Annotated in this window: 53 protein-coding genes (2 of these 53 running past the window's edge); 19 read left to right on the forward strand and 34 right to left on the reverse strand. The window is 62.1% G+C overall.

Annotated features, from left to right (window positions below; all coding sequences use genetic code 11):
* Positions 1-736, forward strand: the 3' portion of a protein-coding gene (locus G4D79_RS07030) for a dihydrodipicolinate reductase (RefSeq protein ID WP_030536189.1). It extends 389 nt beyond the left edge of the window; 736 of the gene's 1125 nt are visible here — the last part of the coding sequence; the start codon falls outside the window, past its left edge; the stop codon is at positions 734-736.
* Positions 733-1212 carry a carboxymuconolactone decarboxylase family protein gene (locus G4D79_RS07035; RefSeq protein ID WP_003943220.1) on the forward strand — a complete coding sequence of 160 codons (480 nt, stop codon included), beginning with the start codon at positions 733-735 and terminating at the stop codon, positions 1210-1212. Before G4D79_RS07030 ends, G4D79_RS07035 begins: the two co-directional genes overlap by 4 nt.
* Before the next feature lies 1 nt (position 1213).
* Here the strand turns inward: G4D79_RS07035 and G4D79_RS07040 are convergent, their stop codons facing one another.
* Genes G4D79_RS07040 through G4D79_RS07065 form a run of 6 tightly spaced genes read right to left on the reverse strand, consistent with a single transcriptional unit; the run spans position 1214 to position 8991 of the window.
* Entirely contained in the window at positions 1214-2002 is a 789-nt protein-coding gene (locus G4D79_RS07040; RefSeq protein WP_030536188.1) for an SDR family NAD(P)-dependent oxidoreductase, read from the reverse strand.
* Positions 1992-3737: an amidohydrolase family protein gene (locus G4D79_RS07045; protein ID WP_065351588.1), complete on the reverse strand. Its 1746-nt coding sequence runs from the start codon at positions 3735-3737 to the stop codon at positions 1992-1994. The genes G4D79_RS07040 and G4D79_RS07045 overlap by 11 nt, the downstream gene beginning before the upstream one ends.
* Positions 3734-5395, reverse strand: a complete 1662-nt coding sequence (locus G4D79_RS07050; protein ID WP_099697194.1) for a class I adenylate-forming enzyme family protein — start codon at positions 5393-5395, stop codon at positions 3734-3736. Before G4D79_RS07050 ends, G4D79_RS07045 begins: the two co-directional genes overlap by 4 nt.
* Before the next feature lie 19 nt (positions 5396-5414).
* Positions 5415-6455 carry an NAD(P)-dependent alcohol dehydrogenase gene (locus G4D79_RS07055; RefSeq protein ID WP_030536186.1) on the reverse strand — a complete coding sequence of 347 codons (1041 nt, stop codon included), beginning with the start codon at positions 6453-6455 and terminating at the stop codon, positions 5415-5417.
* Positions 6452-7606 carry a serine hydrolase gene (locus G4D79_RS07060; RefSeq protein ID WP_099697193.1) on the reverse strand — a complete coding sequence of 385 codons (1155 nt, stop codon included), beginning with the start codon at positions 7604-7606 and terminating at the stop codon, positions 6452-6454. Before G4D79_RS07060 ends, G4D79_RS07055 begins: the two co-directional genes overlap by 4 nt.
* Positions 7603-8991 carry an NAD(P)/FAD-dependent oxidoreductase gene (locus G4D79_RS07065; RefSeq protein ID WP_214514229.1) on the reverse strand — a complete coding sequence of 463 codons (1389 nt, stop codon included), beginning with the start codon at positions 8989-8991 and terminating at the stop codon, positions 7603-7605. Before G4D79_RS07065 ends, G4D79_RS07060 begins: the two co-directional genes overlap by 4 nt.
* 167 nt (positions 8992-9158) lie before the next feature.
* Between G4D79_RS07065 and G4D79_RS07070 the strand changes: the two genes are divergently transcribed.
* A complete protein-coding gene (locus G4D79_RS07070) occupies positions 9159-9815 on the forward strand; it encodes a TetR/AcrR family transcriptional regulator (protein WP_099697192.1) in 657 nt (218 codons plus the stop codon).
* A 3-nt stretch (positions 9816-9818) separates the two neighbouring features.
* Here G4D79_RS07070 and G4D79_RS07075 read toward each other — a convergent pair whose 3' ends face one another.
* The 3 genes from G4D79_RS07075 to G4D79_RS07085 all read right to left on the reverse strand — a co-directional run bounded on the left by G4D79_RS07075 (position 9819) and on the right by G4D79_RS07085 (position 13284).
* Positions 9819-10391, reverse strand: a complete 573-nt coding sequence (locus G4D79_RS07075; RefSeq protein ID WP_007730294.1) for a TetR/AcrR family transcriptional regulator — start codon at positions 10389-10391, stop codon at positions 9819-9821.
* Positions 10392-10427: 36 nt separating this feature from the next.
* Positions 10428-11543, reverse strand: a complete 1116-nt coding sequence (locus G4D79_RS07080; RefSeq protein ID WP_054826747.1) for an agmatine/peptidylarginine deiminase — start codon at positions 11541-11543, stop codon at positions 10428-10430.
* Between the two features lie 157 nt (positions 11544-11700).
* Complete coding sequence (locus G4D79_RS07085; RefSeq protein ID WP_007730296.1) at positions 11701-13284, reverse strand: AraC family transcriptional regulator; 1584 nt, start codon at positions 13282-13284, stop codon at positions 11701-11703.
* Positions 13285-13456: 172 nt separating this feature from the next.
* On the opposite strand from G4D79_RS07085, the gene G4D79_RS07090 reads away from it, so the two are divergent.
* Entirely contained in the window at positions 13457-14287 is an 831-nt protein-coding gene (locus G4D79_RS07090) for a siderophore-interacting protein (RefSeq protein WP_099697191.1), read from the forward strand.
* A gap of 54 nt (positions 14288-14341) precedes the next feature.
* Positions 14342-15427: an ABC transporter substrate-binding protein gene (locus G4D79_RS07095; protein WP_099697190.1), complete on the forward strand. Its 1086-nt coding sequence runs from the start codon at positions 14342-14344 to the stop codon at positions 15425-15427.
* A gap of 96 nt (positions 15428-15523) precedes the next feature.
* Here G4D79_RS07095 and G4D79_RS07100 read toward each other — a convergent pair whose 3' ends face one another.
* The gene (locus G4D79_RS07100) at positions 15524-15904 is read right to left on the reverse strand and encodes a hypothetical protein (protein ID WP_054188270.1); all 381 of its coding nucleotides are present in this window, start codon (positions 15902-15904) and stop codon (positions 15524-15526) included.
* Between the two features lie 655 nt (positions 15905-16559).
* Between G4D79_RS07100 and G4D79_RS07105 the strand changes: the two genes are divergently transcribed.
* Positions 16560-17717, forward strand: a complete 1158-nt coding sequence (locus tag G4D79_RS07105; RefSeq protein ID WP_099697262.1) for an acetyl-CoA C-acetyltransferase — start codon at positions 16560-16562, stop codon at positions 17715-17717.
* Positions 17718-17819: 102 nt separating this feature from the next.
* The gene (locus G4D79_RS07110) at positions 17820-18407 is read left to right on the forward strand and encodes a sugar O-acetyltransferase (protein ID WP_235867761.1); all 588 of its coding nucleotides are present in this window, start codon (positions 17820-17822) and stop codon (positions 18405-18407) included.
* Between the two features lie 11 nt (positions 18408-18418).
* On the opposite strand, the gene G4D79_RS07115 is transcribed toward G4D79_RS07110, so the two are convergent.
* The 10 genes from G4D79_RS07115 to G4D79_RS07160 all read right to left on the reverse strand — a co-directional run bounded on the left by G4D79_RS07115 (position 18419) and on the right by G4D79_RS07160 (position 33986).
* The gene (locus tag G4D79_RS07115; RefSeq protein WP_099697188.1) at positions 18419-19966 is read right to left on the reverse strand and encodes an ABC transporter ATP-binding protein; all 1548 of its coding nucleotides are present in this window, start codon (positions 19964-19966) and stop codon (positions 18419-18421) included.
* Complete coding sequence (locus G4D79_RS07120; protein ID WP_099697187.1) at positions 19966-21597, reverse strand: ABC transporter ATP-binding protein; 1632 nt, start codon at positions 21595-21597, stop codon at positions 19966-19968. Before G4D79_RS07120 ends, G4D79_RS07115 begins: the two co-directional genes overlap by 1 nt.
* 129 nt (positions 21598-21726) lie before the next feature.
* Positions 21727-22677 (reverse strand): hypothetical protein, encoded by a 951-nt coding sequence (locus G4D79_RS07125; protein WP_250887506.1) that lies wholly within the window; start codon positions 22675-22677, stop codon positions 21727-21729.
* A complete protein-coding gene (locus G4D79_RS07130) occupies positions 22667-24439 on the reverse strand; it encodes a sulfite reductase subunit alpha (protein WP_099697186.1) in 1773 nt (590 codons plus the stop codon). Before G4D79_RS07130 ends, G4D79_RS07125 begins: the two co-directional genes overlap by 11 nt.
* Positions 24440-24472: 33 nt before the next feature.
* On the reverse strand, positions 24473-29941 hold the full coding sequence (locus tag G4D79_RS07135; RefSeq protein WP_099697185.1) for a glutamate synthase-related protein: 5469 nt from the start codon (positions 29939-29941) through the stop codon (positions 24473-24475).
* A 182-nt stretch (positions 29942-30123) separates the two neighbouring features.
* A complete protein-coding gene (locus G4D79_RS07140) occupies positions 30124-31167 on the reverse strand; it encodes a ParB/Srx family N-terminal domain-containing protein (protein ID WP_003942919.1) in 1044 nt (347 codons plus the stop codon).
* A 184-nt stretch (positions 31168-31351) separates the two neighbouring features.
* A complete protein-coding gene (locus tag G4D79_RS07145; protein WP_030536170.1) occupies positions 31352-32212 on the reverse strand; it encodes a 3-hydroxyacyl-CoA dehydrogenase in 861 nt (286 codons plus the stop codon).
* A gap of 15 nt (positions 32213-32227) precedes the next feature.
* Positions 32228-32842, reverse strand: a complete 615-nt coding sequence (locus G4D79_RS07150; RefSeq protein ID WP_030536169.1) for a TetR/AcrR family transcriptional regulator — start codon at positions 32840-32842, stop codon at positions 32228-32230.
* Positions 32843-32926: 84 nt separating this feature from the next.
* Positions 32927-33523, reverse strand: a complete 597-nt coding sequence (locus tag G4D79_RS07155) for a hypothetical protein (protein WP_007730333.1) — start codon at positions 33521-33523, stop codon at positions 32927-32929.
* 4 nt (positions 33524-33527) lie between these two features.
* Positions 33528-33986 (reverse strand): hypothetical protein, encoded by a 459-nt coding sequence (locus tag G4D79_RS07160; protein WP_003942982.1) that lies wholly within the window; start codon positions 33984-33986, stop codon positions 33528-33530.
* Between the two features lie 101 nt (positions 33987-34087).
* Here G4D79_RS07160 and pip point away from each other — a divergent pair, with 101 nt between their 5' ends.
* On the forward strand, positions 34088-35047 hold the full coding sequence (gene pip, locus G4D79_RS07165) for a prolyl aminopeptidase (protein ID WP_058038393.1): 960 nt from the start codon (positions 34088-34090) through the stop codon (positions 35045-35047).
* Here the strand turns inward: pip and G4D79_RS07170 are convergent.
* Positions 35035-35637, reverse strand: coding sequence for a TetR/AcrR family transcriptional regulator (locus G4D79_RS07170; protein ID WP_235867759.1), 603 nt, complete (start codon positions 35635-35637; stop codon positions 35035-35037). The two genes, pip and G4D79_RS07170, sit on opposite strands and share 13 nt — an antisense overlap.
* Before the next feature lie 106 nt (positions 35638-35743).
* Here G4D79_RS07170 and G4D79_RS07175 point away from each other — a divergent pair, with 106 nt between their 5' ends.
* Complete coding sequence (locus G4D79_RS07175; protein ID WP_099697183.1) at positions 35744-36823, forward strand: alpha/beta fold hydrolase; 1080 nt, start codon at positions 35744-35746, stop codon at positions 36821-36823.
* Here G4D79_RS07175 and G4D79_RS07180 read toward each other — a convergent pair.
* A complete protein-coding gene (locus G4D79_RS07180) occupies positions 36794-37915 on the reverse strand; it encodes an endonuclease/exonuclease/phosphatase family protein (protein WP_099697182.1) in 1122 nt (373 codons plus the stop codon). The two genes, G4D79_RS07175 and G4D79_RS07180, sit on opposite strands and share 30 nt — an antisense overlap.
* A 132-nt stretch (positions 37916-38047) precedes the next feature.
* On the opposite strand from G4D79_RS07180, the gene G4D79_RS07185 reads away from it, so the two are divergent.
* Positions 38048-39340, forward strand: coding sequence for an MFS transporter (locus G4D79_RS07185; RefSeq protein ID WP_050655011.1), 1293 nt, complete (start codon positions 38048-38050; stop codon positions 39338-39340).
* On the opposite strand, the gene G4D79_RS07190 is transcribed toward G4D79_RS07185, so the two are convergent.
* Entirely contained in the window at positions 39315-40328 is a 1014-nt protein-coding gene (locus tag G4D79_RS07190; RefSeq protein ID WP_232508959.1) for an ABC transporter substrate-binding protein, read from the reverse strand. The two genes, G4D79_RS07185 and G4D79_RS07190, sit on opposite strands and share 26 nt — an antisense overlap.
* An 88-nt stretch (positions 40329-40416) precedes the next feature.
* On the opposite strand from G4D79_RS07190, the gene G4D79_RS07195 reads away from it, so the two are divergent.
* Both G4D79_RS07195 and G4D79_RS07200 read left to right on the forward strand, forming a co-directional pair.
* Complete coding sequence (locus tag G4D79_RS07195) at positions 40417-41244, forward strand: transglutaminase domain-containing protein (protein ID WP_003943248.1); 828 nt, start codon at positions 40417-40419, stop codon at positions 41242-41244.
* A 12-nt stretch (positions 41245-41256) separates the two neighbouring features.
* Entirely contained in the window at positions 41257-42051 is a 795-nt protein-coding gene (locus G4D79_RS07200) for a 2-phosphosulfolactate phosphatase (protein ID WP_099697181.1), read from the forward strand.
* On the opposite strand, the gene G4D79_RS07205 is transcribed toward G4D79_RS07200, so the two are convergent.
* From G4D79_RS07205 to G4D79_RS07220, 4 genes are all read right to left on the reverse strand, one after another.
* On the reverse strand, positions 42006-42797 hold the full coding sequence (locus G4D79_RS07205; protein ID WP_054780764.1) for an ABC transporter permease: 792 nt from the start codon (positions 42795-42797) through the stop codon (positions 42006-42008). The two genes, G4D79_RS07200 and G4D79_RS07205, sit on opposite strands and share 46 nt — an antisense overlap.
* Entirely contained in the window at positions 42794-43735 is a 942-nt protein-coding gene (locus tag G4D79_RS07210; RefSeq protein WP_007730361.1) for a daunorubicin resistance protein DrrA family ABC transporter ATP-binding protein, read from the reverse strand. The genes G4D79_RS07205 and G4D79_RS07210 overlap by 4 nt, the downstream gene beginning before the upstream one ends.
* 14 nt (positions 43736-43749) lie before the next feature.
* A complete protein-coding gene (locus G4D79_RS07215; protein ID WP_099697180.1) occupies positions 43750-44625 on the reverse strand; it encodes a DUF4097 family beta strand repeat-containing protein in 876 nt (291 codons plus the stop codon).
* A gap of 65 nt (positions 44626-44690) precedes the next feature.
* Positions 44691-45206, reverse strand: a complete 516-nt coding sequence (locus tag G4D79_RS07220; RefSeq protein ID WP_007730367.1) for a toxin-antitoxin system HicB family antitoxin — start codon at positions 45204-45206, stop codon at positions 44691-44693.
* Positions 45207-45337: 131 nt separating this feature from the next.
* Between G4D79_RS07220 and G4D79_RS07225 the strand changes: the two genes are divergently transcribed.
* Positions 45338-45934, forward strand: a complete 597-nt coding sequence (locus tag G4D79_RS07225; protein WP_064075052.1) for a CHAP domain-containing protein — start codon at positions 45338-45340, stop codon at positions 45932-45934.
* On the opposite strand, the gene G4D79_RS07230 is transcribed toward G4D79_RS07225, so the two are convergent.
* The gene (locus G4D79_RS07230; protein WP_007730372.1) at positions 45925-46695 is read right to left on the reverse strand and encodes an acyl-[acyl-carrier-protein] thioesterase; all 771 of its coding nucleotides are present in this window, start codon (positions 46693-46695) and stop codon (positions 45925-45927) included. The two genes, G4D79_RS07225 and G4D79_RS07230, sit on opposite strands and share 10 nt — an antisense overlap.
* Before the next feature lie 124 nt (positions 46696-46819).
* Here G4D79_RS07230 and G4D79_RS07235 point away from each other — a divergent pair, with 124 nt between their 5' ends.
* Together G4D79_RS07235 and G4D79_RS07240 are read left to right on the forward strand one after the other, a co-directional pair.
* Positions 46820-47164: a helix-turn-helix transcriptional regulator gene (locus G4D79_RS07235; RefSeq protein ID WP_007730375.1), complete on the forward strand. Its 345-nt coding sequence runs from the start codon at positions 46820-46822 to the stop codon at positions 47162-47164.
* Positions 47164-47835 carry a cation transporter gene (locus G4D79_RS07240; RefSeq protein ID WP_214514230.1) on the forward strand — a complete coding sequence of 224 codons (672 nt, stop codon included), beginning with the start codon at positions 47164-47166 and terminating at the stop codon, positions 47833-47835. The genes G4D79_RS07235 and G4D79_RS07240 overlap by 1 nt, the downstream gene beginning before the upstream one ends.
* A 54-nt stretch (positions 47836-47889) precedes the next feature.
* Here the strand turns inward: G4D79_RS07240 and G4D79_RS07245 are convergent, their stop codons facing one another.
* The gene (locus G4D79_RS07245; RefSeq protein ID WP_051720836.1) at positions 47890-48363 is read right to left on the reverse strand and encodes an SRPBCC family protein; all 474 of its coding nucleotides are present in this window, start codon (positions 48361-48363) and stop codon (positions 47890-47892) included.
* A gap of 145 nt (positions 48364-48508) precedes the next feature.
* On the opposite strand from G4D79_RS07245, the gene G4D79_RS07250 reads away from it, so the two are divergent.
* On the forward strand, positions 48509-48925 hold the full coding sequence (locus G4D79_RS07250) for a hypothetical protein (RefSeq protein WP_003943077.1): 417 nt from the start codon (positions 48509-48511) through the stop codon (positions 48923-48925).
* Positions 48926-49020: 95 nt separating this feature from the next.
* Here the strand turns inward: G4D79_RS07250 and G4D79_RS07255 are convergent, their stop codons facing one another.
* Positions 49021-49233 (reverse strand): hypothetical protein, encoded by a 213-nt coding sequence (locus G4D79_RS07255; RefSeq protein ID WP_003943015.1) that lies wholly within the window; start codon positions 49231-49233, stop codon positions 49021-49023.
* Between the two features lie 258 nt (positions 49234-49491).
* On the opposite strand from G4D79_RS07255, the gene G4D79_RS07260 reads away from it, so the two are divergent.
* Genes G4D79_RS07260 through G4D79_RS07270 form a run of 3 tightly spaced genes read left to right on the forward strand, consistent with a single transcriptional unit; the run spans position 49492 to position 52577 of the window.
* Complete coding sequence (locus tag G4D79_RS07260; RefSeq protein WP_007730384.1) at positions 49492-50151, forward strand: GAP family protein; 660 nt, start codon at positions 49492-49494, stop codon at positions 50149-50151.
* 15 nt (positions 50152-50166) lie between these two features.
* Positions 50167-50880, forward strand: coding sequence for a GAP family protein (locus tag G4D79_RS07265; RefSeq protein WP_099697178.1), 714 nt, complete (start codon positions 50167-50169; stop codon positions 50878-50880).
* Positions 50877-52577: a SulP family inorganic anion transporter gene (locus tag G4D79_RS07270; RefSeq protein WP_099697177.1), complete on the forward strand. Its 1701-nt coding sequence runs from the start codon at positions 50877-50879 to the stop codon at positions 52575-52577. The genes G4D79_RS07265 and G4D79_RS07270 overlap by 4 nt, the downstream gene beginning before the upstream one ends.
* On the opposite strand, the gene G4D79_RS07275 is transcribed toward G4D79_RS07270, so the two are convergent.
* From G4D79_RS07275 to G4D79_RS07290, 4 genes are all read right to left on the reverse strand, one after another.
* The gene (locus tag G4D79_RS07275; protein WP_003942972.1) at positions 52569-53390 is read right to left on the reverse strand and encodes a hypothetical protein; all 822 of its coding nucleotides are present in this window, start codon (positions 53388-53390) and stop codon (positions 52569-52571) included. The two genes, G4D79_RS07270 and G4D79_RS07275, sit on opposite strands and share 9 nt — an antisense overlap.
* Positions 53391-53404: 14 nt before the next feature.
* Positions 53405-56104, reverse strand: a complete 2700-nt coding sequence (locus tag G4D79_RS07280) for a LuxR C-terminal-related transcriptional regulator (RefSeq protein ID WP_054188265.1) — start codon at positions 56102-56104, stop codon at positions 53405-53407.
* 175 nt (positions 56105-56279) lie between these two features.
* Positions 56280-57242, reverse strand: a complete 963-nt coding sequence (locus G4D79_RS07285) for an asparaginase (RefSeq protein WP_058226847.1) — start codon at positions 57240-57242, stop codon at positions 56280-56282.
* A gap of 15 nt (positions 57243-57257) precedes the next feature.
* A protein-coding gene (locus G4D79_RS07290; RefSeq protein ID WP_007730398.1) for an amino acid permease crosses the window boundary here: on the reverse strand, positions 57258-57671 show its final stretch. The gene runs 1032 nt beyond the window's last position; only the last 414 of its 1446 coding nucleotides appear in the window; its start codon lies off the right edge, out of view — the gene reads right to left on this strand; the stop codon is at positions 57258-57260.

Here is a 57671-nt window from a genome sequence, read left to right on the forward strand (position 1 = left end):
CGTCGAAGCTGCTGCCAAGGCGGGCGGCGGCGCTCTGTTCGTCTCCGGTATCGACCCAGGCTGGGGCAACGACATCCTGCCGATTCTCGTCAGCGGGCTCGCGGGGACAATCGACCAGATCCGGTGTCAGGAAATCTTCGACTACACGACCTACGAACAGCCGGATTCTGTCCGCTACCTGATCGGGATGGGTCAGCCGATGGACTACGAACCTCCCATGGTCGCGCCGACCGTACCCACCATGGTCTGGGGCGGGCAGATTCGGCTCATCGCGCGGGCACTCGGGGTGGAACTCGACGAGATCCGCGAGACCTTGCTGCGCCGCCCGCTCGAGGAAACCGTGTCGACCGAACATATGGGGGAGTTCGCGGCCGGCACCCAAGGCGCACTGCGATTCGAGGTTCAGGGAATCGTCGGCGGGGAACCCCTGATCGTGATCGAACACGTCACGCGTATTCATCCGTCTTGTGCCCGCGACTGGCCGCTCCCGCCCGACGGCGGCGACGGCGCGCACAAGGTGATCGTCGAAGGACGACCACGAATCGAGATCAACGTCGAAGCCACCGATGAAGGTGGAAATCGCGCGGCCGGTGGAAATGCCACGGCCGTAGGACGTCTCGTCAACGCAATTCCCTGGCTACGTCAGGCTGAACCCGGTCTCTACGACGCGCTGGACGTTCCGCTCACACCCGGCGTCGGCAAGCTCGGTGCCCGAAACTCGGAGGTACTCACATGAATATCGACATACCCGAAGGCAAGAATCCGATCGGCTACGTGTGGGGAGAGATGGTCCCCGGCATCGGACCCGCGGCCGCCGGGTTCTCCCAAAAGGTCTACACGGACGGCACTCTCGGACTCCGCGAGTTCGAGGCGGCCAGGCTTCGGATCGCTCAGATCAACGGGTGCATCTTCTGTCAGGACTGGCGCACCGAGCGTGACGGCGAGACTGTGGAGTCGACGTTCGATCAGTCTGTCACCGACTGGCGCACCACCGATGCCTTCGACGACAGGACGCGCCTCGCTGCCGAATACGCCGAGAGATACGCCCTCGACCACCACGGGCTCGACGACGAGTTCTGGGAACGCATGACAGCTCACTACTCCCAGCGAGAAATCGTCGAGTTGAGCATGTGCCTCGGATCGTGGTTGGCCTTCGGCAGGCTCAACCACGTCCTCGGCCTCGATACTCAATGTGTGTTGCCCGGCAACTGAACTAGTTGCCCAGCGTCGTCAGATCCGGGTAGTTCGAGACCTCCCAGCCGCCGTCGACGACCAGACTGGTTCCGGTGATGTACGAGGCGTCGTCGCTGGCGAGATAGAGGCAGGGGCCCGCGATCTCGTCGGGAGTTGCTGCTCGGGACATGGGGATTCGGCTGAGAAACATGTCGCGGGCGGGTTCGTAGTTCATGACCGGCGCGACCAGTGGCGTGTCGACCAGGCCGGGTAGAACGGCATTGACCCGGATCCCCGACGCAGCCAGTTCGATCGCGGCATTCTTGCTGAACATCTCGACTCCGGCTTTGCCTGTCGCGTATGCGCTCCCGTAGGGGCTCGGCACGTGCGCGTTCAATGAGGACACGTTGACTATCGCACCACCGCGACCGTGCTCTCGGATATGCCGCGCTTCATGTTTGGTGCAGAGGAAGACGCCCTTCTGCACCAGGTCGATGGTGAAGTCCCAGTCGGCCTCGTCGAGGTCGACGATCTGCCCCACCCTCGACGCACCGGCAACGTTGAAAGCCAGATCGATACCGCCGAATTCCGCCGCCGCCGCGGCAAGGGCCTCGGCAACATCGGATTCCTTGGTGACGTCAGTGGGAACGGCGAGGAAGGCCCCGCCGTGCTGGGAGGCTATCTCTTTCAAACCCTCTGCAGCGATGTCGATTCCAGCTACCTGTGCGCCTTCGTCGATAAGCCTTAGTGCGATGGCTGCACCGATACCTGATGCTGCTCCAGTGACGACTGCTGTTTTCCCGGCAAATCTGGACGTGTTAATGGGCACCTGCTTTCAAGAACTTTCCGGTTCGGCGGTTGCCGAGAACGGGTGCTGCTTCTCCGTCGCCGAAGACGTACTCGCCGCCGACGAACACTGCGGTGACGGTCTGGTCGTTGCGATTGACCATGCGGGAGAGGTTGTCGTACTCCACAACCGGGCTTTCCGCGTACGCGTCGAGCGAATCGTCGAGATGAGCGGGATCGATCACAACCAGGTCGGCGCGATCACCTAATCGAAGGTGCCCGGCATCGACGTCGTACCACTCGGCGAGTTCACCGGTGAGACGATGCACCGCTGCCTCGACGGTCATGAACGGACGGCCGACCTTTTGGGCATCGTAGACACGTCGTAGTAGGCGTAAGCCGAAGTTGTAGAACGCCATGTTGCGCAAATGCGCTCCGGCGTCGGAGAACCCGAGTTGGACGCCATTGTCCTGGGCGAACTTGTCCAGAACCTCCGGCCGGTGGTTCGAGATGGTTGTGCGCCAACGCACTTTCGTGCCGTGTTCGAGGACCAGATCCAGGAATGCATCGACAGGGTGGAGGCCGCCACGTTCGACGCCGACCTGCCCGAAGCTCTTGCCGACCAGGGATTCGTCGGGGCAGGACACGATCTCGGCGTCGAAGAAATCGCGATGCCAAACTTTGACACCGAACTTCTGGTCGTAGTCCTTGCGGAATTGTCGACGGTAATCCTCGCTCTGCATGAGGACGTTGCGTTCCATCTCGTCGGTCAGATGCAGTGCTGCAGCGCCGGATCCGAACTCCTCGAAGACAACCAGGTCGATGCCGTCGGCATATACCTCGAAGGGAACTGGTAGGTGCTGCCAGCGCAGGTCGCCGCCGAGTCGATTGACCAAGTGTGCCAGTGGGCCGAGTATCACCACGGCCAACTTGTTGGACTTGATGTCGGCCGCCGAAAGCATGCTCGTCTTGAGTCGCTTACGCCAGATACCCGCGCTGGAGAACGCCATCGCTCCGGTACTCATCGGGTTGGAGAGGTCAGGTCCGGCCTGAAATACCCGTCCCCGACGGCGCAGGATCGCATTGAGTCGGCGTCGTTCTTTCGTGGTTGCATACGTCGACGGCAGCGTGCGTGAGCGGCAGGTCTCGCCGTCGAGTTTGTCGAACAACAATTGCTGACTGGACATCCCGACGAATCCTGCGTCGAGAGCTTCGGTCAACTGTGCTTCCATCGACGCGAGTTCGGCGTCTGTGGGATGGACGTCCTTCCTGGTAGCACGATCCAGTCCCATCTCGGCGGCCCGCATATCGGAGTGTCCGATGAAGGCTGCAACGTTGGGACCTAGCGGAAGCGCCTCTAGTGCAGCAACATACTCGCTCGCAGAGTTCCAGGTCTTGGCACGGTTGAGTGCGTCGACGACGTGCTTACGCGGAATTGCCTCTACTCTGCCGAAGAGATCACCCGCGTCGGAGGGGCTGGCGTGAATGGTGGACAGGGAACACGATCCGACAAAGATCGACGTGACCCCGTGTCTGAGAGATTCGCTCAGCGCCGGGCCTTCGAGGATCTCGACGTCGTAGTGAGTGTGGATGTCCACGATGCCCGGGATCACCCACTTGCGCCTCGCGTCGATTACACGGGGACAGTCGGTTTCGTCGAGTGGATCGAGGGAGATGGCAGTAACCAACCCATCGCGGATACCCAGATTGCGGACAGCTGGTTTGGCCCCGGTGCCGTCGAACCACAGACCGTTGTTGATCACGGCGTCGTAGGTCATGAGAGAACCACCTTTGCACGTATCGTTTTTCCGGTTGCATTGCGGGGCAGAGGAGTTGTGCTCAGTTTCCACTTCACCGGCACCTTGAAGTAAGCCAGTCGTTCGGCGACGTAGTCGCGTAGTTCTTCTTCGCCGGCGGCTCCCTCACTCCGCAAAACGACGACGGCTGCAACTTCTTGGCCGAGGTCTGCCGAATCAATGCCGATCACAGCGCATTCGAGTACGGCGGGATGCTCGTCGATGGTCTGCTCGATTTCGAGAGGGTAGACGTTCTCGCCGCCGCGCAGGATCAGGTCGGATCGGCGACCCGTCAGGCGGAGTCGGCCGTCCTCGAACACTCCGAAGTCGCCGGTTCGGAGCCATCGATCAGGACCGATAGCGGCTGCAGTCGCGGTCTCGTCGTTCCAGTACCCCAACATCACATAGGCGCTGCGCGCACAGATCTCACCTTCCTCGCCGTCGGGGACTGCAACACCGAAGGGGTCGCGCACCTCCACGCTCACCCCGATGATCGGCCGGCCGAGAGTTCCGGGGAACGCGGCAAGTTCCGGTGGTGTGGCAACTGAAATGCCGGTGGAGGATTCGGTGAGCCCGTAGCTGTCGACCAAGGTGTGCTGCGCAAAAGGCAGGCGTGCGCGCAGGCGGTCCTGCAAGGCCGGAGATGACGGTGCAGACGCGAGTGCAAAAGCCCTCAGTGAGGTCAGGTCGTACTTCTCGAGACTGCCGTACTCGAGGAGACGGGTTGCCATGGTGGGTACGACCGCCCAGTTGGTGACCTTCTCGCGTTCGACGAGGGAAAGGACTTCGTCGACGTCGAAGGCGCCCTGATGGATGACCACCGCTCCGCCCGTCGCGAGTCGTGGGATCGCCAGGTTATGCAGGCTTGCAATGTGAAACAGCGGCGCGGTCAGCAGATACCGCAAGTCACTCGGTCGGCCGTCGCCGGGTTTGCCGGTGAACGCCGCAGCGAGGCGATCGCTGTAGCGGTGGTAGTCGATGACGGCCAACACGTTTCGGTGACTGTGAACAGCCCCCTTGGGGCGGCCGCTGGTTCCGCTCGTGTACAGGATGACGGCCGGATCGTCCTCGTCGACGGACGTGCGGGGCAGTGCAGAACCCGAATACTTCTCCAACAAGGTAGGTAGATCTTCTTCCATCGTGAGCACGGGAACATCGGTGTTCAGTTCGGAAAGAATCTGCGCGCGTTTGGCGTCGGCGATCACCACTGTAGGGGTGGTGTGATCGATGCCGTACGCCACCTCGCGGGCCACCCACCACGAGTTGAATCCGACGGCGATGGCACCGAGGGACTGAGCCGCCCAGAAGGTCATCACCCATTCCGGCGTATTGGCAGCAAGTATGCCGACCCGATCACCCTTGCGGACGCCGTACCGCTCGCGCAGCGCCGTCGCCAATGCTGCTACGGCCTCGCCGTGCTCGAGGTAGCTGAAGCGTCGGTCCTTGGTCACCAGATAGTCGCGTGATCCGTAGTCGAAGGATGCAGCGAGCACGTCGCCGAGTGCCTTGTCGCGGTTCTTCATGACGGGCATCGAACTGCCCAGTACATCCTCGACTTGCATCTCGAAAGGACCACCGGGGCCGGTCAGCCCGGCCATGACGGACGCGATGAATGCTTGTGTATCAGCGGAAGTAGTCACGTGAAGTGCCTTTCGAAGATTAGGGTACGAGCACTGCGCGTCCGGTGACCTTGCCGTGTTCGAGACGGTCGAGTGCGTCGCGGGCATCAGCGAGGTCGAAGCGGGCTACTTCTACCGTTACCAGACCGGCCTGTGCCAGGGCGATGGAATCGACGAGGTCGTTTCTGGTGCCGCCGTACGACTTCCGGATCGATGCGCCCCACGGCCAGCCTGGTCCGCCGGCAGCTTCGGCAGTGATTCCGGGGTTTCCGCCTCCGAGACCTACCATGCGATACGCGCCGTTCGGCGCAACCGCTTGAACGGACATCTGTGCAGTTGCGTCGATACCGACGAAGTCGAAGATGACTTCTGCGCCTCTGGCCGATGTGAGGTCGAGGATGTGCTGCGCGGTGTCCGGTCCCGATTCGAGCGTGATGTCGGCGCCGCAACGTTTGGCGAGATCGAGTTGATCCTGTCCGACATCGACGGCGATGATGCGCACGGCACTGATCGCGCGAAGTATCTGTACTGCAACGTGACCGAGTCCGCCGACGCCGATCACGACGGCGGTGGCACCGGGCTGGAGATGTTCGCGGGCACCGCGAATGGCGTGGTAGCTCGTCAGCGCTGCATCGGCGAGTGGTGCGGCCTGCAGGAAGTCGAGGTCGCCGATGGGTACGAAGGAGCGAGCCGGGATCTTGACGTACTCGGCCATCCCGCCCTCAGGGCCGAGTCCGGGGCAGGGCGGCATCGCGGTGCGTCCAGCGGCGAGGCACATATTCTCGTTGCCGCTCATGCATTCTCGGCACTGTCCACATGACCAACAGAGGTAGACGACGCCACGCTCTCCGACGGAACGGCCGTCGACGCCACTCCCGACGGCTTCGATCGTTCCGGCAATTTCGTGGCCGATCGTCAGCGGTTCTTCGCGCATCTTGTACGGAAAGTGCAGGAGATGGAGATCGGAGTGGCAGATTCCCGCTGCGCCCACCCGAATCAGTAGTTCCGACGGGCCGATCTCCGGGACCGGCACGTCGTTGATTTCCAGGAGCCCGGGCCCCATGAGCTGGGCTGCCTTCATGAGCTGACCTCGCTGACCTCGGAGTTGTATGCGGCGCTCAGGTACGCGTTGCTGCGGTCGGATCCGATCAGACCCGGTGCCATCTTGTTCATGACGTAGGCGAAGGTCATCCGTCGGTCCAGATCGTTGACCAGCATCGAGCCGCCGATACCTGCCCACCAGCAGGTGCGCCCGTCGGGAATCAGTGGCGCGGTAACCGGATGTGGCAGTCCGTAGCCGATGCCGAACTTGAGTGGTGTCATGATCCCGAGATCGATACCGTCGGCTTGGATCTCGAAGATCAGGTCGATGGTGCTCTGCGAGAGCAGCTTCCGGCCGTCGAGCACACCACCGTTCGAGATCAGGGATTGGACCCGAGCGATAGAACGTGCGTTGCCGTGGCCGTTGACTGCGCCGATCTCGGCTTCCCGCCAGGGTGCGGTGTTGACCTCGGGGTAGTCGAGCAGTGGGCAGGTCAGGGTCTTGATGAAGATGCTGTCCTGGTCGAGCGTGGACAGGTCGAACTCCAACGCGGGCGGCGGAACCATGGTGGCGATTCGACCGAAATGCTCTGCGGACGTGCCGATATGGAAGTCGGCTCCCAGTGGACCGGAAAGCTCTTCGGCAAAGAACCTGCCGAGAGTTCGCCCGTCGATGCGACGAATGACCTCACCGACGAGATGGCCGTAGTTGATCGCGTGATAGCCCGACGCCGTACCCGGGGTCCACCAAGGCTTCTGGGTAGCGAGGCGAGCGGTGGACGCCTCGAGGTCGTAGATGTCCGTCAGTTCGATCGGGCGCTCCCAACCGGAGACGCCAGACGTATGCGACAGGAGGTGGCGAACTTCGATGTCTTCCTTACCGTTTGCCGCAAATTCGGGCCAGTAGTGAGCAACTTTCTGGTACACGTCCAATTGGCCGCGTTCGACCAGCAGGAGCGCACACAGGGCCGTCATGGTCTTGGTGATGGAGAACGTGTTGACGATGGTGTCGCTGCCCCATGGAGTGGTACGGGATTCGTCGGCGTACCCGCCCCAGAGATCGACCACGGATTCTCCGTCGACGGTGATGGCAACGGAGCCGCCGAGTTCTTCACCGGATTCGATTTGAGCCTCGAAAGCCGCTCGGACGGCGTCGAACTCGGTGTCGCAGTGACCGTTCACCACACTCATGCGCGATCCGCCTTCTCGAGTTCATGTGCTGCTGCACGCGCGGCAACAGGTAGCTTGTTTCCGGAGGCCGCAGCACGCTTGGTGCCCTTGGCGATTTCCTTGTTCATGTTGCGGACGTAGGGATCGAACTCGAGCTGAATCGTGTGGCGTGGTGACTTGTAATAGGGGGCGAGGAAGTACGCCTCGTCGGCTTTGGTGATCTCCTGCATCTCGTTCGCGGACGGCAGTTGGTATTTACCGGTGAGGTAGGCCGCGACGAGCTTGCTCTGCTGCTCGGCGAAGTTGACGAGCGTCGGCATGGGCTGCGCGAGTCCCATGAAGAAGAGGTTGTCGATTCCGGGCTTCATCATTCGTTTGAACAGTGGGAATCGGTTGTCTTTGTCCGGCAGCAGATTCGGATCACTGAAGAAGGGGAAGCTGATGTTGTAGCCGGTGGCGCAGATGACCACGTCGACGTCCTCGGCGGTGCCGTCCGCGAAGTGAACCTGCTTTCCGTCGAGTTTGGTGATGGTAGGCTTGAAGGTTATGTCGCCTGAGCCGGCGCGTCCGAGGAACTCGCCGCTGGCCGAGGGGTGGGCCTCGAAGGGGCGGTGGTCCGGCTTCGGCAGACCGTAGCCTTCCATCGTTCCCAGATTCTTGCCGAGGAATCGACGACTCAGGAACAGTCGTAGACCACGCGGCATCCAGGGCGGGGTGATCAGTTTGTCGCCGGGTACACCGCCGAGATATTTCGGCAGTACCCAGACTCCACGGCGAGCCGACACGATGAGCTTGTCGGCGAGGTATCTCTGGCCCAGTTCGGAGGCAATATCCAAGCCGGAGTTGCCCATTCCGACCACGACTACCTTTTTGCCGCGCATGTCGACCGGGTCGAACGGGTCGTTGTAGCTGTGGCTGTGCATGAGGACCCCGTCGAACTCACCTGGGTAGTCCGGGATGTTGGGATCCCAATGATGTCCGTTGCAGACCATCAGGACGTCGTAGGTGCGAACTTCGCCGTCCGAGCGCGTGATGGTCCACAGCCCGTCTGTATCACGTTCTGCTGCAACAACACTGGTGTTGAAGATGATCGACTCACGCAGTCCGAAGTGCTCGACGTAGTCCTTGAAGTACTGGAAGAGTTCGGAGTGGTGCGGGAAGTCGGGAAGGTCAGCGGAGACCGGGAAGTCCTCGAATGCCAAGCGCCACTTCGACGTGTCGATGTGCAGGCTCTGGTAGCAGGCCGACATCCCGTTGGGATTCTTGTAGTACCAGTTTCCGCCGACCTCGTCGGACGCTTCGTAGCAGTCGAAGGGTATTCCGAATTCCTTCATTCGCTTGGCCGTCGTGATTCCGGTAGGCCCGGCGCCGATGATGCACACGCTCGGCAAGGGGGAGGGGCTCATTCGCCATCGCTTTCTGTTCTGTCTCGGGCGTGCGAGAAGAAGAATCGAAGCCCGAGAAGTGACTTGAGTCATAGTGCGCCATTCGCTGACGTTGTGTCAATGAATGACGCAATGTTTTTTGGTGACGGCGAGTCGGTGATTTGCCAGGAGGTTGAAATGCGAGCAAGGTGGGCGACGTGAGCACGACTACGGACGGCCCGAAGAACAGGCGGGGAACACTTCGCGACGAGCAGAAACGCGCGACGCGGGCCAAACTCGTGGACGCCGCACGCACTCTGTTCGAGGAACGGGGATACGCGGCTGTCACGGTCGACGACATCGCCTCGGTCGTCGGATGCAGTCGAGCCACGTTCTACGTGCATTTCGCCAGCAAGGTGGAGATGCTCAAGACGATCGGCGCGGCCGGGATGGCGGCGAGTGCGTTCGCTTTCTACATCGATCTCGATCGGGTTCTCGACACGAACTCTCGCGTGGAATTCACGGCTTGGCTGGAGCGTGCCTTCGACTGGTTCGACGAGAACAAACGCCTGCTGCCGGCCTGGGACGAGGCCGTGGCACTCGAACCGGAGTTCCGCGAGACAGCGCGAGACGGTATGACCCAACTACCGAATGCCATGCCCAAGTACCTGGGCCGTTGGCCGGAGGAACAGCACGACGAGGCACGGTTGCGCGTCGAACTGCTCGTGAGTCAGTTGGAGCGATTCTTCACACGCTGGGCCGTGCAGGGGACAATCGATGTGACGCGGACTCAGGCCGCCGAAGTTCTGACCGACATCTGGTTCCCGGCTCTGTCTCCGGAATCGAAGGGCGTCGGCGAGCGGTAGAGGCTAGCTCGGATCGATCTCCACACTGATCGCGCCGGTGAGCAGTTCTCTGGCTCGTTCGATGGGGATCGAGCCGCTCAGCCAGCGCTCACTCAAACCCTCGACCAGGGCGGTGAGTCGCTCGGCGGCGTCGGCCGGGCTTGCCTTCGGGTCAGCGAGTCCGGCGTCCTGCGCTTGGCGGATCAAAGATTCGACGTCGTCTGCCCACTCTTGCGTCGTGGTGCGTAGCGGTTCGCGCAGTTCGTCGGCGAAGACTGCGCTTGCTCGGAGTTCACCCCAGGCGATGCTGTTCTCTCGAATCTTCGGGGCATTCTGAAACTCCAGCAGGAGCATCTGCTCGAGCTGCGCACGAGGGTCTGTCTCCGTGAAGGCACTTTCGGTGTACAGCGCGGCGCGATCGTTGATGTGATCGAGGGCCCGGCGCAGCACACCTGCACGGTTCTGGAAGTGGTAGTAGATGAGTGCCGTCGACACTCCGGCCTCGGCAGCGAGCGTCTCCACCCTCAGCCCGCGTACGCCGTGTTGGGCAATGACGCGGACTGCTGCTTCCAAGATTTGCGTTTGGCGGTTCGACACGAGTCCGAATTCTACGAGGGTGGTCGGGACAGGTTTCTAGTCCGCGGGTTCCTGCTGGGTGGTGCAGTGAATGCCGCCACCACCCGCGGCGATGGCGTCGATGTTGATCTGCACGACACGGCGGTCGGGGAAGAGGCGCTCCAATTCACTTCTGGCGGCCTGGTCGGCCTCGGGGTCACCGAACTCGGGTGCGATGACCGCGCCGTTGCATACGTAGAAGTTGATATATCCGGCTGCGAAATCATCCGATTCGAAGTCGGGCCTGATCGCGACCGGCGCCTCGAGGACAACCACTTCCAGCTTCCGTCCCTGTGCGTCGGTCGCGTTCTGGAGAATCTCGAGGTGACGTGCGGTCACGTCGTGGTCGAACGACTCCGGGTCTGTGTCGAGGCCTGCGACCACGACACCTGGGCGTGCGAAACGGGCGTAGAAGTCCGTGTGGCCGTCCGTGATGTCCTTGCCGGCGATTCCCGGTAGCCAGATGATCTTGTCGAGACCGAGCAGGGGGCCGAGTTCGGCTTCGACGTCCGACTTCGACCATCCCGGGTTGCGGTTGTTGTTGAGTACACAGCTTTCGGTGATGATGGCTGTGCCTTCGCCGTCGACCTCGATGCCGCCGCCTTCGAGGATCAGGTCGGTAGGCAATGATTCGACTCCCGCACGGGCGGCAACGAAGGCTGCGACCTGGCCGTCCTGATCAAAATCCTGCTTCTCGCCCCAACCGTTGAAGTTGAAATCGATACCCGCTTTGGTCCCGTTGCCTTTCACGAATACAGGGCCGGTGTCGCGCATCCAGAGATCGTCGAGAGGCGCGGCGATCAGTTCGACCGATGGGCCGACGAGGGAGCGAGCCAAGTCCAGTTGCTCGGAACGAACAAGCATCGAGACGGGCTCGAACTGCGCGATGGTCTGCGCGATCGTCGCGAGGTTGCGCTGGACCTCGGGCAGGAGGGCTGCTCCCCAGATCGCTTCGCTGGCACCGAACGCCATCCAGGTGCGCTTGTGCGGATCCCCCTCTTCCGGCATCACCCACTCGCGAAAATCGTTGCTGCCATCGCTCCCGCGCGAGGCTGAGTCGGAATCGCCGCAACCTGCCAAAAAGAGGCCACTGAGCGCAGCGGCGCCTGCCTGAATGAACCGACGTCTTTGCATTGCGGTGACTCCTTGTGCTGTGTGCGTGCGCGCCCGGTCCGCGTCCTGCTTGCATGGAGCGTAAACCTTGACTGAAAATTTAGTCAAGGAAGTAGTGCCAGTTCGAGACCGTTTCGGCGGGCGACACGACGAATCGAAGGACTCATCCGTCGGAAGGTCACGAGTCGATGAGTCCTTCGACCGTTCCCCGCCATCCGCGGCGCTGGTAGTCCCGGGGCGACATACCGTGGGCACCGATGAAGACCTTGGTGAATCCGGACGCGTGCGCGTAGCCGAGTCGACGGGCGGTCTCTCCGGCCGAGAAGCCCTCCTCGAGATAAGCGCGGGCGAGGGTCATCCGCAACTGACCGCGCCAGCGCGGGAAGCTCTGGCCGGTGGCCGCTACGAAGCGTTTGTGGAGCAGGCCCTCGTCGACGCCGAGTCGAGCGCTCCACTCCGGCAGCGTGCGCGAATCGGTGGGGTCCGCGCGGAGTGCGGTAAGGATCGTTTCGACAGGATCGGTTCGGCCGCCGGGTGTCCGCGTCGCCGCGCTGTTTCGGATCAGCCTCGAGATCCTCGCTGGGTCATGGATTTCGGGGCGCAGAAGGGTGTAATTCGCAACGACCGTGTGCAACAGATACGCCTCCGCTTCGCGCGCGAAGTGCAGCACTCGTGGCGGCGGTGCAGTGACGGGAGAGTCGCCAGGCTGGGATCCGAGCGGAAGTAGAAGCGAACCCTCCGCGATCTCGACGCTGTTGCGTACTCCCGCGGGAAGCCACATCGCGTCGCCCCGCCTCAGATTCCAGGTTCGGTCGCCGAAAGTGACCCGGGCGGAGCCTCGGTAGATCCAGACGATGACGTGAAAGTTGTTGACCCTGGCCCACGTTCCGCTTGCGGGAATCGTCGGCGGTATCGGCGCCGAGCCTGAGTGGGCGCCTTCCTCGGACAAGAGTGCGACGCTCTGTGCCAAGGTCTCGTTCTCATGGATCGGCGCTGAGCCTTGGTTTGCACGTGTGTAGTCACTGGGTGTCACACCGGTGTGTTCACGGAAGGCACGGGTGAATCCCGCGGGCGTCGCGAATCCGACCTGCCCACCCGTCCATCCGATTTCGCGGCCGGAGTTCAGGTATGCGATTGCTGCCGCGATCCGGGCCGAGGTGCGCCAACGCGCGAAAGGCAACCCCGTCTCCTCCGTGAATCGGCGCTGCAGGGTGCGGACGCCGATCTTGAGTTGCCGGGCGAACTGGGAAAGCTCCGTGTCGTCGGCTGGCGTCCGTAGAAGCGTGCGAGCGATCTCGAGGGTCTCGGCCGAGCGTGGCAAATTCGGTGGGGCGTACGACACCGAAGCGTCGGCGTCGTTGGAATGGGCCCCCGCGACAAGCTCGAGTAGTCCGGCCCCCACAGTCGCCCCACCGCGCAGAAATCCCAAGTTGTGCGCGAACTGGTGGACGAGCCAGTCCTGCCAGGCTGCCGGTATCTCGAAATCGATGATCCGGTTCAACGTGGGCGGCAGGTCGGCAGCGGGCATCGGAATGGGAAACGCGACCGCTCCCGGGTCGACTCGGATGCTGTAGGCGATTCCCGCGGGCACCCAGGTTGCCGCCCCAGCGGTCACGCTGCGGGTGCGGTCGCCGATCTGTAGTTCCGCGTGTCCGGTGTGTACCCAGAAGAGCAGTGGCTCACGTGCATTCGCGATCAAGGAGAGTCGGGACGCGGGGATCTCGGGGACTTCGCCCGCGGAGAACACCAACCGTGGTCCCACGTATGCCCTCCCGATTCAGATGCTTTCTCACGCAGCCACCGATGAGTGTAAGAAGTCGGCACGCACGGATAACCGTAACCGATTAGGGCAGGCTAGCTTTATTCAATGGCCCTCCCGCCGTGATCGAGCGTGGGTCGAACCCCCCATCTGTGCGCTTCCGAGGAGTCTTTCCGTGCCCCGAAACACCCGTCCGACAACGGCGTACTCAGTCACCTTGCGTGAACTCGAGGTACGTCGGGTGACAGACGTGACGCCGGGCATGCGGAGAGTGACGCTCACCGGAGCGCAGCTCGAGACCTTCACAAACGCCGACGGCTTTGCCGAGCCCGCCTTCGTCAGCACCGGCTTCGACGACGACCTCCGATTGTTGTTCGCCTATCCTGGCGAAACCGATCCGGTCTTGCCGGTGATAGTCGACGGCACTGTGACTTTCGCAGCGGGACGCCGTCCACTTGCCCGCGCGTACACCGTGCGCCGTTACGATCCGCGAACAAGGGAACTCGACGTCGATTTCGTCGTTCACGGCGGTGGAGTTGCTACCACCTGGGCGCGCGACGCCGGCCCTGGCGACCGAATGCACATCGCGGGTCCCTCTGTATCGCAGGGACTCCCGGAAGATTGCGAGTATCTGCTCGTCGTCGGTGACGAGACGGCGCTACCTGCGATCGCACGTCTGCTCGAGGAATTGCCTGCCGATGCCAGGGGGCATGTGTTCGTCGAAATTGCGGACTCGGCTCACATTCAATCGGTGCGCGAGTTGCCCGGGGTGAGTGTCACGTGGTTGCCACGCGAGGGGGCGGAGCCCGGCACTACTTCTTTGTTGCTCGACGCGGTCAGTGCTGTCGAATGGCCTGACGGACGCGTATTCGCTTGGCTTGCAGGCGAACAGGCGACGATTCGCTCGCTTCGGCGTCATTTGATTCGTGATCGAGGAATTGCGAAGACCGACATCGATTTCACCGGCTACTGGAAACGCAGCGACACAGTGCGCACAGATTCCTGACCCGGCTCCATCGCTCGGTAAGACCGAAGCGCTCGATAACACCGAAAGGCAGAAATGACAGTCCTGCGCACCAGACGATCACGGATCATCGGACTGATCGGGGCCGCGCTCGCCGCAGCGCTCCTTGTGTCCGGGTGCTCGGCCTCGGCCGAAGACTCGAAAACGGCGTCCACTCCCGGTTCGGAGGGGAACGCCCTTCCCGCTGCGGAAGGAACGACTACTTACCCGCTGACCCTGGAATCGCCATACGGTACAAGTATTCTCGAGAAGCGCCCGGAGCGGGTTGCCGCAATCGTCCCCAATGCCGTCGACACGGAAATGCTCCTCGCGCTCGGCGTCAAACCCGTCCTCTCCTCGTCGATGGTCAAGGAGTCGGCTTCCCAGTCGTACTTGCTGCCTTACGGCGCAGAGGATCTCGACACCTTCGAGTTCGCGATGGGCGGCACACTTCCCGTCGAAGCGATCGCCGCGAGCGAACCTGACCTCATCGTCGCCGTCGGCTGGGCCGACGGCCTGGGTGGTTTGTCGATGGGCGATTACTACGAACGTTTGTCCTCCATCGCACCGGTGGTGACGAGCCCCGACACGAAGTCGCGGATGCTCGTGCCGTGGAAGGAATCGATCCGCGTACTCGGCGAGACACTCGACCTCCCGAAGGCAGCCGAAAAGATCGTGGCGGACCATGATCGGTATTTTGCGAAGGTGCGTCAGGAGAACCCTGAACTCACTGGCCTGACCGCAACCTGGGCGATCTTCTACGGAACCGGCAATGGGCTGCAGTACCTTTCAGCGCCCGATTCGGCTCCGGCAACTTTCTTGGGCGAGCTCGGTTTTGCCGAGAACCCGCGTGCACAGGAGTTCGTCACCCAAAGCACTGTCGGCGAGGAACTTCTAGAGAACATCGATGCGGACTTCCTGCTGATCGGCCGCAGTGCCGCCGGCAGCGAGGAGGATTTCGACAAGCTGACCGGCGGGAAGCTCTTCCAAGCGCTGGGAGCGGTGTCCTCCGGTCGTTGGGTCGCCCTGCCTCCGCGTACCGCAGACGGCGGGGATGTTCTATGGGCAATCACGAGCGGTGGCCCGATCGGAACGATGTGGGCGGCTGAACATATCGTGCCGCTCATCAGCGCGAAGCTGTAGGCGTACAACTGGAGAACGGAAAGCACTCACCCGTCGCCACACGATTGTGTGGCGACGGGTCGTTCGTACAGCAGGTGTCCCGGGTTTGGGGGTTGCCTATGGGACGAAGAAGGTTGCGAAACCCGGGGTGACAGGTCCGGCGGCAGGTAATATGGCGACGGCAACTTGCCCGGCTCCAGTCTGCAGGGTTGCCTCTCCCGGGGTTCCTTGGTTGTCGCCAGAAAGCCGACCGGAGCCGGAGGCTCCTGTCGAGAGGTTCATCCAGCGCACTTCCGTCGAAAGCATGCAACCCCACCGCTCTTCTTTGGCGCCGGTGATCGTCACCGTGCCAGGTTGTTCGCCGACTACCGCCACACAGTGGACAGGGGGTGCGTCGAAGCTGCCGTTTGGGTTCCCGAACGGCGCCGGGTTGATCTGGAACGGAACGGTGACCGCAGCGGAGGCAACGGCTGCGGGCGCGAGAACCGATACGGCCACTATGGATACGCAGGCAGATAGTCGGCGTACGAGATTCGTCACGGTAACCTCCGGTAATCGAAGACGGTGTGGTGCCCATGCTCTACCCGGGGCGCAATTACCGCAAGGGGATCCAGTTTTCGAGCCAGCGGCGGTTCGTGAATCGCTGAGTGCGTGACCGTTTGTAGAATCGTTGTCCTGCAACGCGTATCGGTATACGAAGCCTGTATCGGGCGGTGAATAGCCCAATCGTGCTGGGCTCCACCGAAAGTACCAACTTTCCAGCCATCGGCCAGCCGGCTTGCGGTGTAGCTCGACAAAGCTGGTGTTGTTCGCAAGGCGGGCTGAACGATTTCTCAGGGAAGGCAATGGATATGGATGATGCGCTCGTTCCGCTCGAAGATGCACTCCCGCAGCTGTTCTCGCATCTTTCGCCGTTTCACGCTGGCGTGAGGGGTCTGCGGCGTGGGCAGCCAAGTCGCGTTTGGGGGGTCGAGCCTCGAACTGTCGAATGATTGCGACAGCAGTGGATTTCGTTGGATAGAAGTGCGGAGACCAATCCTGTGGTGGTGGCTGCGGGTCTCGAAATCACGTTTCATCTACCAAACAAATGCTTGATCGCTAGAGTGTGTGCGACATCGAAAGCCCGACAAAGCTCGATTTCGAAGGAGTTCGTATGGTTGCACCTCAGGCTTATGTCGTCGATGCGCTCCGCACTCCGGTGGGTAAACGGCACGGCTCGCTCGCAGGAGAGCACCCAGCGGACATGGGGGCCCACGTGATCACATCGATTCTCGACCGCACTCGACTGGACCCGATGGCCGTCGACGATGTGATCTTCGGTTGTGTCGACGCTATCGGGCCGCAATCGGGCAACATTGCCCGCACCGCCTGGCTTTCAGCAGGCCTACCCTTGGACATCCCAGGAACGACAGTCGACAGACAATGCGGATCTTCACAGCAAGCCGTCCACTTCGCAGCGCAAGCGGTCATGAGCGGGACCCAAGATGTGGTGCTTGTCGGCGGTGTGCAGAACATGTCCTCGATTCCTATCTCGGCGGCAATGCGTGCCGGCAACGAGTACGGATTCGACACGCCCTTCAGTAGGTCCCGGGGGTGGGCAGCACGATTCGGCGAGGCCGAAATCTCACAGTTCGTCGGCGCCGACCTGATTGCCAAGAAATGGGGTATCAGCCGTGAAGACATGGAGGAATGGGCACTGCAATCGCATCAGCGTGCCCGTGCTGCCATCACAGACGGCCGATTCGAGCGTGAGACAGTGTCATTGGGCCAATGCGTCGTTGACGAATGCCCACGAGAGACATCCATGGAGCAGATGGCTGCACTGCCCGCATTGAGGGATGGCTCGTTGCTGACGGCTGCTGTGGCTTCGCAGATCTGTGACGGCGCATCAGCGGCCCTGATCGTCTCCGAGAAGGCGCTCGAGGTTCATGGATTGAAGCCACGTGCGCGCATTCATCATATGAGCGTGCGCGGCGACGATCCGATGCTGCAGCTCTCGGCGCCGATACCCGCGACGAAGTATGCACTGGCGAAATCCGGCATGGCGATCGGCCAGATGGATACCGTAGAAATGAACGAGGCATTCGCTTCGGTAGTTCTGAGCTGGTTGATCGAGACGGGTGCAGATCCCTCCCGGGTCAATCCCAACGGTGGTGGAATCGCATTGGGCCACCCTCTTGGGGCCACTGGCACCAAGTTGTTCGCCACGATGTTGCACGAGTTGGACCGCATTGATGGACGGTACGGACTCCAAACCATGTGTGAGGGTGGTGGGACCGCGAACGTCACCATCATCGAGCGGCTGAGCTGAGCTCGAGAAATTGGGCGGCATGGAAGACCTTCTGTTGTAGCGCTTTGTCGGGTGCAACGCGCCCAACAGGGGTGCCGTGGCGCGGTGTGCGACGATCCGAGTGTGGGAGAACAGGCGGATCGTCTTGCTCGTGGTGAGTGGTATCTCGATGATGACGAGCTGAGGCAGCGGCGGCTGGAGTGTTGGCGTCGACTCGACTCGTTCAATGGGGCTTCGGCGGACGAGGATGCTGTCCGCTCGCGGGCTCTCGCCAGCCTTTTGGGTGAGGTAGGTGAGGGAGCTTTGGTGGTGCCGCGGTTCCAATGCAGCTACGGATACAACATTCGGCTTGGAGTAAACGCATTCGTCAACGCGAACGGGTTCTTCATGGATGATGCGCTGATCACAATCGGCGCTGACGTGAGGATCGGGCCTGGAGCCCAACTGATGACAGCGTTGCACCCTGTCGATGATCATCGCCGGCGTCGCGAGGGATGGGAGCGGGCTGCTCCGATCGTCATCGGTGAGAACACGTGGCTCGGCGCCTCAGGCACTGTCGGTGCAGGAGTTTCGATCGGTCACAACGCCGTGATCGGCGCGGGAAGTGTGGTCTTGCATGACATTCCTGATCACGTCGTTGCTGCTGGATCGCCGGCAAGGGTTATCCGTCGGACACCTGCCGAAGTTGAGGGACTGCAACGCGAGCACTAGGGCATGCGATGTCAGAGGGTGATCGTGCGGGTGGGCTCCCAGATGGCGGGGTCGCGGTGGGTGACGACGAAGACGGTGGCCGCCAATTCCCGCACGGCGCCGGCGATACGGCGCTCGGTGGCCTCGTCGAGGGCCGAGGTGGCTTCGTCGAGAACCAGGACGGGAGCGTCTTTGAGGAAGGCGCGAGCGATCGCCACCCGCTGACGTTCGCCACCGGAGAGAGCGGCACCCTGGTGTCCGATGTCCTGATGAATGCCGAGCGTCGAGCGGTCGAGAACGGCGCCGAGGGCAGCGCGCCTTGCGGCGTCCTCGATCTCGGTTTCGGTAGCGCCCGGTCTTCCCAGTCCGATGTTCTCGCCGAGGGTGCCCGAGAACACGAGTGGGTCCTGCGGCACGTAGCCGATGTGTGCCGCCAGGTCTTCGTAGGGCAAGTCGCGCAATGAAACTCCGCCCAGAGTGACGCTGCCTTGGTCCGGATCGTCGAAGCGCATGAGCAGCCCGAGAAGTGTGCTCTTCCCCGTACCCGAGCGCCCTGTGACGAGAACTCGCTCACCCGCGGGGATCTCAGCGGTGATGCCGCGCAGAACCGGAGCGTGGTCCACTCCGATGACCTTGATGTCAGTTCCAACAGGGCGCGCGGCGTCCCGGGGTGCGGGCTCGGCCAGTGCGGGAGCCGAAGTCGCGGCGCGGTAGTCGCGAACCGTTGCACGCAGTTCATTGACTCCGATTCCGGCCAGGGCGAGTTCGTCGAGCGGCGCAGCGGCGCGAGCGGTGAGGACGACGAGGGCGAGAGCGGCTGCGGGATCGTCGAATCCGGTGGCGGCGAGGAAGATCACTGCGCCTGCCAGCGGCACAATGGTGGCGATCGCCGAGATGAATGTCGCTGGTGCCGCGGCGAGATTGGTCCGTGCAAGCGCGGCTTCCTGATTCCGCCAGCTTCGCTCGATTCGTTCGACGGAACGTGTGGGACCGGCTGCCGTACGCAGTAATTCGAGGTGGTCGGTGAGCTCGAGTGTCGACTGAGTTGCTGCGAGCTCGGCTTCGTGTCGGCGCTCGTCCGCTCGGCTGAGCGCACGTTGGGCCAGCGTCTGAGCGACGAGCGACACGGCGAGCAGTCCACCGACGAGCAGTATGACGCCTGGCCCCGCGACGACCGCGATCCCAGGAAGCAGGAGCAGCGGGATCAGCGGTGCAACCAGGAAGGTCTGAAGTTGGTGCGCGGGAACACTCATCAGCGACGGGATTCCGCGCCCGGCGACGGTGGCGAGCAGTGCCCGGTTGTCGTCGGTGAACCAGGACAGTTTCGCACGGGCGAAGGCGTCGCCGAGAGCGTCGTAGAGATCGCCGACGAGTCGAGCCCCGGTGAAGTAACCGCCCCGCGAGACCAGGACGGTCACGAAGAGAGCGATGGTGGCCGTGGCCAGGACGAGAACCGGCGACCGGTGATCAGCGATCGAGAGCGCAAGGGTGGTGTACGCGATCGCCTCGAGGACAGCGACGGACACCCAACCGAGTCCGATGGTGATCAAGCGTCGTCGGGCTACATTGGCGCTGTTCATTATTCGGCTCCAGTCAGGGCTGCACTGTGCGAGGCAGCGTCGTTCACGTTTCGACCGCCGAGGTCGAGTCGATCGTCGGCATCGTCTGCAAGAGCGGGGTCGTGGGTGACGATCACAATCGTCTTTCCTTCGTCATGTGCGAGGTGTCGCAATTCCTTCAGCAGTTCGGCGGCCGTGCGATCGTCGAGTGCACTGGTCGGCTCGTCGAGCAGCAGTACTGCTGCGGGCGAGAGGAACACCCGAGCAAGCCCGACGCGCTGACGTTCTCCTCCGGAGAGTGAAGTGGCGTCGGCATCGAGGCTGACGTCGATCTGTGCCCGGCGTAGTGCGGCGGTGTATTCCGCGTCCGTTGCATCGGGGGCGGCCAGCGCGATGTTCTCGCGCACCGTGGCAGGTAACACGTCTGCGCCCTGGGGTGTGAGCAGAACGGACGGTGGCCGCAGGTTCTCGTCGATCGCGGTGATGCTACGACCTGCGTAGCGGACGGTACCCAGTTCCGGGATCTCGAAGCCGGCCAATGCTTTCAGGAGCGTCGACTTGCCCGCTCCACTCGGTCCCGTGATCGCAGTGATCGCGGCTGGGCGGAATGCATGCGTGACGCCGTCGACGACTCTGCGGTCCGTGATCGTGACAGTCAGGTCGACGATCTCCAGGTGGTCGGAGGGACTCGCCGCCGGAACGGTGAGTGCTTCACCGGCAGGGAGAGTGGGTTCGTTCAGGGCAGTGGCGAGCCGGACCGCAGCAGAGCGTCCAGCCGCGACGTAGTCGAGGCCGTGCCCGAGTCGCAGGGCCGGTGTCACGATTGCGAGGCTGAAGAGAATGGTGGCGGCCAACGTCGTTGCATCCCAGTCAAATCCGACGGCATAGGCGATCGCGAACGTCGCTGTCGCCTGCATGAGGGCAACGGCGACGGCCGCAGGGGTAGCCACGAGTCGAACGCGCTCCTGCATTCCCCGGGTGAACCGTGCTGTCGATTCTGCATAGTCGGCGGCAGCGCCGGTCTGCGCACCGTAGATCCGGCAGACGCGGATGCCGCGGGCATAGTCGTCCACGGCAGTCACGATGTCGCCCATGACATCCGCGCTTTCAGCGCTGTGCCGAGCGGCCATTCGGGGGATCACGACCAGGTAGAACAGAGCTGCCACGATGCCGGGAGCCAGAGCGAGAAGCGCCACGGGGCCGGCTGAGGCAACCAACGCCGCGATCGTGACCGCGGGGACCACGATGAGTGTGGCGAACTCGGCCGGTAGGTGCGCAGTCATATGGTGCAGCGCCGAGATGTCGTCCGAAACGAGCCTCCGCAGTGCGTCTCCGCTGTAGCGGGACAGCGTGCTTGCCGGTAGGCGAACGAGGTGGGCTGCGAGTTGGCGGCGAACCCTTGCCTCGAAAAGCGATTCCGCGTGGTGCGAGAGCCACGACGATGTGGCAGCGAGCGCGACGCCCACGAGCCATAGCGCACATGCCCACCCGGCCCAGCTCATCGACGGTTCACCGATGAGTTGCACGACGCACCAGAGCGCCCCGAGCATCGCGACCCCCGACGCTGCGGCCGCGACGACCCCGGCAGCCAATGCAGGCAGCGCCGGGCGCAAGGCCGGGACCAGCGACGGTTCGACGAGAGGGCGGGGCATGGATAACTCCTTGAATCAGCGCCAGGGTGCAGGCACGACAAATGACCGAGACCTAAGGTTAGGGGTCGATGGCTCCATTTGGTTATCGCCGTACGCCGATTTCTTACACTTGCCCAGCATCCGTCGGTGTCAGGATGCGGCCGAGATGGAACTCATGACGTCTTCCCACACGCCCATGACTGCGGGTTCGGTTGGACCCGTTTGGGTGAAGACTGCCACGCATTTGCGGCGGAAGTCGTACATCTCGATCGAGCTGGTCAGGCCGTGAACGCCGTGGGTGCGGGTCAGCCAGCAATCCGAGACACCATTCAGGTCGATCATCGTCCGGCAGGTGTCGGACGCCAAAGTCAGCGTCCCCCCGAACATGGCTGCGGCGTCGAGGTCACCACGGTGGATCTGCAGGCATCCGTTCCCGGCGACGACGGTCGTGACGGGCAGTTGGTGGTAGGACAGGTGCTCCATCCCGGCAGCCATGAGGTGAGGATCGACTCGCCGGTAACCGAGGGCGCCCAGAGCGACCAGGCCGCTACGACGTTCGCTGCCGCCGTCCGCGAGGATGAAGTCGAGCTGTGTCAGCTGATCGGCTTCGGCCCAGAATGCGGGCGTATTCGATGTCTGGATGGGAGGGCTTGTTTCCCTCGCAGTGCTCGGCGCAGTTCGCATCGCTTCGAAGGCGAGACGATCCGAGGCCGGGGTCAAATACGTGGTGTGTGAACTTGATCCGTGGATGTCGAACATGCGGAGCGTCGGCGGTAGGTGCTGCTCTGCGTCAGTGGTCACCACCGAGCCGAGGGAGGCAACGTTCAAACGTAGAGCGACGAGCCCGGGCGCGCAGACCAACGGATCGCCGGGAACTGTCGGAACGGAGTACTTGCCCGAGTCGTTGACAGCCACCGGGCCTGCGACGGTGATTGCTACCGTGTCGTCCAAGAGCGGCAACATTTTGCCGACTACGTCAGGTGCGGTGTCGATCAGTCCACCACGGAACCCCGGACGCGCAAGCAGTGCGTCCAGGTCCGAAATGCGTGCCAAAGCTGCGCAACGACATTCGCCACGGTGCGGGCACATCTCAGTAGACATCCCTTAGGTACCGCTTCGATCGTTTGAGGTTGTTGACGTAATCCTCGGCGGCGTCCGCATCCAACCCACCGTGCTCGGCGACGACCTCGTGCAATGCGTCGTCGACGTCCTTTGCCATCCGAGTGGCGTCACCGCAGACGTACACGTGCGCACCGTTTTCGAGCCAGTCGAACAAGTCTCGGCCCTGCTCGCGCATACGAGTCTGGACGTAGATCTTCTCGGACTGATCGCGCGAGAAGGCCAGATCGAGGCGAGTCAGGACACCGTCACGGGTCAGCCCGTTCAACTCGTCCTCGTAGATGAAGTCGCTCGACTGATGCTGATCGCCGAAGAACAGCCAATTCTGCCCCGACGCGTTGCGCGCGCGACGCTCGTGCAGGAAAGCGCGGAAGGGTGCGATGCCGGTTCCGGGGCCGATCATCACGACGGGAACAGCGTCATCGGCGGGTAGGCGGAACGAATTGTTCTTGGAGACAAAAACTCCGACCCGATCTCCCTCGCCGACGCGGTCCGCCAGGTACGTCGAGCAGACGCCGCCGCGGTCCCGCTCGCCCGAGCGGTAGCGCACACTCGCTACCGTCAGATGGACGGTGCCGTCGTGGGCCAGCGGGCTGGAGGAGATCGAATAGACCCGATGTTGCAGCGGGCGAAGAAGTGTAAGCAGATCCTCGGGATTCAGGCGAATGCTGTTGTCCAACTGGAGGAGATCGAGAACGTCCTTGCCCCACAGCCACGCATCGAGCGCTTCCCGATCTTCCGTGTCGAGAATATGCTGCAGTTCGGCGTCGCCGCTGCGTCGGGCGATGTCTTCGATCAAATCGCGCGAGGGAATGGAGATCTCGTAGTCGCTGGTCAACACCTGGTCCAACGGTGCGGACGAGCCGTCTTTCGCGGTAACCACATAATCGCCGCTGACACCGAGCTGATGGATGATCGCCTCGACGAGGGCGGGGTCGTTGATCGGGCGGATGCCCAATCCATCTCCGGCCTCGTAGTCCAGACCGTCCTCGCCGAGCGCAAAGGTGAAGTGGCGGACTTCCTTGGCTGAGTCCTCGCCGGACAACAGCCGGTTGGCGAGGACGGTTGCAGGATAGGGGTTCTTGCGAGTCCACTGGGACTTGGTCTTCGTCTGAGCGGGCGCAACCGGCGAGGCAGCGGCCCCCGCATCACCGTCGACACCGGCCACCGCAGCGACGGCCCGAACGATCCACTCGGCCGCCGGATCCTCGTAGTCGACGTCGCAATCGGTGCGGTCGACAACCCGGGTCCCGCCGAGCGCTTCGAAGCGGGCGTCGATGTTCTTTCCCGACTGGCAGTAGCCGTCGTAGCTGGTGTCGCCGAGCGCGAGCACGCCGAAGTAGAGACCGTCCAATCTGGGTGCGCTCTCGGATTCGACTGCATCCCAGAACAGCTGCGCGTTGTCAGGCATCTCGCCCTCGCCGTAGGTGGAGGTGATGACGAGCACCCGGCGCATGGCGGAAAGTGCATTGATATCCACGGTGTCCAGACTCGCGACAAGTGGTTCGAGACCGTGGGCACGAGCAGCTGCGGCTGCGTCTTCAGCCAAGGACTCCGCGTTGCCGGTCTGACTTCCGTAAAGGATGTGCACGGCTGCGCCGGCAGCTCTCTCCACTGTCGCTGTTGCAGTACCGGTTTGACCGAATATGACAGTTCGCGAGTGTAGACCGGCCAGGAATCCGGAAAGCCACGCGCGCTGGTCGCCGGTGAACGGTGCGTATTCGGGGATGTACGGGATTTCCATGATTTGAAGCTCACCTACTTTCAGGGGAGGAGGTCAGGACACCAGGTCGGGGATCGTGCGCGAAGCGAACAGTTCGTCGAAGTTCGGCAGTGATCCGAGCTTGTCCCGATTCTTGTTGTCTTGAAACAGAATCCACCCGTACGTCGCCGGGCTGTCCATGGCCAACACGTTGCGTAGGCTCAGCGCCTGTTTGTAGTCGTCGACGCGCTTGGCTGCAATCAACGCAGCCAACTGTTCGTCGTCGTAGCCGGCGAGAATCTCTTTCGAGTACTTGACCAAGTGCTGGACGAGGGCGAAGTCCTCGGTCAGCACCAGGTTTCGGGCCGCCTTCTGCACTGCTGGATCGTCGGGTCCGGACGCACCCGGCGTGCGGGCGGCGGCGAGTTGTTGTGCGAAGTGAAGCACGGTGTACGCACTGAGCAGCGCATACATCGTCGCGGTATCGGTCTCGCCATAGGCGGGGACTGCTCCGTTCAGTGCGGGGCGCCCATCGCGCACTGCGAGTTTGAACGTGCGGACCTGACGTGCTGCGATGGCGGACGCCAATTCTTCGAGGAGCTCTTTGTGTGACTTCGCAGCCAGGATTGCATCACTGTCCTGGTAGAGCATCAGTGCCTTGGGCATCGCGTAGACGAACGAGTGCTGTTCGACTTCCCAGTTCTCGAGCAGTCGGGTGCCGAGCGCGGATCCCGTTGCTTCCACATGCAGTTCGAGCAGGAGTTGTACTGCGTGGTTGTGGACGGCGGCCAGAGGATCGGTCGCAGCGGTGATCGAACCCAGCAGTACGGAATCGGTACTTGCTCGCAGTGCCAATTCGCCACGAGGGTCGTACTGGTAGAAGAAGCCACCACTCATGCCGTTGCCGACACCCTTGCCGAACTCGCCGAGATTCACGACAGCACCGTTGGTCATGTACTCGCCGGCGAAGTCTCCGACACCTTCGACGACAGCACTGGCGCCGGAGTTGCGAACTGCGAAGCGATCGCCTGCTTCACCTTCGACGAACACTCGTCCACCGGTGGCGCCGAAGAGCGCGAAGTTGCCGATCAACACGTTTCCACCGGCGTCACTGGAGCCGCCGCCTGGGCTGCGCACGGCAATCACGCCGCCGCTCATGCTCTTTCCTACGCCGTCGTTACATGTCCCGGTGTGTTCCAGGTGCATGCCGTCGTTGCAGAATGCGCCGAACGACAGGCCCGCAGATCCGGTCGTCAGGACGCGCACGCTGCCCGGCGCCAGGTAGCGTCGCCCACGCTCGTCGGTCAGTACTCCCGGAGCGAGAAGGCCGGCCGCTCCGTAGTTGAGTTCGCGTTCGAGGTCGATCGCCAACTGACCACCGACGCTCTTGTTCCGGTTACCCAGGTGCAGTGCACCTTCGGCGAATTCAGGTCCGGACACGGCGACCGAGGCCTCGCCACGGTTGAAGAACACCGTGCGAACCTCGTCCATGATCTTCTCGTCGAGCGCGTACTCACGTTCGAGGTACACAGGATTGTCGATGGTGATGTCCGGGGCGGACTCGAACATCGCGTCCAGCTTCAGATTGCCGACAATAGACGGGTGATCGAGCAGATGCAGGAGATCCGTTCGACCCCGCGCTTCCTGAAGGGACCGCATTCCCAGATTCGCGAGCAGTTCCCGAGTTTCGTGAGCGATGTTGAGAAGGTACTGCGCCATCGCGCGGGGATCGCCGTCGAACAGTTCCGGGTTGGTGGTCAGACCGGCGGGGCACTTGATGTTGCAGTTCTTGGCCATGACGCAGCCCATCATCATCAGCGCCGACGTACCGAACTCGAAGCTGTCTGCGCCGAGTAGGGCGGAAGTGATGATGTCGCTGCCGGTCTGATGCGCGCCCGAGCATCGCAGAACGACTTTCTGGCGAAGGCCGTTGGCACACAGAGCTTGATGGACCTCCGCGATACCGACCTCGGCCGCACGACCCGCGTATTTGAGGCTGGTCACCGAAGCTGCGCCGGTGCCACCGGTATTTCCGGCGACGTTGATGACGTCGGCGCCGGCCTTGGCGACACCGACGGCGATGGTGCCGATTCCTTCCGAGGACACCAACTTCACGATCACCCGAATGCGAGCTGCCTTGCAGTCGTGGATGAGCTGAGCGAGGTCCTCGATGGAGTACGTGTCGTGGTGAGGCGGCGGCGAAACCAGTTCGACGCCGGGCGTTCCGCCGCGGGCGGCAGCGATGTCGACGGTGACCTTGGCGGCCGGAAGCTGCCCGCCCTCACCGGGTTTTGCGCCTTGGCCGAGTTTGATCTCGATCTCTTCGAGCATCGGATCGGCGAGGTAGCCCGCCCAGATTCCGAAGCGTCCGGATGCAAACTGCTTGATGCGCGACGCACGAATCGTGTTGTAGCGCGAAAGGTGTTCGCCGCCTTCGCCGCTGTTGGACATCGCGCCGACCATGTTCGTGCCGTGAGCGACGGCTTCGTGCGCCGGAGCGTTCAGCGCGCCATGGCTCATGGCACCCGACGCCAACTTCGGGGTGATGTCGCTTGCGCTCTGTACCTCGGAGAGAGGTACACCTGCCGGTGCGACCCTCAGCTTGGAAAGGAACTCTGCTGCAATAGCGGTTGCATTCAGCACCAGATCCGGGTCGGTGGCCTCGATGGTGACGTCGTCGGCAAAGGCGACGGAGAGAGCATCGCCGAGTGCTACCACCCGAGCGGTGTCGTCGGCCAGTGGACCGTCCAGGCGAAGTGTGTACCGGCCGTCCGCGGCAGATTCACACCGGATTCCACGCATCACGATCGTCCTATTGCCGCGCACCGAGAATCGGCTGATCTGGTCGGTGAACTCGGCTGTTGTCACCGCAAATGTGACATCACCGGGCACGGAGATGACATCGCGCAACGCGGCGGGACGACGCGATCGTTCCGCAGCCATCACAGTGGAAAAGTCCCGGTACCCGGCGGTGATGTCGAAGTCGTCGATCTGCTCGGTGGTCAACCGGTCGAAGCTCGTCGCCCGGTATGCCCCGGCGTCGAGGCGGAAGGCGTCGTCGAGCCGTCCGAGCGGCAGTAGACGTAGAGCCTCGAATTGTTCTGTTCCGGAGGGACTGTCGAACGCGATCTTCTCCTCGGTGAGTTCGACGTACTTACGGACCGCGGTGGTACCGAACGAATGCCCTGCGCCGTCTGCACGCTCCTTGAACAGGCCGAGCAGTGGCAGATCCTTCTCGCCCCCGACTGCGCTCGCACGCTCGTGCCACTGCTTCGAGGTCACCGCGACGGTGTCGAAACCGACGCCACCCACCGGTGACTTCATGTTGGGGAACCACTGGCGCAGAACAGGGTCGGACGTATCGAGGAAGTTGGGTTCGAAAAATTCTCCGCCGATGTAGCTTTCGACGGTGCACAGACCGACGCGTCCCATCGTCTTCATCAGGGACTTCTCGGCGGCCTTCGCGAAGCGTCGGAACGCGGCATCCGGGTCAGCGGCGAACTTCTCCTCGGCTCGCAACTGAACGGACAGCGGGTAGACGGCGGAAGCGCCGAAACCGAGTGCGGCCGCAACGTGGTGTGAGGACTCGATCTGGCCGCTCTCCACGATGAGAGAGACGCGCAATCGCAGGCCCGCGTCGATGAGGCGTTGGTTCAATGCTCCGACGACCATGATCGCGGGAAGTGTTGCGCGCTCGTGAGATACGTGGCGGTCGGTCAGGACTGCGATTCCGCCCTGTTCGGCCGCGAAGGCTACAACAGCGTTGCCGAGCGCGGTCATCGCGTCGACCATTGCCTGCGCGTCACCCTCGGCGGGGTAGAGCATTTCGAAGCGGCGGTGCGGAGTGTGGTTCTGTTCGCGGATCTTGAGCATGTCCAGGTGCCCGAGGATCGGCGAGGCGATGACGATCTGCTTGCCCTGTCCGGGGGACATCTTCGCACCCAATGCAACCCTGAGAGTCATACCGTCCGCTTCCCGGATGCTGTCGAGGGGAGGGTTGGTGACCTGGGCGAATCGCTGCGAAAAGTAACGAGCCACGCCGCCTTCGCGGTCGCTGAATGCGTTGATGGCGTTGCCGTAACCCATGGCGGAGACCTTTTCGGCTCCGTGCGTGAGCATCGGATCCATCAGGAATTTGAAACTTTCCTGATCCAGGGAGTACGCCATGTAGCGCTGATGAACCTCGAAGGTGCCGTTGTAACGGGTCGGGGAGCTGACTTTCTCCGCTGGCACGGCGGGAATGTCTTCGATCAGGATTCGCGATTGCTCCAGCAACGACTGGTAGTCGCGCTGAGCGGCAATCTTTTCCAGAGCTTCGCGGGCAGTGTAGGTATGGCGATCGCGATGATCGAAGTACAACATTCCGCCGGCCTCGACGCGGCCACGGTGAATCACCGTCTCGGGTGCGAACGCGATCTGTCCGGCTTCGGAGAATGCGCACACGTAGTCGTGCGTCTCGATCGTGCGTAGTGGACGCAGACCGAGGCGATCCAGGCGCGCACCGATGATGGTGCCGTCGCCGAACACCAGCGCTGCCGGTCCGTCGTTCTTCTCCTCGTACAGCGAGAAGTACTCGAACATCGCACGCACTGCGGGGGAGAGAGTGATGTCGTTTTCCCAGGCCGGCGGCATCATCGAGACCACAGCCGTCACCAGGTCGACACTGTCCTCGATGACGCGTGCTTCCAGGGTCTGATCGAGTCGGCAACTGTCGGACTGGCCGGGCGGACGGACGATCGCACGTCGTTTTGCACTGGCGACAGCAGCTTCGGAGAGCCGATTCTTCTTGTCCGTGTTCAGTTCTCCGTTGTGAGCCATGAACCGGAACGGCTGCGCCATCGTGGGATGCGGGTCCGTGTTGGTCGAGAACCGCGTATGGAAGTACATCGTGTGCACGGCGTGATCGGGGTCGACCAGGTCGCGGAAGTACGGGATCACTTCGTCGGAGTTCAAGCGACCCTTGAGAACCTGAGTTCGCGCGCTGAGCGAGAGTGGGTACAACCCGCGTAGTGCAGGGGTGTTGTACGCGATGGCTTCGATGGCGAGCAGAGCTTCGTGCACGAGGCGATCGACAACCGCAGGCTCGGGACGCGGAGTGGGGACCTCGAAAATCCACTGCCTGATCGGAAGCTGATGCGCGATGGCTGCCGGCCGAATCGCCGAGTCGTCGACCGGCACGTTGCGCACAGCGAGGGTGGTGAAGCCTCGGTCCAGAAGTTCGCGTTCCACCAGAGCGGCTGCACGAGCATGCTGAGCATCGTTGTCCGGAAGGAAGAAGTTGCCGACGCAGAAGCGGCCGGCGCGGAGATCTGAGCGCCCGGTGACCTTGCGGAAGAACCGGAGGGAGAGGTCAACCGAGACACCGCCGCCGTCGCCGACGCCCTCGGAAGACATACCGCCGCGGTGCGGTACCGAGCAGAGTGCTTCTCGCCCCTTGATCAGGACATCGTGGGTCTGCACGCCGTCCTTGCGCGTGATGAACCCGACCCCGCAACTGCTCTTGTCATCTGCGGGGTCGTACAAACCGACGATGGACGTGCTCACTGCAGCAACCTTCTCCCTGTCCTGGTTGCCCGGAGATTGTTCGACCGGGCAGATACGACGGCATGTATTCCGTCAGGGCAGGGCGTCGCTGCTTCGATGAAGCGGCACCCGAATGGGTTCAGACTACTGAGTAGAGGCTTACCTTAGTCAAGTCTGCTTGGTGTGACTTGGATCTGAGCAGGTCAGAGGGTTGCTTTGTAGGCAAGTGCGTAGGCGATCTTGCCCGGCTTGTCGTCTGTGTACGGCTTGGACAGCTTTGCGAACTCGCCCTTGGACTCGGCTTTGCCGTCGTTCCAGGCCGACAGGACGCCAAGATCGGTGGCAGTGAATCCGCTGTCGACGACGGCATCGCCCGTCAACGCAGTCTGTGCTTTGGTCACCGACTTCACGGTGCCCAGGTAGCTGGAGAGATCATCGCGATTCCAGTTGGTGAGGTCGACGGGCGCGGTGTCGCGGACCCAGGCGCCCCAGTAGAACTCCTGGAACGGAATCGTGCCCGCGGCGAATCCGATGTCGCGGGAGAAGTACATCAAGCTGCGGTACTTGTCGTCGGCGAAGTTGGCCAGGCCGACGCTCTTCGGCAGAGCCTGGACCGGTACCTGGTTTCCGTCGACGTCACGCGACCAGACCCACTTGTTCTTCTCCATCTCGGTCCAGAAGGCACCTTCACTCAAGCCGCTGAGGTTGCCGAGAACCCGCAGTCGCACGTGAAGGTCGGGACCGCCGTCGGCCGTCTCGATGAAGGACGTGAGGGTGTGGTGACCGTCGGTCAGATAGAGATCGCCGCGGGGACCGACGACCACGGTCTTCATGGGCGCGATGCTCTCCGCGGTTTCCTGACCCACCGGGAGCTGGCAGGTGAAGGACGACGGGTCCTTCAGCGTCGACGCCGCAGTAGCGGTCGCGGCCTGGATCTGGCCGTTCGCCTCACACCAGTCGTCGAACTTCTTGTTGATCGTGTCTTTTCCGAGCGTGTATCGCCCGAGCTTGTAGTACACCTCGTCGTAGCCGAGGGACGGTTGTGTCGCGTGAACGTCGCCGATGCGCACGTCCAGGAGATCACCTTCCTTGGCGCACAGGTACTCCGATCCGCCGGCGGAGCCTGAGAACGAACCGGTGGAGATTCCGCCACACGCGAGGGGAGCGGCGACAGCGGGAGTGCTGACCAATGTTCCGGCGCCGAGCAGTGCCAGTGTTGTGAGTGCCGAGATGGCGGAACGACGCATGTGGGGATCTCTCCTGATGATGGGTTCGCACGTGAAGAAGCTTGCGTCACAATCGCTCAGGGTGGTTTCGGACTTACTGACAACAGACATCCGCGCGGTGGCTACCACGTGAATTCACGTCGTAACCACCGCGCGGTGAGCCGGTTGGTTGATCAGCCCTGCAGTTGATCAGCCTTGCAGTTGATCAGCCCTTGTAGTTGTAGAAGCCCTCGCCGACAGCAACGCCGAGCTTGCCCTCGTCGATGTAGTTCTTCTTGATGTAGTCGGCGAATTCGCGCTGCTTCTCGCCGCCCTGGGAGGAGATGTTGTAGACGGTGGTCAACCCGACGACGTCCATGATCTGGAAGGGGCCGAACGGGGCTCCGGTGCCGATACGCCACGTCTTGTCGACCATGTCGGGATCGGCGATGCCGTCGATCAGCAGGTCGGAGGCCGCGTTGAGGAGCGGGACCAGGAGCGAGTTGAGTACGTAGCCCGCCTTCTCCTTCTTGAGTTCGATCGGCACCATGCCGATGTTCTTCGCGAACTCGACGACCTCGCGGTACACGGCGGGGTCGGTGGACTCGGTGCCCATGACCTCGGCAGTGTTGTTGACCCACACGTGATTTGCGAAGTGCAGTGCGAGGAACTTCTCGGGGCGGCCGGTGAACTCCTTGAGATCGCTCGGCAGCAGCGTCGAGGAGTTGGTAGCGAACACCGTGTGCTCAGGAGCAACCGTGGCAAGCTTCTCGTAGGTGTCGCGCTTGATGGCGATGTCCTCGGGAATTGCCTCGATGACCAGGTCGGCCTTGGCGACGGCTTCGCCTAGATCGTACGAGTACGTAATACGTTGCAGCGCTTCGTCAGCCTTGCCTTCCTTGGCACCCTCGACGTTCTCGGCCTTGTAGGCCGCGGCCAACGAGTCGAACCGAGCCTTGGCCTTTTCGATGACCTCGGCGTTGATGTCGTACGCGACGACGTCGAAGCCGTGATAGGCGGTCTGATAGGCGATCTGTGAGCCGAGAACTCCGGTACCCAGAACGGTGATCTGCTTCAGTTCAGTCATTTTCGATCCTCAATCCTATTCGGTGGGTAGTCCGGCAAGCGTCAATCGGACCTGTGCGGCAACGATGTTCGTGAGTTCGTCAGCCGTGATCCGGTCCAATGCCGCGCGGGCTATTTCGAAGTGCAGCACGTTGGAAATCGTTCGCGCTGCAGTGGTTGTTCGGGTGGTGTGGTTGGGGTGTGCCTCGTGCAAGATTTGTGCAATCCGCGTTTGCAGGCGCTGCGAGAGTTCCAGGCCTTCGGCCCGGAAACACTCGCTGGGCTCACCGAACAACACCTCGCGTTGGTAGATGCCGGTGTTCTCGTCGTTTCGGCGACTTGCGATCAGCAGGGGTGAAACCAGCTCGAGCACACGATCTTCTGTGCCGGTCGACTTGGCTTCACGCTCTTCTCCCAATTCGATCTGCTTGCGGTATTCCGCGTTGTACACCATGAGCAGCAACTCGGCTTTGCTTGCGGCGTAACGAAAGAGAGTGCCGCCGGCTACATCGGCGCGGTCGGCAATTTCTTGAGTTGTGACTGCGCTGTAGCCCTTTTCCGCGAACAGTTCGGCAGCGGCGTCGAAGATGCGTGTCTGCTTCTCGAGTTTGTTGCGTTCGCGACGGCCCAGCTCTTGGTCCGGCTTCGTCATCCCGCTCACCTCGTTCCATTTCGGATCACGCTCATAAATGAGTCTACTCCGAAATATCGGGAGGGTGGAGTCTCCTCCGTCACATCACCGCAGTCCGCTGACCCAACCGGCGAACACGTCTGAGAACACGTCCGCTTCGCACGCATGCGCCGATTCGGGATAGGCGCACTCTGGGTATCCGGCGACGACGGCGGCAAGTTCGACGTTGCAACACTGCGCCAAGAGGCCACGCAGGAGATCCGCAACCGACCAACCCGCGACGGATACCGCAGGGATTCCCTCTTCCTCGTACACCTTCACCAGATCGGCGTGCCTCCAGGACAATTCCTCGGCCACCAGTGCATCAGGGTTGAAAGACATGGCGCGGTCGAGTGATCCGCGCAGAAGTGAGTGCGGATCGTCCTCGCCGCGAAGCCTGGTCGCGAGGTCCGCCGGCGCCTTCTGCATGACGAACATCCAAGGTTTGCCGTCGGGAAAGACTCCACCGAAGCCTGCCACGTTGAACGGTAGGTGGCTACTGAGAAAATCGGTCTCCACGTCGACGTGTTGATCGTCGCCCAGATGAATGAAGTGGCCGGAGGCAATCTCCTCGCCCATTGCCGGCTCAGCCCATGTGTTGTTCCACAGATCGGTCATCCGACTGCCTTCGGGAAAATCGAGAACCTCGAAGAGAAAACCCATGTCTCTACAACTCCCCGTCGAAGTGGGTGGTTACTCCACCGGTCAGTCGAGAAACCGTCTGCGCCGAGGTCGCGAGGACGACTCGGCTTGTCTCGAAGGTCATCTCGTCGCGTTCGGTGTCCTCCGATTCGGGATCTTCGGCGAGTGAGAAGTCGAGTTCCACCTCTCGATCGGTGCTGGAACAGACCGAGATCATCAGCCCGAGTCGTTCGTCGGTGAACGCCGGAAGCGATTTCTCGGGATGGAAGTCTGCGGCCGCGTGAAAGAAGAACGCCGCCAGCCGTTCGACGAATCCGTCGTCCGTATGTCGGCTGAGATACTGATTGAAGCGGTCGGGGCTGAGCAGCCCGACGTCGAAAACGAGTGTGGGCACGTCGGATTCGAAGACAGTGGCGGGAACCGCATGACTGCGAAGGAAGACTGCGGCGCCGCCGTATCCCGGCAACCTGAACCCATCACGCATCTGGTGTACTCCCGTCGCAGTGGTGTCCTGTCCACGCTAGGCCATTGCTCGGCCGCGTGCTGCCTACTCGAGTAGGCAGCTTGATGGAAGAATCACCGCCTATGACTGCTGTCCTGTACCCGCCCGTCGAGCCGTACGAGTCCGGTCTGTTGGAAGTGGCGGATGGTCAGAGTCTCTACTGGGAGACAGTCGGCAATCCGGCGGGCATTCCGGTCCTCTACCTACACGGCGGTCCCGGTTCGGGATGCACTGTCGGCGCCAGGCGTTTCTTCGATCCCGAAGTCTTTCGCGCAGTTCTGTTCGATCAGCGAGGCTGTGGGCGCAGTCTTCCGCTTGCGAGCAGTCCGGACGTCGATCTGACCGTGAACACCACGGCGCACATTGTGGAAGACATCGAGCGTCTTCGTGAGCATCTCGGTATCGAGCGATGGATCGTCACGGGACTTTCCTGGGGCGTGAGTTTGGGTCTGGTGTACGCGCAGGCGTTTCCCGCGCGGGTGCAAGCGATGGCCCTGGGCGCGATCACCGGCGGGACGAGGGTCGAAATCGAGTGGATCACCCGTGCCATGGGCCGGGTATTTCCGCGTGAATGGGAAGAGTTCGTGGCGCCGTTGCCGGTGGACGAGCGTGACGGAAACCTCCCCGCGGCGTACGCGCGACTGCTTGCCGATCCAGATCCTGTTGTGCGCGAGAATGCCGCGTTGCAGTGGTGCCGTTGGGAAGACGTGCACGTCTCGCTGATGCCGGGGTGGACTCCGAGTGTTCGATACCAGAATCCGGACTTCCGCCGGGTGATGACCAGGCTGGTCACGCATTACTGGGGTAACGATTGCTTCCTGGCGCCGAATCAGATATTGGACGGAATGGACCGTCTCGCTGAGATTCCCGCGATTCTCGTGCACGGACGGTATGACATTTCCGGGCCACTCGACACTGCCTGGGCGATCCACCGGCGTTGGCCGGGTAGTGAGTTGGTGGTACTCGACGACGCCGGGCATGGCGGCAGCGGATTCAACGAGGCAATCGTGGAAGCGCTGAATTCACTGGCTCATTCGGCCTGATCGAGTGCCCCGGCGCGGGCCGCAGCGAGCGCGCCGGCAGCAGCACGATCGGCAACCGACTGGTCGACGGGTAGATCGGCGACCAGCAGGCGATAGTAGATGGGTGCGGCGACGGCCGCCAGAAGATCAGCGGCTGAGACCTTCTCGGAGATCTCCCCGCGCTCGACTGCTCGGCGGACGACGATGTCTGCCAGTTCGTAACGTGCGGAATAGAACTCGCGCTTGAGTCTCGCGACCTCGGGCGTGCGGACCGCGTCGGAGAACAGTGCAGCCACCAACGCGCCGCCCGACTCGCTGGTCACCAGTGTGACTATCGATCTGGCCATCTCGCGCAGGTCGGATTCGATGGAACCGGTATCCGGGATGGGAACGGTGGTTGCCGATACCTCGACGGCCGCGTCGGCCACCAGTTGGGACAGCGTGCTCCATCGCCGGTAGATCGTGGTCTTGTGGACTCCGGAGCGGGTGGCTATGTCCTCGATGGTCATCGCGGCGAATCCGCGTTCGGACAATTCGGCCGCCGTGGCTGCCAGGACGGCCTCGCGCACCCTGGCACTACGCCCTCCGGGCCGTTGTGGTGTCGAAGTCATGAGTCAACCTTATCGCAACAAGGTGTTGTGTTAGCTGGAGGCGCGTGGTTCACTGAGCTAATGCAACTGATCGTTGCATTAGAGATGAATTGAGGGGTGTTTTCCCATGTCATACGAATTTCCTGTCGATCACCGAGGCCTCTTCGAAGAGCGCACAGGACAGTTTCTGAGCTTCGGGCTCCCCGTCTCGGATCTCGAGGAACTGCGCGCGTCCATCCACTCGACCTGGGCCGACGCGCCGGGTGGTTGGTCGTACGAGTGGTCGGCGTTGGCAGCAAAGTACTCCGCCGACGGCAATCATTCACTCGCGGCGATGATTTACGGAATCGCCAAGTTCCCCGTCCTGGCCAACGATTCGCGGCGCCGGGCCCTGCAGAATCAGGTGGACGAATACGTCAAGGCAGCACCGGGATTCGGGCTCGAGTTCGAGCGTCGAATCCTGTCCCTGCCCTACCGATCCGGCGAGATCGAGCTACCGGTGCACATTCTCTCCGTGGACGGGAGGTACGAGGATGCACCCGTCCTGTTGCTCAGCGGCGGCGTCGACGGCTGGAAGATGGACATGCATCCGTTGGTCAGTGCGTTCGCGAAGAACGCCGGAGTGACTGTTGTTGCCTTCGACCAGCCGGGAACTGGTGAATCACCGGTTCCTCTCGACGCTTTCGGTGACGAGGTGATCGACGGGCTGGTGGCGACGGCTCGCGCCCTCGGCAATGGCCAGGTGGCACACCTGGGAGTCTCCTTCGGTGGCAACTTCGCCGTGCGGTCGGGGTTGACCGGCGCCGTCGATGCGGTGATCAACATCGGCGCCCCGGTCAAGGGCGCGTTCGAGACCGCGAACGCGGAGCGCCTGGTCTACGGCATGGGTGACATCGTCGGAAACGCACTGGGTTTCGATGCGCCGGCAACCAAAGATGCACTGGTACAGGGTCTGCGTGCTTTCGATCGCAGTGCCTTGATGACCGCAGACGACGGCCGGACCCCGATGCTTGTGGTCAACGGGGCCGACGACGTTCACATTCCGCTCTCGGACACCACCCTCTTCGAGGAGCGCCCGAACACTCAGGTACACGTCATCCCGGATGCGGGGCACTGCGCAGTGACCAAGCTGCCCGAGTTGACGCCGATGATGATCGACTGGCTACGAGATGCCCTGTCAGGAACCGCTCCACGAACCGGTCGATGATCCGCCGCCGAAGCTGGCAAAACGATACGTCGCAAGAACGGCTTTGTGATCGGTCGGCCACGGCGTCGGCGAAGCGATGAAGTTGTCCTGGGAGTTCTCTTCCACTCTTTGGTTGTGCACGATCGTCTTTCGCGGGCCGATGATCCCGACGGATCCCAGCTTCAGGTCCGAAGCGCGATCGGCGAAGATGTAGTCGATCCGATCGCGTTCGTCTGCCTCGGGTGCCCAGGTGAGCTGTGAGGTGTCGACGTCGGGATTGTCGGACGGCCAGGTGAAGCCCGGGTGTGTGGCCGGGTTCGGGTACTTACTGCGGTAAGCGTCGACGAATCCGGCTTGGTCGAGCAGGCGGGTGGATTCCCAAGGAACGACTACACCGTTGTGGTCGAACAGATTTCGCGTGCCGTCGGTCCAATCCAGGGCCGACGGTTCGTTGAAATCGCCACCGAGGATGACGGATCTGCCCTTGGCCCGTTCTTGTGCCGCATCGTCGATGAACGTCGAAATCGCCTTGGGTCGTCCCGAATTGATGTTCACACGCTGAACCGTCTCGGGGTCCGTGACCGGACCGGACGGCATCTTGTTCCAGCCGAACTCGGAGAACTCTCCGGGCTTGGGAACACCCGCGCCGTATCCGCGCGGTAGATACGTCGCGTAGGACGTGTAGGCCAGATGTGCCGAGTACGCAGCGATTTGTTTGCCGTCGACCGTCACGACTGCCTTGATCATCGAGTTCAGGTCGGCTGTTTCCTCGATCGGAAACTTGGAGAGAATCCCCACGTCGGAGGACGCTGCTCCGTAGAAGGTGGTTCCTGATTTGGTCAGCATGTCGGCCAATGCAGTTGTCGCAGTGCCGGCTTCCGACAGGAGAACTATCGACGCCTGTGTCGAGATGATCATGTCGGCGATCAGCTGCAGGCCACCGTTGATCTTGGTTCCGCCGTGCCAGGTGTTGAGGGAGAGCACTTTGATCTCCTGCGCGGGGCTCGCCCCCGCGACGGAGGTATTGGCACCCAATGTAAATGCGCTCGCGGTGACTGTGCCCGCGGCTACCGCCATCGCCTTGACCATCTGGCGGCGCGTCAATCCATTCATCAAATCCCGGCTCTCGTTGTCGTGTGCTCGAACCCCCGGAAGATGATTACCATCGCTACCTAAACGGACAGTTAACCAATTGTAAAATGGCAGATTTCCACAGAACGCCGTGCGGGCAATAGTCTTCTGATCGTGGTACTCAGTGAGCGTTTCCCCGGTAACAAGACCTTCGCGAAGGTTCGTGTCCTGCCGCCGGTGGTGAAGCTGCTCCTCCTCTCGATGGTGCTGTTCAACATCGGGTTCTATCTGGTTGTCCCCTTTCTGGCGGTGCACCTTTCGGAGGACCTCGGATTTGCGGCCTGGATTGTCGGCCTCGTCCTCGGATTGCGGATGTTCAGTCAGCAGGGCATGTTCTTTATCGGTGGAAGCCTCGCCGACAGGTTCGGCAAGCGTCCGATCATCCTGCTGGGCATAGCCGTTCGTGTGGTCGGATTTCTGATGCTCGGTCTGGCAGAAAGCATGAGCGCCGTGATCGTCGGCGTGCTCCTGGTCGGCTTTGCTGCCGCGCTCTTCGCGCCCGCAGTGGAGTCGGCCAACGCGGAATACGGACGCGAACTCGAGTCCGCCGGAGTTATGCGTCGTACCGATTTGTTTGCAGTGGAACAGATGTGCAGCCGCCTGGGAACCGTGATCGGTCCGGCGCTGGGAGCTGCTCTCCTGATGTTTCCGTTCTCGTGGACGGCGTCGAGCGCCGCGTTGCTCTTCGCGATCATGTGGGTCGGGTTCTTCATCTGGTTCCCCCGACCGGGCGATGCCCACGACGGCCCGGTGTCGACCTATACGCTGCGCGACGTCTGGCGAAGTGTCCTGACCAACAACAACTTTCTGCTCTTCGCGACGCTGTGCAGTTTTCAGCTGGTTGCGTACAGCCAGCTGTACCTGATGCTTCCGGAACAGCTCGAGCGCGGAATCGGTTCGCAGTCGGCGCTGGGATGGTTCTACGTGGGCGCGGCGGTGTTGGTGATCGTCGGGCAGGGACCGACGGTCGCGGTTGCCCACCGCATCGGGCATCGGCGCGCGATCACCTTCGGGCTTGTGCTCATTTCGGTGTCGTTCCTGGTTCCGCTGGTCACCGGCGTCGACTCCGCAGCTTCGGCGTCGACGCAGATAGTCGGTCTGGCGGTGTGGATAGGGCTGCTGCACCTGGGACAGATGTTGATGGTGCCGCCGATGCGAGACACCATCGCGATCCTCGGTCGTGAAAGCAACCTCGGAGCGCACTTCGGCATGCTCAACACGATCGGCGGTCTGCTCGCGCTCCTGGGAACCGTGGGAGTCGGATTCGTGTACGACCTCGTCGACAACGGCCACGCAGCGCCGGCGTCACCATGGGTGATCGTTGCGCTCTGCGTGGCCGTGTCGGCTGTGGTGTTGTGGGTGTGGTCAGGCCGAACGAAAGTTATCGACCCGCGATCGTCTGATTGATCTTTGCGACGAAATCTTCCAGCACAAACGGAATGGTGAGCGGGTTCGGCATGGACACCGCGTCACTGACGATGGGGTCCAAGCTGATCAGGCCTCCGGTCTCGACCACGTTCAGATTGGTGAACGCCGGCTGCGACTCCATCTCGGCGCGAGCCTTCTCGTAGTTGTCGAAGAGCAGGTAGTCGCACTCGAGGAGGTCGTAGTTCTCGGCGGAGATCTCGTAGTTCAGCTTGCCCGCGAACCGGTCCTTCAGTGCGGCAGGCGCCGTGAACCCCAGTTGCGTGAGCAGCTGAGCGCGCGCAGCCTCGGGGCTGAACGCTCGAAGATTTCCATCGCTCCAGCGAATGACGAGAGCCGCTGTCTTGCCTTCGAACTGGGGGTTCTCCGCGCGGGTGCGAACGATGAGGTCTTCGACTTCCTGGACCTCCTGCTTTGCCTGCGCGGGAACGCCCACAGCGGTGCCGATACGGGTCGTGACTTCCTGCCAGGGCAGAACCCAATCCGTCTGATCGGCGGCGTGCAGCACCGTCGGCGCGATGGCGCTGAGCTGCTTGTACAGATCCTCGTCGATCGCGTTGTTGACGGCGATGATCAAGTCAGGCGCTGCCGCCACGATCGTTTCGATGTCGAAATCGGTGGTGGCGTTGGCCAATGGCGTCGGCTCCGCGCCCTGGACTGCAGAGTCGGCCCAGACGCCGATTCCGTCGTCGGTCGATCCCTTCCACACCGGGACCAGGACGGGCGTCAGCCCGAGGGAAAGCAAAACGTCTGCGTCGCCGATACCGACCGCTGCGATGCGGCTGGGTGCCTGCTCGATGGTGGTGGAGCCGAACTTGTGGTCGATCGTCACCGGGAAGGCGTTGGCCTCGGCGTGAGCACCTTCGGTGCCGGGAGTGGATTCGTCCTTCGCGCTGTCGCCGCAGGCAGCAAGGGCGAAACCTGCTGCTGTTGCGAAGGTGACGGACAGCATGGCACGGCGGCTCAACATAGGGTTCACGGCAACCTCGGGTTTCATGGTTATGGGACCCTAACCATAGTGGAGTTGCTGTGTCGGCAGTGTTTGTTAACCTCCGCCCATGACGGCGGTTCTCGACTACACATCAGCAGGACCGTTTACCCGCATCGACGGGGTGGACATGCTCGCCCTCGAGTCGCTCTCCACCGACCCCGTGAAAATATGCCGGGTAGTGCCGTACCTGGTGGTCCAACCCACCGATGCTCAGTCGCTGAATCTGCCTGCCGACCGATTCGACGAAAACCAGATCCGGCCGGTAAGCGTTCTGCTCCAACGCCTGCTTGCGCTCGATCCGGCACCGGTGACCTCCGCCCGTGAACCGGACAAGCGGGTCGTCGGAACCTGTCGGCACTTTGCAGTTTCGAGTTGTGCGTTTCTGCGCTACCGCGGTTTTGCCGCCCGGGTCCGTTGTGGTTTTGCCACCTACTTTCAACCGGGACAGGGCGTGGACCACTGGATCACCGAGTACTGGGACGACGCGGGCAAGCGGTGGATCCGCATCGATTCCGAGATCCTCGGACAGAACGTCCTTCCTCACGCCCATGATCTGCAGCCGGGAGAATTCCTCAGTGGTGGTGAGGCGTGGCTGGCGTATCGACGCGGCGAGATCGACGCATCCCAGTTCGGGGTGTACGGCACCGAGAACTGGGGGCCGGCCGAGATCCGCGGCAACGCTGTGAAGGATCTTGCCGCGATGAACAAGGTCGAAACTCTGCCGTGGGACGAGTGGGGTCGTATGACGGACGCCTACGACGGAAAGACAGGCGCCGACTACGACCTACTGTTGGACGATGTCGCCGCGGTGTGCGCCGCCGACGATCCCGTTGCCGTGCGAGCACTGTACGAGCACGATGACTTGCGCGTGCCGGACAAGCTGATTCGTTTCTGAGATGCTGGTGCGATGAATCCGGAGCATCGCCAACTCGATTACGGACTTCGATTCGACTGGGGGTTGCGCGGCGCCGAAGCGATTGCTGCCGGCGTCGATGTGGCAGTGGTGGTAGACGTTCTCTCGTTCACGACGACGCTGAGCGTTGCCGCCGACGCGGGAATCGACGTACTTCCCTTTTCCTGGAACGACGAGCGCGCGGTCGATTACGCGCGTGATGCCGATGCGGTCCTGGCGGTGAGGCGGAGCGTAGCCGCGGAGGGTCAGATCAGTCTGTCTCCCAAGACGATTCGCGAAGCCGAGGTGCCGAGTCGGCTGGTGCTGCCGTCGCCGAACGGGTCGACTATCGCGTTTGCGTTGGCGTCCGAGGTTGCGGTGTGTGTCGGCGCTTCGTTGAGGAACGCTTATGCCGTCGCGGATTGGATTGTGCACGAACATGGTTCGAGATCGCGGGTTGCGATAGTCGCATCCGGGGAGAAGTGGCCCGGTGGAGAGTTGCGCCCGGCGGTGGAGGATCTGTGGGGTGCCGGTGCGGTTGTCACGGCGCTGACCGCTGCTGGTTGGGACGGCCACGTATCGCCCGAGGCTCGGATGGCGGCGGATGCGTGGGCGGCGGTGGCGGATTCGTACGAGGACCGCCTGCGGGACTGTGCCTCAGGACGTGAGTTGATCGCCATGGGGTTTCCACACGACGTCGCCATCGCCTCGGAACTCGACGACAGCGACACCGTACCTGTTCTCGAAGATCGTGTGTTTCGAGGTCAGCGCACCGGGCGTCGGTTGAACAAACTCCGTGCCCAGAGGTAGGAGAGGAAGGTGATTGCGACGCACCATCCGATCGCGAGTATCGCGTTGTTTCCGATGGCTTCGCCGAGAAGAAGTCCTCGAAGAGTCTCGATGATCGGAGTGAACGGCTGATACTCGGCGAACCATCGCAACACGGTCGGCATCGAGTCGGTGGGGACAAAGCCGCTTCCCAGGAACGGCAAGAGGATCAACACCATTGGAAGGTTGCTGGCCGTCTCGACACTCTTGCTGACGAGGCCGAAGGCGACCGACAACCAGATCATGGCGATGGAGACCAGGACGAGGAGTGCAAACGTCGCGGCCCACTCCACGAAGCCTGCAGTGGGCCGGAAGCCGACGGCTATCGCTACGGCGATGACGACAACGAGGCTCACGATCGTCTGAAGGAGGCTGCCGAGAACGTGACCGGTCAGGACGGACGTGCGCGTGATCGCCATCGTTCGGAATCGTGCAATGATCCCGGCGGTCATATCGGTTGCGACGGAGATGGCAGTACCTTGTGCCGCTGATGCCACGGTCATCAGAATGATCGCCGGTGCAACGTAATTGACGTACTCGGCTCGACCGCCACCGCCGGGGCCGAGGCCGTTCCCGAGCGTTCCGCCGAGCACGTAGACGAACAGCAGTAGGAAAACGACTGGCATTCCGACGAGCATCACCGTCATCGACGGATATCGAAGGATGTGTCGAATACTGCGACGCAGCATGGTTTTCGAGTCCTGATAGGCAAGCGTCATGGTGGTCATCGCGCGTCGGTCCTTTCGGTGGCGGTCAGAGTCAGGAACACGTCGTCCAGGTCGGGTGTGTGCACGGAGAGTTCCTTGACGTCGATCGAGTGAGCGTCGAGTTGGTCGAGAAGAGAGCGCAGCGAGCGGACACCCCCGTCGCTGGGGACCTGGAGGACATAGGCGGCATCGTCACGTGATGATTCGTCGAAAACAGCTGCAGCAGAATCGAGCTGATCTCGGTCGAAGAAGTGAAGACGAATGTGGCCGCCGGGGATGTGCCGTTTGAGTTCCGCTGCCGTACCTTGGGCGACGATCCGTCCCTGATCGAGGACGGCGATGTGGTCGGCCAGTTGATCAGCTTCCTCGAGGTACTGGGTCGTGAGGAAGATGGTGACACCGCCCTCGACCAACTCCCGGATGATCTGCCACATGGTGCGTCGACTCCGGGGGTCGAGACCGGTGGTGGGTTCGTCCAGGAAGATGATCTCCGGCCGCCCGATCAACGTCATTGCCAGGTCGAGCCGTCGACGCATGCCGCCCGAGTAGGTCGACGCCAGCTTGTCCGCGGAGTCGATCAGATCGAACTTCTTCAGGAGTTCTTCAGTGCGAGTACGACGTTCGTCCTTGCCGAGATGGTGCAGGTCGGCCATGAGGAGAAGGTTTTCCTCACCGGACAGATAGTCGTCGACCGCTGAGAACTGCCCGGTGACGCCGATGCGCGAACGCACCGCGTCGGGATCGTCGGAAGGGTTGTACCCGGCGATGCGGATGTTGCCGCCGTCTGCCGGAACGAGGGTCGAGAGAATTTCCACGATGGTGGTCTTGCCGGCGCCGTTGGGGCCGAGGAGCGCAAAGACGGTTCCGCGGTCGACGGAGATGTCGATTCCGTCCAGTACCGTCTTGTCGTCGTAGGCCTTCTTCAGGCCCGTCGCGGTGATGGCTGGTTTACGGGACATCAGCGTTCCTTTCGCTAGATCTTCTTGTTGGATTCTTCTCGGGGCTCCGAACGTCGAATGACGATGTCGCCGTAACTGGTGTGTGCCCGGACGTCTACCCGGCGTTCAGTGGAAGCCGGACCGTGCGTGGCATTCATCTGGTTGTCGACGCGGCCGAAGGACGTATGAGCGTCGAATCGTGCGGCGGTTCCGGATCGAACGCCGATATGGATTCGCCCGGCGGCCGTCTTGGCGGATACGACTCCACTCTCGATGGTCTCGAAACGGATGTCGCCGTTGGCGGTTGCGGCGCTCGCGTCGGATTCGGCGTGCTCGACGGCGACACTGCCGTTGGCGGTCTTCGCCTTCAGTGCGCCGGTGATCGTGCCGATGTTGATGTCGCCGTTGGAGTTCTTGACCTCCGCGTTGCCGTCGACGCGGCCGATGCGGATGCTTCCGGACCCGGTGCTCGTGTCGATGTCACCGGCCACGTGCTCGACGATGATCGCGCCGGCCCCGGTGCTGACGTTGAGCGGCCCGGTGGTTTCCAGTGTGCAATCGCCCGCGGAAACCTTCACCCGTGATCGTCCGAGAGTGCCTTCGCTACGGAGGCTGGCAACTGCGGCAGTGCCTTCGAGTTCCGAGCCGGAGGGAAGCTGAACGGAGATGTCCACAGATCCTGTCTTCCCGAAGATGCCGAGGCCGCGCTGTTTCGGAGTCTTGATCTGCAGCCGGCCACCTGCGAATTCGACGCGTGTTTGTTCGGCGACTCGAACGTCGACCTCGCGAGACGAGTTGCTGGGCAACACTTCCACGACAGTGTCGTTGCGGCTGCTCGCCGTGATCCGGATGTGTGCGACTGCCACGTCGAAGTTCAAGGTGATGGGGTCAGGTGTGCTGAATGTAGGCATGGTGATACTCCCGATGAGGTTGTCTCGGTTGATGAAAGAGGGTGGTGCGAAAGATGAAGCCGGTGTCAGTGCACCCAGCCGCTGAAGCTTTCGGAACCTTGGGACGTGCGCTGTCTCGGAGTGCTTCTGTTCGCGCCGCCTTCCAGAGCCGTTGCAGCCGAGCGAACCAGCCACGCGTTGACGGAGATACCGGCTTCCCGGGCCGCCGCCTCGATCCGGTCTTTGAGGTCTTGCCCCAGCCGCAAGTTGATTCGAGTCATCGAGGCGTCGTCGGACTCCGTGACGGGGCGCGGTGCCGGAGTCGGGTCCTCTTCGACGGGGGCTGGAACCGGTTCACTGATGGCTGGTGCCACCACGAATTCGGGTTCGCGTCCCCGCAGACGCAGGTCCACCGAACCCGGGGCGAGGTCACGCGTGATCTCGGCGGCTGCCGCAGACAATGCGTCGAGAAGGGTGAGTCGCACTGCTGATTCCAGCGGTGCGGTCAAACGATCGGCGAGTGCCTTTGCGTCTTCTCCGCCTGCTTCGGCCGCCACCGCGAGTTCGTGGCGAAGGTTGTCTACGTACGGTGTCAAGTCCATGGCATCACTATGGCACCACTTTGGTGCCACCGCAATAGTTTGGTGGCACATTCGTGTGAATTTGGTGAGAATTGCCAGGTCATCGGGGTGGTTGACGATTCGGTCCGCGGCAGGCTGGCACACTCGTAAGGGTGAGTCCTGCCGAATCGAACCGCCGACGCCGCATCGTGCTCTGGATCGCCGGGGTGCTCGGCGTCGTGATCGTGGTTGGAGTGGTGGTCGTCGCGGTCGCACCATCGCGGTACCTGCCCTGGGACACGGCTGAGTTCCCGGCGGTGGACGCGAGTGCGCTCACGTCGGATCAAGGTCGGGTGCTCGAGCTACTGCAATCCGAGCATGAGCAGGACCGTCCGGGCACCTTCTATTCCGACGGCATCGACGAAGAGTGGTGCGCCGACTTTGTCAGCTGGATCATGAGGGAAGCGGGTCGACCGTTGTCCAACCCGAACTCCGGAAGTTGGCGCATCCCGGGGGTGTACACCTTGCAGGAGTATTACCAAGGGATCGGCGCGTACGCCGAGAACGGCAGCGGGTACACCCCGAATGTGGGTGATGTGGTGATCTACGACAGTTCGAGATGGGTCGGTCAGCACACCAACATCGTTGTGGCAGTGGACGGCAACTCTGCGGTCACGGTTGGCGGCAACGAGTTCGGCAAGGTGCGGGTTCATGATCTGGACTGGCAATCCGACTCTGCCGTCGTGGGATTCGGAAAACTTCACCCCTGATCGTTGCTCTTCGGAGACAAGGCGAACCACCGCGCCGACGCACGTGCCTCGTCGCCTGCGTCGATGTGCAGCGTGTTCGTGCCGGTTCGCACGCTCACCTGCTCACCTCTCTTGATGGGCTGGGTGTACTCGAGGATCGCGCGAAAGGGCCCGCTTCGTAATCTGTCGGGCAGCGCATCTTCCACGGGCTGCCAGTAGATTGCGTTGTTCACGTGATCGAAGGGGTCGAAATCGCTCGAGCGCAACGGGAACGGCGTATCCGCTGACGGCGTCGTGTCCGGGGTCGGGTCGATCCACCGACGCCAGTGAAGATGCTGGTCCACGGCCGTCGATGCCAGGGCGGCGGTGAACTTCTCACTGATGGATGCCGGCATTCCCGTCTTCGGGTCGATGTTGATCCAGAACGCCTCGGTTTCGATCAACCCGCCGCCATCGGATCTGATGCGAACTCGCATCGAACACCACTTGTTCGACAGGCCTGAACACCAGCGCTGCAGGTGAACTCGATCCGGCCAGACGACCGGTTCGAGTACATCGATCACCGTTCTTCGTACCATCCACAGCGGGTGTGTATCCATGGCGCCGCGGTCGACGAGATTATCGAAGCCCGCGTCTTGGAGGTAGCGCGCGATCGCGTCGAGGCGCAGTTGTTTGTCGGTGTGGATGTCACCCGTACGCACCGGCCACGAGGCCTGGAAGATGCTTCCGGTTGTCGGTAGTTCGGCCAGCGCTACGTGGTCGTCGACTTTTGTACGGTTCATCGGATGTGGGCTCCCGGTGTTCGCTTGGTTGGGTGGCTTCACGCTTGCGTTACCCGATGGTGGGATCTTGAACCATCGGAGTTCATCGTTTTCTGAATCCAGTTTTCGATGTACTGTCGCACGTATGGATATCGAGGGCGTAGATGTGGTGACCAACGTGGCGGTGCTTGCGAGGTTCGGGCATGCACTGTCCGACGAGACTCGGACACGGATACTGCTCGAACTGAAGACCGCACCGCGGTATCCGTCCGACCTCGCTGAAACGCTGGCTGTGACCAGGCAGAAGCTGTCCAACCATCTGGCGTGCCTGCGCGGTTGTGGCTTGGTGGTGGCCGTCCCGGAAGGGCGCCGGACCAGATACGAACTCGCCGATGTACATATCGGTCGGGCCCTCGACGACCTACTCGGGGTCGTACTCGCGGTGGATCCGTCGTACTGCCCGGACAGCGAATCAGAGGGGTGCTGCTGATGGTTGCGCCCGTTGACGGTGTCGGGCTCTCGACTGACCGGCGTGCGCTCTTGTCGAGAAGAATTCGCATCTTCGTGGCGATCACGATCAGCTACAACGTCGTCGAAGCGATCATCGCGCTGGCGGAGGGCACACGAGTGTCGTCCGCAGCACTGTTCGGTTTCGGCCTCGATTCGGTGATCGAAGTGTCCTCGGCGGCAGCTGTTGCCTGGCAGTTCTCGGCGCCGGATCCGACGAGCCGTGAGAAGGCGGCACTGCGAGTGATCGCATTCTCGTTCTTCGGGCTCGCTGCGTACGTCTCGTTCGACGCGATTCGGTCGCTGTTCGGTCTGGGGGAAGCTCAGCACACGAGCGTCGGAATACTCTTGGCTGCGGTGAGTTTGGCGATCATGCCGGCCCTGTCCTATGCGCAACGCCGAGCCGGTCGGGAGTTGGGTTCGCTGTCGGCGGTCGCGGATTCGAAGCAGACGCTGCTCTGCACTTACCTCTCTGCTGTCTTGTTGGTCGGTTTGCTGCTCAACTCGCTGCTCGGCTGGTCGTGGGCGGATCCGATTGCGGCACTGGTCATCGCCGTCATCGCGGTGAAAGAAGGCATCAACGCGTGGAAGGGTGATCCGTGCTGCCCGGTTGTGGCTGCGCCCGAGAGCGGTGACGAGTGCGACTGCTGCTGAGTGAACACAGGTTTTGTCGAGTGAGCACCCCCTGCGGTGCGTCAGAGCGGGTGTTCACTCGATGAAAGGCGTGCCGACTTCTGCGCGGCCCTTGATGTGCGCGGCGCGTTGCTCGAGAAGGCGCCGCAGATACGGGCCGACAGCCAACCTCAGTGCCAGGTGTCCGAGCACTCCGAAGGGGGCCGTAGCCGTGAAGCGGTCATGCATCCGCGTCCACCCACCCGGCTGAACGTCGAAGACGTGCTCGTGCCGCATTGCGGCAAACGGGCCGCGGACCTGCTCGTCTGTGAACGAGTACGGACGGTTGTACTGCGTGATCCGGCTTGTCATCGAGAATCTCCACCCGAGATGCCGAGCAGTGAACGACACCTCGTCGCCCTCTCCCAGCGTCGATCTACCCGTACTCGTGACTGCCACCTCATCTGTTGCGCGGAGCGAGGCCGAGTGTTCGTCCATGTCGAGCTCGAGATCGAAGATCACCGCCGGTGGAGCATAGATATCGGTGATCACGACTACGGTGTGTTGCACAGTGCCAGTCTGCCAACATTGGTTTGCGATCCCGGCAAACGGGTACGGGTCGGTGACCTGCGGTTCATCCGCGACGGGTGATGTTTTCGCCTTCCAGCCCCTCGAGACTGAGTAAGGGAAGTGCATTCTGTCGAAAGGAACGCTGATGACTGCTCCACCGCGGGAACCCGCGAATCACCCTGTCCGGCAGGGTTTCGCGGTAGGTACGACGTTTGCAGCAGCAATTCTGCTGCTCACCGCAGGCATTGTCGCTCTGCTTCAGGGCATCGCGGCCGTTGCCGACAACAATCTGTTTGTCGTGGGTATCAACTACACGTACAAGTTCGACATCACGACGTGGGGTTGGATCCACATCATCTTGGGCATCATCGGGATCGTGGTGGCCCTCGGCCTCTTCACCGGTGCAGTGTGGGCCAGGGCGGCGGCAATCGTCATTGCGTCGCTCTCGATCATCGCCAACTTCTTGTGGATGCCGTATTACCCACTGTGGTCGATCCTGGTCATCGCGCTCGATGTCGTTGTGATCTGGGCGGTCGCGACCTGGGACAGGGACAGAGTCTAGGCACCGAACAACCCGAGAGCAGTTGGTCCCGACCGAGTCGACTCGGTCGGGACCGTCGCTCGTGCGTGGGACATTTCGACAGGGTGTGGCTCGGATCAGTCTGGGAGTCGACGCATTTCGGCGACGGTCAGGCCGAGGGAATCGAGACGGGCCATGATGCTCCGCATAGCCGTGTGGTCCGCGACGGGTCCGTACAAACTGGTGAACCCGCCGGCGGCACTGGCGACACTGAGTTCAGGAAATGCGGCCTTGACGCGGTCCGACACTTCGCCGTCGATGAGGAATTGATACCGAGTGGGAGCATTCATCAGTATCCGCTCCATTTCGTAGGGCCATGAGGTTCGAGAAGGCAGCGCTCCAAGCCTCGAAATCGCATGTCGTCAAGTGTAATCGGCGTCGCTGCCCGATCCAGGACTCCGCATCCGTGGGATTCAGTCTTACTCCCGTACGCGCTCGGGGCGTCATCCCCTACGGGTGAATGTCGTCGCGGGTCCGTTCATCCCTTTTGTGTGAGGCTCCGTAGAGTCGCCACCCCTAGTGTCGACCGGGAGAGAGAAGAGGTCGGCATGGGATCTGTCATCGGGGATCTGTTACCCCTCGCGGTCGGCGTTGCGGTATCGCCGATCCCGATCATCGCGGCAATCTTGATGTTGTTGTCCAAGCGTGCCGGCAGCACGAGCGTCGGGTTCGCGCTGGGCTGGATACTGGGAATCGTCGTCGCCACCGTGATCTTCGTGCTTCTGTCCAGCAAGCTCGGTGACTCCGAAGGTGATCCGTCAGCGACAGTGTCGTGGATCAAGCTGGCGTTGGGTGTATTGCTTCTTGCGTTCGGAGTCAAGCAATGGCGCGGACGCGGAGGCGAGCACGAAACCCCGAAGTGGATGCACGCCATCGATGACATGACCGCTGTCAAAGGCCTCGGCTTGGGCTTCGCTCTGGCTGCGATCAATCCGAAGAATCTGATGATGTGTATCGCGGCCGGAATCTCGATCGGATCCGCGTCATTGGGTTCCGGAGAAGTTGTTGTCGCCATTCTGGTTTTCACGATCATCGCGGCCTGCACAGTGTGCGTGCCCGTGATCGGCTACCTCGTTGCCGCGGAGCGACTGCGTGGTCCGCTGGCCAAGCTGAAGGTGTGGTTGCAGGAAAACAACGCCACGGTGATGAGTGTGTTGATCCTGGTTATCGGTGTTGTTCTCATCGGCAAGGGCATCGGCGGTCTCTGACAACTGGAGGTAGTTATGGGATCGCTGCTACTGCAACAGATCCCGCTGGCGCTCGGGATCATCATGAGCCCGCTGGCGGTTGTCGCCGTTGTGGCCGTACTGTTTTCCGAACGAGCGCGTATCAACAGCATTGCGTACCTGATCGGGTGGTATCTCGGAATAGTTGTCGCGCTGGCCGGTTCGTACGTCATCTTGACCGCACTCCAGGTTCATCAGCGCACACACCCTCCGCTGTGGGTGCCCATCATCCATCTCGTTCTCGGGGCAACTCTGCTGGCGGGTGCCTGGTTCGTCTACTCACGCAGTCGTCGCGGGGTTCAGGCGATGGCGGCTGCAGTTGCCCCTGGCGACGTTGTGGCTGCGGCCCCTCAGCTGCCGAAGATGCTGCAATCGGTTGAGCACTTCCAACCAATGCGATCCGGTGGGCTCGGTTTCGCGCTGTTCGTTCTCAACCCCATCGACATGTCGTGTGCCATCGCAGCAGCGATGAACCTTCGTCTCAGCACCGTGGCACCGACGTCGCAGATCGTCTCGGCCGTGATCTTCTCGTTGGTGTCCGTGACCTCGGTCGCGGTACCTGTTGCCCTCCTGCTGATCAAGAAGGACGAGGCAACCGAACCGCTGCTGAAGATCCGCACCTGGATAGCCACCAACACGCACTTGCTGAACGTCGGGCTCCTCGTCCTGATCGCGGCGATGCAGATCAGTAAAGGGGTGCAAGGACTATGAGTGCTCCGCACACGCGGACCTGGTGGGTCTTCGGATCGTTGTCCGACTATCAACGCGCTTGGCTTCGCCCCGACATCATTGCGGGCCTTACGGTGTGGGCTGTCCTTGTTCCGGAAGCGCTCGCGTACGCCACCATCGCCGGAGTTCCGCCGGTGGTCGGGCTTTATGCTGCGGTTCCGTCATTGATTCTGTATGCAGCAGCCGGCAGTTCGCGCCATCTGATCGTCGGGCCGATGTCGGCGACCGCAGCGTTGTCCGCGGCGATGATTGCGCCATTGGCTTCAGGAAACGACGGCCGATTCATCGCGCTGTCGGCGGCATTGGCGATCGTGACCGGGCTCGTCGGATTGCTCGCAGGATTCATGCGCCTCGGATTCATCGCGTCCTTCATCTCCGAGCCGGTTCTCAAGGGATTCATCGTCGGTCTGGCGCTCACGATCATCATCGGTCAAGTACCCAAACTCCTGGGCGTGGACAAGGGGGAGGGAAACTTCTTCGTCCAGACGTGGACAGTGGTGAAGGAACTGGGTGAGGTCGACCTACCGACCGTGATCATCGGATTGCTCAGCCTGGCAATGGTCCTGGGCGTCAAGCGATGGCTTCCGCTCGTACCGGGTTCGCTCCTCGTCGTGCTGCTGGGCATTACCACAGTAGCGTTGTTCGGCCTCGACGATCGTGGCATCGACATTGTCGGACACATCGACTCGGGCCTGCCGTCGATGGGTCTGCCGAGTGGTGTGGGAGCCGAGGACTACCTCGACCTTCTCGGACCTGCGGTCGGCGTTCTGCTCATCGGTTTCGCCGAAGGTCTTGGCGCTGCAAAGACATACGCGGCCAAGGCCGGCTACACCATCGACGCCAATCGTGAACTGGCAGGACTGGGTGCGGCCAATCTCGGATCGGGTCTCTGCTCGGGAATGGTGGTCAACGGCAGCCTGTCGAAGACCGCTGTCAACGGAGGAGCGGGCGCCAAATCTCAGGTCAGCGGACTGGTGGTCGCGGCGCTGACGCTGGTGACACTGCTGTTTCTCACCGGCCTGTTCGAGAAGTTGCCAGAGGCGACGCTCTCGGCTGTGGTCATCGCAGCAGTGATCGAACTGGTCGATTTCTCCTCTCTCGCAGCGCTGTACCGGGTGTGGACGAAGAGGTTGGGCAGTATCTACGGGCACGCTGCCCGGGCCGATTTCGCGGCGGCGATCGCGGCGATGTTCGGGGTTCTCCTCTTCGACACGTTGCCCGGTCTGATCATCGGAATCGCCGTCTCGATGTTGCTGCTCCTGTATCGGGTCTCCAAACCGCACGTGGCCGCTCTGGCCAAGGACGGCACGCGCTGGGTCGACATCAGTGGGCATCCTGATCTGAAAACACTCGACGGCGTCGTAGTGGTCAGGGTCGAAGCGGGGATGTTCTTCGCCAATGCCGATCACGTGCGTGATCAGATCACCGGTCTGGTGACCGCCGGCACCACCATGGTCGTTCTCGACGCCGAGACGTCACCGTTCATCGACGTCAGCGCTGCGCAGATGTTGGCTCAGCTTCGAGATTCGTTGGCACGCAGAAATGTGAGCTTCCGAGTGGCACGCGACATCGGGCAGTTCCGCGACGTTCTGTCCGGTGCCGACCAGGGCGCGCTGAAGGTCGACGTCTATCCGACCGTCTCGAAAGCGCTTGCAGGTCGAGACAACACCTCAGCGTGATGTCCGTAGCCAGATTCCCAGGGGACCGGAATCTTTGGCCACTGATCCGACGATCGACGACGCGACAACCACGATGGCCGAGAAGATGAACAGCCAGCCGATGACGGTGAACATCACGCCCAGAAGACCGAACTCGTCCTGCGACGTCTTTGTCATTCGGGGGAGGAAAAGAGTGCCGGCCACGTGCAGTCCGGTCAGGCCCGTCGCGGTGAGCAATCCTGACCCGACGCACATTCGAGTGGTCATGCGATTGGCCGTCAGCAGCATGGGCACGGCTGTCCACACGAGTGCCCACACGACGTAGACCGCTGTGAATTCCAGGACTCTGCCCACTCCCGGAACACCATTCAGTTCACGGCACAGGGCCGCACCGACCACCGACGCGGCCACGACGCACACTACCGCGAACCACCGCCACGCCTGACGGAGTGTCGCCGTCGGCACGCTCCAGATCCGTCCGTACATCCGGCCGAGAGCGCGAGCGTAGGACGTGGAACTGATCAGCAGCATGAGCAAGCCGACAATCCCGAATGCTGCCGCGGTAGAGGTACTGGTCAATACGGTGTCGGGGAGTTGGACGCCGAGGTCGTCTTTGGCGGCATCAGCCAACGGCTTCAGCTTCTCCAAGGTCGACGCTGCAATCATGACCGGGAGCAATGACGTAAAGGCCTGGGCCGCCAAAGTCATGGCGCTGTCCACGAGCCCGACTTCGAAGACCCCGATGGTTGCATCAGTCGCCAACCGTCGACTGGGTGTACGTCTCGCCCACACGGTCAATCGATCGCGCGTATCGGAATACAGCTTCGGGGGCATGGAAGCAGTCTTGCTCAGATGAGTCCGCCGCGTCGCGCAGCCTTGAGCGCGTCGCGTCGGTTGCTCACTTCCAACTTGCGATAGATCCCGCGAAGATGCGTCTTGATGGTGTTGACGGAAAGGAACAGCGTGTCGGCAATGGACTCGGTGGTGTCTCCGGAAGCCAGTTCACGGAGCACGGTGTATTCGCCTGGCGTGAGGATCGGTGCACTCACCAATTCTTGTGGGCGAATGCGGCTACGTACCTGTTCGGCAAATGCTTCCTGATCGCCGAAATGTCCACTGAACTCGTCGAACACCGGCCGCAGGGATGCGCCGTAGTCGAGGAAGGGGCGTAGCAGGCTACCGGCTTCCGCGGCGCGCAGCGCTTTGTGGAGGGAGCGAAACGACTTGCGCTCGTGACCTGTTGCAGCGTGGATCCCGGCTTCGAGTGTCCAGGCGTAGACGTGATGTGCGAGCAACGGGATTTCGGAGGACCCGAGAGCTTCGGAAACTTCGACGAGTGCTTCCGCGAACTTGTTGGACGAGAAGGCGACGGCACCCCGTGCGAGATGTATCTCCGACGTTTCTCCGAATTGATCGGCTGCGTCACGCACGAGTCTCGCTGCCCATTCCACCTCGCCGACGGAAAGGCATGCGTGGACGACGGGTGGTAGAAGAGCCAAGGTCGCGAACGCGAAGGTACGTAATTCGATCGCGCTGAGCATCGCGTCGCGGACATCGGCGGCGGTCGAGCGTCGGTCGGTCGAGCCGTCGAGACTGTGAAGGCCGAAGGTTACGACGGAGTGCCACCCGAACACCGGCGCGCTGGCGCCGAGAACGTCTGTGCTCCGGTAGTTTCCGATTGTCGGGATGCGGTACGGGAGTTCGCTCGAAGCGCAGAGATATGTGGCAAAGGCGGCCACCGACGCGGACAACTCGTACTCCGCAGTCGTCGTGATGCGATGTTCGACCGCGTAGTCGAGAGCGTAGACGGAGTGAGCCCTCATCGCCCCGATGTCTCCGCTGAGAGAAGCTACGTAGCCCAGTCCGGTCAGCGACTTCAAGACGAATCGCGCCCTGCCCCGTATTGTCCCGAGTGCGACGGCTTGAGTGTATTCGACAGTCGCCCTGTCGAACTCACGTCGCAGTAAGTGTGCCGTCGCCAATTCCATGTGTGCGTAGGCTTCGATGTCGGAGTGGGTGCTTTTCTGGCGCCGCTCCAGACGTGCCGCCAGCGGCTCGTTGTCGGAAGTCGCCGTAACGCAGGAGATTTCCAGGCTCATCGCCAGGAACAATGGATCTTCTGCAATCGGTGGATGAGTTGCCTCGAGAAGATCGAGGCACGTGGTCGCCGAGGTCACGTCACCGGAGTGGAGGGCGGCCGCCGCCAGCACCAGTCGGGTGATCGGGGATTCCGAAACCTGCGTCGACACCGATTCCAGGACTCGCACGACGTCCCCGCAGTGCCCGTCGAGTACGAGGCCCAGCCCGCAGCGTTCGAGAAACGCGAGAATGCGGTGTGGGTCTCCGATCGACACCTCGAGTTCGAGCGCCTCGAGTTCGAAGTGATTGCTTTCGAACCAGCTTGCTGCTCGCAGGTGTACGCGGTTTCTCTCGACGTGATCGACGCGACGGAACTCTGCCCGAAGGTGCTCGCGCAAGAGAGGGTGATAGCTGAACCAAGTTGTGTGGTCGGCGGAATCGGTACGGGTCACGGGGAAGTTGAACTGAATCAGCGAGTCGATCTCGGATAGAGCGTTCGAGTCCGTCAGAGTTTCCGCCAGTTGGGCGGAGAAAGAATCGACTACCGATGTTCGCAACATGAACGAGGTGACATGTTCGGGCAAGGACGTCAGTACCTCGTCGACGAGAAAGTCGGCGATCGGGCGGGGTGTGTGCGTGAACTCGTTCAGTGCATCGCCGATGTCACTGCGGCCGGCCAGAAACGCGGCGGTCAGCCGAACGACGGCGCCCCACCCCTTGGTGAAGTTCTCGACGATTGCGAGTTCGTCGTCGCGCAGCGTGATGTCGTACTCGCCGAATATCGCGGTGATCTCGGAGCGATCGAAAGCGAGATCGGTGGATGCAAAGCGGGTGAGTCGGCCGTCGAGAGCCAGACGATGCCAGGTGAGCGGTGGTTCGTAGCGGGCGGCAACGATAATCGACAGGTTGCCCGGGGTCTGTGTGAGTATCCGATCGAGGAGACCGATCGACATCGGATCGTGGAGGGTGTGAACGTCGTCGAGGATCAACGTTGTTCGGCGCTCGTGCGTTTCGAGGGTTTCCGCAAAGTGCGCGAGCCACTGCTCGACGGGCGGCCTGGATCCGGTCTGCACGGGGAGCCTCTGGCCGGCCGCATCGACGGAGGTCGCGATCGCCTCGGCGAGGGATTCACACAGTATCGACACGTTGTTGTCGCGCTCGGCCAACGTCAGCCAGGCCAGCGCAACATCAGGGGAGGCTCGAGAATATTCGCGAGCCCAATCGGCCAGAAGTAGGGTCTTCCCCGCACCGGCCGGAGCCGAGAGCAACCCGACAGGCCCGGGGCCTGAGCCTTTGGTGGCAGTGGATGCGGTGAGTTTGCGGTGCAGGCGCGGACGCGCGACCAGTCCTTTCACGGCAGTTGGCGGGTGAAAACGACCGTTGAGTGCGGCGCCTGGCACGTGCGCTTGCCCGACGCGGTGAGCCGCGTCGAGCGTTACTGCAGCGGCATCACGAAATGGGCTGCTCATCCGACTCCTGTTCGACTGGCTGCACTGGACGTGACCGCTGGATCGAAATTTTGAACGAGTTAGATGATGTGAAACTACCCAATTCGGACACCAAATAAGCGTCCAAGTCGAAAATTCGGACCAAAGTCCCTGATTTAGTGTAGTGAATTTCGAACAATGAATGGTGTCGCCAGTTCTACCGCCCGAACGGCGGGGTGCGAGCAAACCTCGAATAGCGGTCGAATACCTTTTCCAGGCCCACGAGATCCGGATCTGACAACAAGGCTGCCAGAAGTACACGTGCCTGCCCGGCTCGAAGATCGGTGGAAAATACAGCGCCTGCGGCGATCAAGTCGTGCCCGCCACCACCGCCACCGTAAACCGGGGAGATTGGCCCCGAGGGCACCCGAGTTGTCACGGCTACCGGAATGTGAGCGCCTACGCAGTCTCGTACGGCCTCGACTATCGTCGGATTGGCATTTCCCGAACCGAGTCCGTCGAGAACAAGTCCCTGCGCCCCGGCGTGCACGCAGGCGTCGATTTGTACGCGGTCTGCCCCGGGATACACGGCGATGATGTCGACGCGGGTGTCCGAAATCGGATGCCACGGCAATGGTTCGGGATTACGCAGCAGGAGCGGATCGATGTGCACGCGGCGGAAGGCATCGAGTGCCGTCGTATCGGACTTTCGCGTACCTGCGGCTGGATGGACCGAACCGCCGAAGGCGATGAGGACACCACGCCCGTGTGACGAGATGTCCAGTCCGGCTGAGATCGCCGCGGCGAGATTCGAACGAGCGTCGGATTCGGGATGGTCGAAAGTGCGCTGCGCGCCGGTGAAGACCACCGGGCGTTGGTCGTCGTGGTGCAGGTCCAACAAGAACGCAGTTTCCTCCATCGTGTCGGTGCCGTGAAGCACGACCACCGAGTCGAGTCCGGGATCTTTCAATTGATCGGCTACGGCGTCGCGAACACGATCCATGTCCGCGAAGGTCATGCTCGAGCTGTCCTTCGACATCACGTCGACGACTCGAAGCTCGATGTCGGTCTGCTCGTTGCCGACCAGATCTGCACCGGTGATTGCGGGCCGGCTGATTCCATGCGCATCCCGGGTGCTGGCGATGGTGCCACCGGTAGTGACAACTGCGACTTTCGACACTGTGGTCCTTTCACGTCAAGCTGCGGGGTGGTGGATGGCCAACTCGCGAATACGATTCCTGGCGGCGTACCAACCAATCATCAAGAGCGGTGCGATGATCGCGATGGATCCGACGGTCCACGTTCCAACGGGGTTGTCGAATGCCATCAACACGATAACGACCGCAAGAAAGACCAGTGTCGCGATCCCGGTGTACGGTGCGCCGAATATGCGGAAGGAAGGGCGAGTGACTTTGCCTTGTTTCGCAAGTTGCCAGAGCCTCAACTGGCACAGCACAATTACCGCCCATGCACTGATGATGCCAAGTGCCGCAAGATTGAGGACTATTTCGAAGGCCTGCGCTGGGACAACAGCATTGAGCCCGACGCCGAACAGGATGACCACGCCGGTGAGTGCGATTCCCCCGTACGGCACTCCGGCTTTGTTCAT

Source organism: Rhodococcus sp. WY5, from assembly GCF_018588185.1.
In the GTDB taxonomy this organism is placed as follows: domain Bacteria; phylum Actinomycetota; class Actinomycetes; order Mycobacteriales; family Mycobacteriaceae; genus Rhodococcus_F; species Rhodococcus_F qingshengii.

Coding starts and splice junctions, on each gene's coding strand:
- G4D79_RS07205 (WP_054780764.1), bottom strand. CDS start 42,797: ATGACCACCATGACGCTTGCCTATCAGGACTCGAAAACCATGCTGCGT.
- G4D79_RS07240 (WP_214514230.1), top strand. CDS start 47,164: ATGGTTGCGCCCGTTGACGGTGTCGGGCTCTCGACTGACCGGCGTGCG.
- G4D79_RS07210 (WP_007730361.1), bottom strand. CDS start 43,735: ATGTCCCGTAAACCAGCCATCACCGCGACGGGCCTGAAGAAGGCCTAC.
- G4D79_RS07065 (WP_214514229.1), bottom strand. CDS start 8,991: ATGAGCCCCTCCCCCTTGCCGAGCGTGTGCATCATCGGCGCCGGGCCT.
- G4D79_RS07190 (WP_232508959.1), bottom strand. CDS start 40,328: ATGTTGAGCCGCCGTGCCATGCTGTCCGTCACCTTCGCAACAGCAGCA.
- G4D79_RS07195 (WP_003943248.1), top strand. CDS start 40,417: ATGACGGCGGTTCTCGACTACACATCAGCAGGACCGTTTACCCGCATC.
- G4D79_RS07170 (WP_235867759.1), bottom strand. CDS start 35,637: ATGACTTCGACACCACAACGGCCCGGAGGGCGTAGTGCCAGGGTGCGC.
- G4D79_RS07235 (WP_007730375.1), top strand. CDS start 46,820: ATGGATATCGAGGGCGTAGATGTGGTGACCAACGTGGCGGTGCTTGCG.
- G4D79_RS07115 (WP_099697188.1), bottom strand. CDS start 19,966: ATGAACAGCGCCAATGTAGCCCGACGACGCTTGATCACCATCGGACTC.
- G4D79_RS07140 (WP_003942919.1), bottom strand. CDS start 31,167: ATGCGTCGTTCCGCCATCTCGGCACTCACAACACTGGCACTGCTCGGC.
- G4D79_RS07220 (WP_007730367.1), bottom strand. CDS start 45,206: ATGGACTTGACACCGTACGTAGACAACCTTCGCCACGAACTCGCGGTG.
- G4D79_RS07250 (WP_003943077.1), top strand. CDS start 48,509: ATGACTGCTCCACCGCGGGAACCCGCGAATCACCCTGTCCGGCAGGGT.
- G4D79_RS07045 (WP_065351588.1), bottom strand. CDS start 3,737: ATGACCTACGACGCCGTGATCAACAACGGTCTGTGGTTCGACGGCACC.
- G4D79_RS07255 (WP_003943015.1), bottom strand. CDS start 49,233: ATGAATGCTCCCACTCGGTATCAATTCCTCATCGACGGCGAAGTGTCG.
- G4D79_RS07200 (WP_099697181.1), top strand. CDS start 41,257: ATGAATCCGGAGCATCGCCAACTCGATTACGGACTTCGATTCGACTGG.
- pip (WP_058038393.1), top strand. CDS start 34,088: ATGACTGCTGTCCTGTACCCGCCCGTCGAGCCGTACGAGTCCGGTCTG.
- G4D79_RS07260 (WP_007730384.1), top strand. CDS start 49,492: ATGGGATCTGTCATCGGGGATCTGTTACCCCTCGCGGTCGGCGTTGCG.
- G4D79_RS07105 (WP_099697262.1), top strand. CDS start 16,560: ATGGTTGCACCTCAGGCTTATGTCGTCGATGCGCTCCGCACTCCGGTG.
- G4D79_RS07120 (WP_099697187.1), bottom strand. CDS start 21,597: ATGCCCCGCCCTCTCGTCGAACCGTCGCTGGTCCCGGCCTTGCGCCCG.
- G4D79_RS07080 (WP_054826747.1), bottom strand. CDS start 11,543: ATGCAAAGACGTCGGTTCATTCAGGCAGGCGCCGCTGCGCTCAGTGGC.
- G4D79_RS07175 (WP_099697183.1), top strand. CDS start 35,744: ATGTCATACGAATTTCCTGTCGATCACCGAGGCCTCTTCGAAGAGCGC.
- G4D79_RS07270 (WP_099697177.1), top strand. CDS start 50,877: ATGAGTGCTCCGCACACGCGGACCTGGTGGGTCTTCGGATCGTTGTCC.
- G4D79_RS07275 (WP_003942972.1), bottom strand. CDS start 53,390: ATGCCCCCGAAGCTGTATTCCGATACGCGCGATCGATTGACCGTGTGG.
- G4D79_RS07145 (WP_030536170.1), bottom strand. CDS start 32,212: ATGACTGAACTGAAGCAGATCACCGTTCTGGGTACCGGAGTTCTCGGC.
- G4D79_RS07280 (WP_054188265.1), bottom strand. CDS start 56,104: ATGAGCAGCCCATTTCGTGATGCCGCTGCAGTAACGCTCGACGCGGCT.
- G4D79_RS07155 (WP_007730333.1), bottom strand. CDS start 33,523: ATGGGTTTTCTCTTCGAGGTTCTCGATTTTCCCGAAGGCAGTCGGATG.
- G4D79_RS07035 (WP_003943220.1), top strand. CDS start 733: ATGAATATCGACATACCCGAAGGCAAGAATCCGATCGGCTACGTGTGG.
- G4D79_RS07180 (WP_099697182.1), bottom strand. CDS start 37,915: ATGAATGGATTGACGCGCCGCCAGATGGTCAAGGCGATGGCGGTAGCC.
- G4D79_RS07060 (WP_099697193.1), bottom strand. CDS start 7,606: ATGAGTGTGGTGAACGGTCACTGCGACACCGAGTTCGACGCCGTCCGA.
- G4D79_RS07055 (WP_030536186.1), bottom strand. CDS start 6,455: ATGAAGGCAGCCCAGCTCATGGGGCCCGGGCTCCTGGAAATCAACGAC.
- G4D79_RS07160 (WP_003942982.1), bottom strand. CDS start 33,986: ATGCGTGATGGGTTCAGGTTGCCGGGATACGGCGGCGCCGCAGTCTTC.
- G4D79_RS07230 (WP_007730372.1), bottom strand. CDS start 46,695: ATGAACCGTACAAAAGTCGACGACCACGTAGCGCTGGCCGAACTACCG.
- G4D79_RS07265 (WP_099697178.1), top strand. CDS start 50,167: ATGGGATCGCTGCTACTGCAACAGATCCCGCTGGCGCTCGGGATCATC.
- G4D79_RS07150 (WP_030536169.1), bottom strand. CDS start 32,842: ATGACGAAGCCGGACCAAGAGCTGGGCCGTCGCGAACGCAACAAACTC.
- G4D79_RS07095 (WP_099697190.1), top strand. CDS start 14,342: ATGACAGTCCTGCGCACCAGACGATCACGGATCATCGGACTGATCGGG.
- G4D79_RS07130 (WP_099697186.1), bottom strand. CDS start 24,439: ATGGAAATCCCGTACATCCCCGAATACGCACCGTTCACCGGCGACCAG.
- G4D79_RS07125 (WP_250887506.1), bottom strand. CDS start 22,677: ATGTCTACTGAGATGTGCCCGCACCGTGGCGAATGTCGTTGCGCAGCT.
- G4D79_RS07215 (WP_099697180.1), bottom strand. CDS start 44,625: ATGCCTACATTCAGCACACCTGACCCCATCACCTTGAACTTCGACGTG.